This window comes from Tsukamurella conjunctivitidis, assembly GCF_007858475.1.
Taxonomy (GTDB): domain Bacteria; phylum Actinomycetota; class Actinomycetes; order Mycobacteriales; family Mycobacteriaceae; genus Tsukamurella; species Tsukamurella conjunctivitidis.
Map to the genome: position 1 here is coordinate 1 of NZ_VIGX01000019.1, position 57047 is coordinate 57047.

Here is a 57047-nt window from a genome sequence, read left to right on the forward strand (position 1 = left end):
TGCCGGAGGTGCGTAGTCAGTTGGCGTTGTCGTGGGGGACGGAGACCTTCCTGGTGGACGGCGCGGACAGTACTGACGCGATGATCAAGCAGGTCGACCACTCGTTGGAAGGCATCGGCCGGTACTCCAAGGGCGATCAGGTCGTCATCGTCGCGGGTGCGCCTCCCGGGACGATCGGCTCGACCAACCTGATCCAGGTGCACCGGATCGGCGAGGACGACCACTGACCCGGAAACCGCTGCGCCCCACAGACACATCTCGTCCGTCGCGCGGAGAAGACCGCGTACCGGACCCATCTGAAAGGAACAAAGCCCATGACGATTCGCGTAGGCATCAACGGATTCGGCCGCATCGGCCGCAACTTCTTCCGGGCCGTCGCCGCCCAGAAGGCGCTCGGCGGCGCCGCCGACATCGAGATCGTGGCGGTCAACGATCTGACCGATAACGCGATGCTGGCGCATCTGCTCAAGTTCGACTCCATCCTGGGGCGCCTGGACGAGGAGGTGGTCGCCGACGGCGACACGATCCGGGTGGGCGATCAGGTGATCAAGGCGCTCGAGGTCCGGGAGGGGCCGTCGGCGCTGCCGTGGGGCGACCTCGGGGTGGACGTGGTCGTCGAGTCGACGGGCATCTTCACGGCGCGCGACAAGGCGCAGGGGCACCTGGACTCCGGCGCCAAGAAGGTCATCGTCTCGGCGCCCGCCGCCGGCGCCGACCTCACCGTGGTGATGGGCGTCAACGACGACAAGTACGACGGCAGCCAGCACATCATCTCGAACGCCTCGTGCACCACCAACTGCCTGGGCCCGCTCGCGAAGGTGGTCAACGACGAGTTCGGCATCGTCAGCGGATTGATGACGACCGTCCACGCGTACACACAGGATCAGAACCTGCAGGACGGCCCGCACAAGGATCCGCGCCGCGCCCGCGCCGCCGCGATCAACATCGTGCCCACCTCGACGGGCGCGGCCAAGGCCATCGGCCTCGTTCTGCCCGAGCTCAAGGGCAAGCTCGACGGCTACGCCCTGCGCGTGCCCATCCCCACCGGCTCCGTGACCGACCTGACCGTCGAACTGGGCAAGCGCGCCACCGCGGACGAGATCAACGCCGCGATGAAGGCCGCCGCGGAGGGGAGTCTCAAGGGCATCCTCAAGTACTACGACGCCCCGATCGTCTCCTCGGACATCGTGACCGACCCGCACAGCTCGCTCTTCGACGCCGGCCTCACCAAGGTCGTCGACGATCAGGCGAAGGTGGTCTCCTGGTACGACAACGAATGGGGCTACAGCAACCGCCTGGTGGATCTCACCCGCCTCGTGGGGAAGTCGCTGTAAGAGCGCCGATCACAGCGCCGTCGACAGCCTGCGGACGGCCTCGCGGAGATCGTCCGGCGACGAGGTCGTGAAGCACAGGCGCAGTGCGGTGCCCAGATCCCGCTGCACGGCGAAGGCGGATCCGGGGACGTAGGCGACACCCGCGTCGACAGCCCCGGCGAGCGGCGCGGACGTCCGGGTCCCGTCGGCGAACTCGCCCCACACGAACATGCCGCCCTCGGGCGTCGTCAGGCGCAGCCGGTCACCGAAGGCGTCGATGAGCGCGGCGTGCAGGGCGAGCGCCCGCTCGGCGTACACCGAGCGGATCCCTGCGACGTGCCCGTCGAGCCACACGGAGTCCGCGAGCAGCTCCGCCGCGATGGCCTGAGTGAGGCTCGAACCGCACAGGTCCGCCCCCTGTTTGAGGCGTTCGACGAGCGCGAGCACCGCGGGGTCGCCGTGCATCCAGCCGACGCGGAGCCCGGGTGCGACGATCTTCGAGGCGCTCGACAGGCGCAGCACCCGGTCGGAGTACGCGGCGACGGGCGGCACCGTCGACCCCGCGAACCGCAGATCGCCGTACGGGTCGTCCTCGATGATCCAGAAGCCGAACTCGTCGGCGAGACGGGCGAGTTCGCGTCGGCGTTCCTCGGCCAGGGTCGCGCCGCCCGGGTTGTGGAAGTTCGAGACCGTGTGCACGATCCGGATGCGTTCGCGCTCCAGGATCGGGCGGAGTTCATCCACGCGCATGCCGCCGGCGTCCATCGGCACACCGATGACGCGGGCCCGCGTCGTATCGAAGGCCTGCAGCGCCCCGATGTAGCCGGGGTCCTCGACGATCACCACGTCGCCGGGATCGAGGAGCGCCTGCGCCAGGAGGGAGAGCGCCTGCTGCGAGCCGTGGGTGATCACCACGGCGCCCGCGTCGCGCCCCAGCTTCGCCGACTCGCGGGCGTGCACCACCTCGCGGAGGGGGAGCGCGCCCGTCGTCACGCCGTACTGGAGCGCTGCGGGGGAGGTCAATGCCGCCTGGACGGCGCGGGCCACGCGATCGGTCGGGAGCAGCTCCGGCGCGGGGAGGCCGCCGGCGAGGGAGAGCACTCCCGGGCGATCGACGACGGAGAGCAGGTCGCGGATCGCCGAGCCGCGGACGGCGCGAACGGACAGGGAACCGATTTCCTGGGACATGCGTGGAGCATCTCAGAAGTACTCTCACATATCGAAACCAATTTCCCATCCAGTGAGAAGGCACCCGCTGCGGCGGCTCGCTCGCATCTCCCTAGCGGGGCGGCGTGCGCCTCCGCGTGTCGTGCATTCCCCAGGTCCATGGACCTGGGGAGGCGGCCGTCCCGCTAGGGAGCGGTGCCCGGGCGGTCAGGCCCAGTTCAGCGTCCGCTCCACTGCGCGGTTCCACTCGGTGTAGAGGTGCTCGCGCTCGTCGGACGGCATCGTCGGCAGCCACCGAGCGTCCTCCGCCCAGTTGGTGCGGATCTCGTCCAGCGTCCACACACCGGTGGCGTACCCGGCGGCGTAGGCGGCGCCGAGCGCCGTGGTCTCGATGATCCGGGGCCGGATCACCGGCACGTCCAGCACGTCGGCCTGGAACTGCATCAGCGTGTCGTTGACGACCATCCCCCCGTCGACCCGCAGCTCCGTGAGCGGGATCCCGCTGTCGGCGTTCATCGCCTCGATCACTTCGCGGGACTGGTAGGCGGTCGCCTCCAGTGCGGCGCGGGCGATGTGCCGCTTGTCGGAGAAGCGCGTGAGGCCGACGATCACGCCGCGCGCGTCCGGCCGCCAGCGCGGCGCGAACAGCCCGGAGAAGGCGGGGACCACGTACACGCCGCCGTTGTCGGGGACGCCGGTGGCGAGCTCCTCGACCTCCGGGGCCGCCGAGATGATGCCGAGGTTGTCGCGGAGCCACTGCACCAGCGAGCCGCTCACGGCTACCGAGCCCTCGAGCGCGTAGACGGTGGCCTCGTCGCCGAGTTTGTAGCAGACCGTCGTCAGGAGCCCGTGCTCGCTGAAGATCGGGCGTTCGCCCGTGTTCAGGAGCAGGAAGTTGCCCGTGCCGTAGGTGTTCTTGGCGGAGCCCTCGTCGAGCGCCGCCTGCCCGAACATCGCGGCCTGCTGGTCGCCCAGGATGCCGGCGATCGGCACGCCGCCGAAGACGCCGCGCTCGCGGACGGTGCCGTAGACCTCGGCGCTGGAACGGATCTCGGGCAGCATCGCCATGGGGATGCCCATCGCCGCGCAGGTCGCCGGGTCCCAGGCGCCGTCCGCGAGGTTCATCAGCATGGTCCGCGAGGCGTTGGTGATGTCGGTGACGTGCAGGGGTCGCGCGGTGTCGGTCCGGTCGCTCCCGCTCCCGAAGTCGTCGTCGGTGGTCAGGTTCCAGACCAGCCAGGAGTCGATCGTGCCCGCGCACAGCTCGCCCCGCTCGGCGCGCTCGCGCGCACCCTCGACGTGATCGAGGATCCAGGCGATCTTCGGCCCCGAGAAGTAGGTCGACAGTGGCAGGCCGCACGAAGTGTGGAAGCGATCGCGGTCCGGCTCGTCGAGGCCGACGGAGGCGAGCTCCTCGCAGAGGGCGTCGGTGCGGGTGTCCTGCCAGACGATGGCGTTGTGGATCGGCTCGCCGGTGGCGCGATCCCACACCACGACCGTCTCGCGTTGGTTGGTGATGCCGACCGCCGCGATGTCACCGGCGGTGAGGTCGGACGCCGCGAGGGCCTCCGCGCACACCAGGCGCGTGTTCACCCATATCTGCGTGGCGTCGTGCTCCACCCACCCGCCGCGTGGGAAGATCTGGTCGTGTTCCCGTTGTTCGGAGGCCACGATGGTCCCGCGCCGATCGAAGATGATGCACCGCGTCGAGCTGGTGCCCTGATCGATCGCGGCGACGAACTGCGGATCGCGAGATGTACGAGAATCAACGGCCACGCCCGAATACTGACATGGTGATCACTGATGAACGCTGCCAACCCTGAAACAGCCACCACTCCGGGTCTTTCCGGTGCGGCCTCCGCGGGTGTCGCCACCACCGCCTCGCTGCTCTCGCCGGAGTACCGGTCCCGGGCCTGGGACCTGCTCGGTTCCGAGGAGTACGACGTCGTCGTGATCGGTGGCGGCATCGTCGGCGTGGGCTCGGCGCTCGACGCCGCGACCCGCGGCCTCAAGGTCGCCCTGGTGGAGGCGCGCGACTTCGCGTCCGGCACCAGCTCGCGCAGCTCGAAGATGTTCCACGGCGGCCTGCGCTACCTCGAACAGCTGGAGTTCGGCCTGGTCCGCGAGGCGCTGCACGAGCGCGAGCTCTCCCTCTCGACGCTCGCCCCGCACCTGGTCAAGCCGTTGCCCTTCCTCGCGCCGCTGACCAAGCGCGTCTTCGAGCGGCCGTACATGGCCGCAGGCATGTTCCTCTACGACACCATGGGCGGCGCGAAGTCGGTGCCGGCGCAGAAGCACCTCACCCGCGCCGGGGCGCTGCGGCTCGCGCCCGGACTCAAGCGCGGCGCCCTCGTCGGCGGCATCCGCTACTTCGACACCGTGGTCGACGACGCCCGGCACACCATGACCGTGGCGCGCACGGCCGCGCACTACGGCGCCGTGGTCCGCACCTCGACGCAGGTCGTCGACTTCCTCCGGGAGGCGGACCGGGTCTCGGGCGTGGTGGTCCGCGACAGCGAGACCGGCGCCACCACGGAGGTCCGCTCGACCGTCGTCATCAACGCCACGGGCGTGTGGACCGACGAGCTGCAGGCCCTCTCGCACCAGAAGGGCCGTTTCCGGGTCCGGGCGAGCAAGGGCGTGCACATCCTGGTGCCGCGCGACCGCATCGTCAGCGACGTCGCGCTGATCCTGCGCACGGAGAAGAGTGTGCTGTTCGTGATCCCGTGGGGCATCCACTGGATCATCGGCACCACCGACACCGACTGGAACCTCGATCTGGCGCACCCCGCGGCCACGGCGACGGACATCGATTACATCCTCGGCCACGTCAACAAGGTGCTCATCACCGAGCTGACCCGCGACGACATCACCGGCGTCTACGCGGGGCTGCGTCCGCTGCTGGCGGGGGAGTCGGACGAGACCAGCAAGCTCTCGCGCGAGCACGCCGTCGCCGCGATCGCACCGGGCCTGGTCACCATCGCGGGCGGCAAGTACACCACCTACCGGGTGATGGGCTCGGACGCCGTGGACGCCGCGGAGGCCTACCTGCCGCACAAGATCCCCGCCTCGTGCACGGAGAAGGTGCCGTTGCTCGGCGCCGACGGCTACTACGCCCTGACCAACCAGACGACGTCGATCGCGGCGGAGCACGACGTGCACCCGCACCGCGTGACGCACCTGCTGAACCGGTACGGCTCACTCATCGGCGACGTGCTCGCGCTGGCCGAGCGCGACCGCGGGCTCCTGGAGCCGCTGGCCGGCGCCCCGCAGTACCTCCGGGTGGAGGCCCTGTACGCCGCCAAGGCCGAGGGCGCGCTGCACCTGGAGGACGTGCTCGCCCGCCGGACCCGCATCTCCATCGAGTACCCGGACCGCGGGCTCGAGGCCGCCGCCGAGGTCGCCGACCTCATCGCGCCGGTGCTGGGCTGGTCGGCCGCGGACATCGCGCGGGAGCTGGAGAACTACGGGGCGCGCGTGGCCGCGGAGATCGAATCACAGAACATGCCCGACGACGAGACCGCCGACGCGCTGCGCGCCGCAGCGCCCGAGGCGCGGGGCGAGATCCTCGAGCCCGTGCCGGTCCCCGGCGTCGAGCACAGGGCGTCCCGGCCGTAGCGGTGCGTCGCCCGACCGTCCCCGCTCGGCCGAAGGGCACAGACGCCGTGCGACGTTTCCTACCTTCGGTGGAGTCGGCGTCGCCCGCACTGCGGCAGAGTCGCGTCATGATCATGACGCCCGCGGATCGGGTCATGCTCGCCGTGGTCCTCACCGGAGGGTGGGCGATCGGAACGATGATCTCCCTCATCGTCGACTCGTCGCCCCTGTCCCTGGTCCTGAACGCGGTGGCGTCCCTGGGGGGTGCCGTCACCGTGTGGGCGGAGATCCGTGGAGCGAACGCGGCATGGTCATGGGGCGGGGCGGCGGTCGCCGCCGTGGCGTTCACGGTGGCGGCCGCACAGCCGCTCGACGCCCCGATCTGGCTCGCCGGGGCCAGCTGGATCTTCGTGATCGTCGCCGGGATCACGGCGTCGTACGCGGACACCTCGCTCGACGGGGTCCTCGAACTCGTGGCGGGTGTCCTCGCGGTTCTCCCCGTCATTCCGCTGGCGGTGGACGACCCGCGGCTCCTGGTCCTCGCCTTCCTCCTGGCCGGCGCCGTCAACGCGGCCGTCATGTTCGGGCATCGCCACCGGACCGCGGAGCGACGACTCGAGGAGACCCGCGTGGAGGTGCAGCTCGCGGAGCGCACGGCGATGGCACGGGAACTGCACGACGTCATCGCCCATGAGGTGACGGGGATCGTGGTGCTGGCCCAGGCGGGGATCGCCGCGGGTGCGGACTCCAGCGGCACGCTCGCCCGGATCGAACGCAGCGGAGCCCGCGCCCTCGCGGACATCCGGGCCATGGTCGGGACCCTGCGGGAACCCACGGACGTACCCGCGCCGCTCGCCCCGTCGGCGTCCGACTCGTTCGGGTTGCAGGCCGCGCTCGCGGAACTCTCCCGGGACACCGAGGGGGAGCGGATCACGGTGACGGTCGACCCCGCGGCCGACGGGGAGGACGTCCCCGACCTCGTCCGACTGGTCGCGCACCGCGTGGTCAGCGAGGGGGTGACCAACGCCCGCCGACACGCGCCGGGCGGGAGCGTGCGGATCACCGTCGGGCGGAACGCGCGCGAGATCCGGGTCGACGTGGCCGATGACGGTCCGGCCGACGGGGGCGTGCCGGGGCCCGGGCCCGGCGGAGGTACGGGGCTGGCGGGCCTGATGGAGCGGGCGGCCACCGTCGGGGGCCACGTCACGTACGGACCCGACGGCCGCGGTTGGCGTCTCGCCGCGACCCTGCCGATGCACGGGGTGCGCTGACGTGACGATCAGGGTGGTGCTGGCCGACGACCAGGAGATGGTCCGGATCGGGTTCGCGATGATCCTCGGCGCCGCGCCCGACATGGAGGTGGTGGGGCAGGCGTCCGACGGCGTCGAGGCGGTCTCGGTGATCGCCGAGACCCGCCCCGACGTGGCCCTGCTCGACATCCGGATGCCTCGGCTCGACGGCATCGAGGTGGGCCGGCGCGTCGCCGAGTCGTCGACCCGGGTCGTGATCGTCACGACCTTCGGTGAGCCCGACTACGTCGATGCGGCGCTGGGCGCGGGCGCCTCGGGCTTCCTGCTCAAGGACGCCGGCCCGGACCTGCTCATCGCCGCGGTCCGCGCCGCCGCGACCGGAGACGCCCTGATCAGCCCGGAACTGACCGTCGACCTGTTGGCGAGGAGCCGGGCGTCCGGTCGCCGGGACGCCGCGGCCGCGGTGGCACTCGCGGAGTTGACCGTGCGGGAGCGGGAGGTGGCGCAGTGCGTGGCGCGCGGTCGCACGAACGCCGAGATCGCCGACGAACTGGTGATCAGCCTGGGCACGGTGAAAACCCACCTCGGGGCGATCACCCGCCGACTCGGGGCGCGCAATCGTGTCGAGGTCGCCGCCGCGATGTGGGCAGCGGGAGAGATGGACTGACGCCGCTGATCAGCGGGTGCCCGGCGTCCCGGAAGGGGTGGCGCTCGTCGAGGCGGCCGCGCTCGAGGCGGGGACGGGGCCCGTGGTGGGGACCGCGCTCGACGGGGCGCCGGCGGGCGTGAGGACGAAGGTCCACGACCGGTTGTTGTCCGGATCGGTGAGCACCATCTCGGCGCCGGTGCGCGACCAGATCCGCTCGCCCTTGAGGGCCTCGCTGATCGCGGTCTGCGTGCCCTTGGGGTCCGGGCAGTACCGCGTCGTCGCCGCGAGGCCGGCACCGAAGTCGACGCGGTCGGGGGTGGCCAGCGACGTGCCCGTGCCGGTGAGGGCGTTGCACGAGTCGTTGCCGGTGATGTTCGAGCCCTGCACCCAGAACCAGGCGGCGGGGTCGGACTTCAGCCGCCACTGGGAGCCCACGAGGGCGGGCTTCGACGGTGCCGACGACGCGGACGCCGAGGCGCTCGTCGAGGCGGCGGGATCGGCACCCGCGGATGCGGCGCACCCGGCCGTGAGGACGGCGGCACCCGCGAGCAGAGGAAGGACGAGGGAGGCGGACTTACGCATCATGTCTGCGATTATGCCGCCTCCCCCGTCACAGGGGAAACTCCAGCAACAACCCTAGTGGGTCTTACCGATGTCCACCCGCTCCTTCTCGGCTCCCTCGCGGAGCTGCTGCGCAGCGTCCGTACCGTCGACCGCGGTGCCCTGGTCCGCGCTCGCGTCCGCGGCCGGGCCCAGGTCGAGCGTGGTCCGCAGCGGCTTGTTCGGCAGCAGCGCAACGGCGATCAGGGTGACGATCGCGCAGGCCGTCGAGACCAGGAAGATCCGGCCGGTCGCATCGCCGAAGGCGGCGTTGGTGATCTCCACGAACAGCGGGTTGTGGGGGTCGGGGAGCACGCGGTGCTCGATCGCGCCGGCCTTCACCAGCTCCGTGACGCGCGCGGTGAGGACCGCGCCGAGCGCGGAGACGCCGATCGCGCCGCCGAAGGTGCGGAAGAAGGCGACCGAGCTCGACGCCGCGCCGATGTTCTGCACGCTGACCGTGTTCTGCACGGCGAGCACCAGGTTCTGCATGAGCGCGCCGACGCCGAAGCCCATGATCGCGATGTACACCTGCACCTGCCAGATCGGCGTGAGGTGATCGATCGTGCTGAGCAGGGCGAAACCGGCGACCATGACGATCGCGCCGCCCACGACGAACTGCTTCCACTTGCCGAACCGGGTGATCAGCTGGCCCGATGCGACGGACGAGAAGAGCATGCCGACCACCATGGGGATGGTGAGGACGCCGGCCATCGTCGGGCTGTAGCCGCGCGAGTTCTGGAAGTACAGACCCAGGAAGGACATGGCGCCGAACATGCCGACGCCGACGGCGATCGAGGCGATGATCGCGAGCGCGGTGGTGCGCTCGGTGATGATGCTGATCGGGATGATCGGATCCTTGGCGCGCAGCTCGACGAGGACCGTCGCGATGAGCAGGCCGATGCCGGTGATCAGGTACACCGCGGACGACGTGGAGACCCAGCCGTAGTTCTTACCCGCGAACGAGACCCAGATCAGCAGCACGGAGACGCCCGCGGTCAGCAGCATCGCGCCGAGCCAGTCGATGGAGACGTCGTTCTTGCGGGTCGACGGCAGGTGCAGCGTGCGCTGGATGAGGATCAGCGCGGCCACCGCGAGCGGAACGCTGACGTAGAAGCACCAGCGCCAGCCGATGTGATCGGTGATGACGCCGCCCAGGATCGGGCCGCCGGCCATCGAGACACCCATGACGGCGCCCATGTAGCCGGAGTACCGGCCGCGCTCGCGCGGCGGGACGATGCTGCCGATGATCGCGACGACGAGCGCGGTGAGGCCGCCCATGCCGATGCCCTGGATCACGCGGGCGACCATCAGTACCTCGACGTTCGGCGTCGCGCCGGCGAGGACGGAGCCGATCACGAAGATGATGATCGCGGACTGGACCAGGACCTTCTTGTTGAACAGGTCGGCCAGCTTGCCCCAGATCGGGGTGGAGGCGGCGTTCGCCAGCAGGGCGGTGGTGATCACCCACGAGAACGCGGTGGTCGAGGCGCCGAGGTCGGCGATGATCCGCGGCAGCGCGGTCGACACGACGGTGGTGCTGAGCAGTGCGGTGAAGAGGGCGGCGAGCAGGCCCGCCATGACCTCGAGGATCTCCCGATGGGTCATGGGGGCTGAGGACTGGGGTGGCGTATCCGCCGTGGTCTCGGACATCGGACCTTCTTTCAAAGATCTAAGCAATAACGTGCAGGGTGCAACTGTAACGTCGGCGAAGATATTCCGCCACCTCATTACCGTGTGATGCGGCTCGCAGTGGGTGGAACATGTTCTACCGTGATGGCATGGCCTTCACCATCGATCACAGCCGCGAGATCGCGGCGCCGCCCGCGCTCGTCTGGCAGGCGCTCACCGACTTCGCCTCCTACTCGCAGTGGAACCCCTTCGCGGTCGAGGCGAGCTGCGACCTGCGCCCCGGAGCGCCCATCACCATGCGCGTGGCGCTGCGCCCCCCGAAGGTGATGACGCAGAAGGAGTACATCGTCTCCGTCGACGAGGGCCGCGGATTCGCCTACGCCATGAAGCCCGCCCCCGCCGGCCTGCTGCGCAGCATCCGCGAGCAGGACATCGTCGACCTGGGCGACGGTCGGTCGCGGTACACCTCGCACTTCCAGCTCGACGGTCCGCTCTCGCCCGTCGTCGGTGCCCTCCTCGGCGCGAACCTGCGGCGCGGCTTCGACGGCAACGTCGACGGCCTCGTCCGGCGCGCCGAGTTCCTCGCGCGCTGATCCGCGCCGCGCACGGCGCCGCGGTCAGCCGTCCATGCGGAAGCCGATCTTGAGCGTCACCTGGGTGTGCGCCACCGCGCCGTTCTCGATGTGCCCGCGCGTGGACACCACCTCGAACCACTCCAGATTCCGCATCGTCTGCGCGGCGCGGTCGACCGCGTTCGCGATGGCCGCGTCGAAGCCCTCCGTGGAGGTCCCGACGACTTCGATCACTCGGTACACGTTGTTCGTCATACCTGTCCATGTTCCGCTTCTCCGGCGATCGGGGTGGCGGAACGGGCAGGACGACGGTCCGCGCTACCGCGCGCGGGCGCGGCGGGTGAACCGAGCGGTCGCGCGGGCGACGACCCGGTCGTCGGCGTCGGTGACCCGGATGACGAACAGGTCCTCCTTGGGAAGACGCTCGCCGATGCTCGCCTCCGCGCGCAGGACGTCGCCGCGGCGCGTCGGGCGCAGGTAGTCGATGTGGATCGCGCTGGCGACGCCGGTGTGCTCGTCGTCGTTCGCCGCTGCCGCCACCGCCGTGCCCGCCATCGCGAAGACGAAGGCGCCGTGGGTGGTGTCGTGCGGGTTGAGGTGGTCCTCGGTGACCGTCGCCGTCGCCACCGCGCGGCCGCCGCCGTGCCCCGTCACCTCGATCCCGAGGAACTTCGCGTAGCGATCGACGGGCTGCTGCGGGCTGCTCATCGGTCCATCCTCTCCGATCGCGCATCCGCCGCCGCGAGGGCGTCACGCATCGCCGCGCGCTCGGCCTCCGGCCACGGGCCGGACTCGGCGAGCGGGATCTCGGTCATGAAGCGCCGCTGGGCCTCCGGGATCCGCGTCACGAACCCGTCGGGGTCGCGGCCCGCCGTCGCGTAGAGGTCGGGGCCGTCGGCGTAGTACGGATCGATGAGGACTGCAGTGCCGTCGGCGCGGCGCATGACGTTCGACGGGTTGGTGTCCAGCGGCCCGCACCACGGCAGCTCCCGGAGTGCCTTCGCGTGGATCCGGGCGACGATCGCCGCCAGCTCCGCGACGGGCTCCGCACGGGTCTCGAGCGAGCGGTGGAAGGACTCCGCCACCTCCTGCGGGGCGTCTTCGAGCCGCTCCAGGACCTGCAGGTCGCCGCCGCCCGCGAGCCGGCGGTGCGCGTGCAACGCCGGAACCCGACCCGTGCCCACCGCCTCCCGGTAGAGGGCCGCGGTGTACGGGCCGACGGGGTCGAACGGGCTGATCCGTGCGACGAGCGCACCGTCGGGCGAGGCCAGGACGATCGCCCAGTCCCCGGCACCACAGCGCGTCCACCCCGCCGCGGTGAACGCAGCCTGGGCGGCACGGTGGTCGGCCTCGGGCGGCAGGTCGACGGGGAGCGCATCCATCCGCCCAGTCTGCCCGGCGGGGGCGCACGCGGGGCCGTCCGCGGTGCCGCGGATCAGGGCGGCCTTCTGCACCTTGCCCATGGCGTTGCGGGGCAGGGCGTCGACGAAACGGACCTCGCGCGGCCGTTTGTGCCACGACAGCTCGTGGGCGACGTGCGCGGTGAGCTTCTCGGCCGCCGCATCGTTGCCGCTCCCGAAGGCGGCAACCACGTACGCGACGATCCGCTGCCCGAGGTCGGCGTCCGGCACGCCGACGACGGCGACCTCCCGGACCTCGGGGTGTGCCAGCAGCGAGGTCTCGATCTCGCCCGCCCCGATCCGGTAGCCGCCGGACTTGATGAGGTCGACGGATTCCCGCCCGACGATGCGATGGAACCCGGCCGCGTCCTTGATCGCGACATCGCCTGTGACGAACCATCCGTCGTCGGTCCAGGACGCTGCGGTCGCCTCCGGTCGGCCGAGGTAGCCCGCGAACAGCATGGGGCCGCGCACCTCGAGCCGGCCGACGCTCTCGCCGTCGGCGGGCACCTCGGTGCCGTCCTCGTTGCGCAATCGCGTCCGCACACCGTCGACCGTGGAGCCGACCCACCCGGGACGGCGCTCCCCGTCGGCACGGGTGCTGAGCGTGATCATGGTCTCCGTCATCCCGTACCGCTCGATCGGTGCGTGGCCGGTGAGCGCGTGCAGCCGCTCGAAGACCGGTGCGGGGAGCGGCGCGCTGCCGGAGACGAGCAGCCGAGCGCCGGCCAGCGCTCGGGCGCTCGTCTCGTCCGCGGCGATCCGCCCCCACACCGTCGGCACCCCGAAGTACATGGTGGCGGGGGTCGCGGCGTACCGCTCAGGCGTCGCCTTCCCGGTGTGCACCACGCGCGAGCCGATGTGCAGCGACCCGAGGACGCCGAGGATGAGGCCGTGGGTGTGGAACAGCGGAAGCCCGTGCGCGACGGTGTCGCGGTCGGTCCAGTCCCACGCCTCGGCGAGCGCGTCGAGGCCCGCCGCGATCGCGCGGCGACTGAGCAGTACGCCCTTCGGTGCACCCGTGGTGCCCGACGTGTAGAGGATCATCGCGATGGAGTCGTCCTCCCCCGTGCGGACCACCGGGGCGAGGCTCTCGGCCTCCGCTCCTACGGTGAGGCCGACCGAGTGGACGGGCAGACGGGCGGGCTCGCGCGTCTCGCCGACCCACGCGGTCGCCGCTGAGTCCGCGACGATGTGGGACACCTCGGCAGGCCCGGCGTCCGGCGGGACGGGCACCACCGTGATGCCGGTGAGCAGGCATCCGGTGACCGCCACGACGGTCTCGAGAGTCGGTGTGGCGCAGACCGCGACCGGACCGCGGGTGTTCAGAGAAGCGGCGAAGGACAGCGCGGCGGAGCGCAGTCCGGCGCGCGAGATGCTGCGGCTGTCGACGGTCACGGCTCGCGGATCGTCGGAACGCGTGGGATCGAGGAGCGCGGAGAGCAGGGCAGTCATGAGAACACCATTCCGGGGACGATGAGGGTGAGGGTGAGAGCGATCGGGCCGACGACCACCATGGACAGGCCCCAGCGCGTGAGCATTCGGGTCATCCGCGGTCGCTCGGCCTCGTCGACCGTCGTGGCGACGTACGTGGCGCCGACGGTCGAGAACGGCGAGACATCGACGATCGAGGAGCACACACCGATGGCGCAGATCAGTGCCCATCCGGGAATGCCGCCGTCGGCGATGAGCGGGAGCGCGAGGGGTACGAGCGCGGCGAGCATCCCGGTGGTGGAGGCGAACGCCGAGATCAGCGCGGCAGCTGCGCACAGCAGGAGCGCGGCGACGAGCGGCGAACCGAGGTGGACCGCCTGCCGGCCGAGCATGTCCACCACGCCGAGCTCGGTGAGCACGCCGACGAACGTGATGATTCCGCCGACGAGAAGGACCGAGCCCCAGTCGATCCTGGTCATCGCCTGCTTACCCGCGGCGGGGTCGACGAGGGCGAGGACGGCGCCGAGCGCGAAACCGAGGACACCGATGTCGGGTTCCAGGCCGCTGACCGAGAGCGCGATCACGGTGCCCACCAGGCCGGCCATGGCGACGATGGTGAGGGTCTGGATCGGCGTCGGTCGGCCGGGCCTCGCCGGCTCGGCGGCCGGGCCGTCGTCGTCGACAGTGAGGGTCGACTGGCCCGATTCGGAGAGTGCGGCTCCCCGGGCGACCATGGCCTCCGCGAACGCGGGGGTGCGACGTTCCACGCGGGAGCGCCCGAAGAGGGCGTAGGCGACGGCGACCAGCACCACGTTCACGGCGACGGCGACGCCGAACAGGAGGAGCGGGCTCAGGGTGATGCCCGCCGCGTCGGCCGTGCCCCAGGTGATGATCCCGAACAGACTGGTCGGCGCGAAGGCGCCCGCGCTGAGCCCGGCGCCCATGGACAGCGCCATCAGCATCGGATCGATGCCGCGGCGGTGCGCGATGCTCATACCCATCGGCGCCATCACCAGGCCTCCGAGCGGCGCGCCCATCGCCGAGAGCCCGGCGGTCAGCACGAAGAAGGCGGCGGGGAAGAGCTTGTCGCGCCCGCCGACTCGGGCGAGCGAGGACTCGATGAGCCAGTCGACGGTGCCGTTGGCGTGGGCGACGCCGAAGAAGTAGGTCACCCCGACGAGGAGCACCAGGATCGACAGGGGGAACTCCGCGACGACGTCCTTGAGCGCCATGTCCGCGACCCACAGTCCCACGCCGCATGCGGCGGGGAACATGACGATCCCGATGTTGACGTTCCGCGCTGCGGAGAGCGCGAAGACCGCGATGAACACTCCCAGCGCTATCAGTTGTGCTGACACGGGACCCTCTTTTCCTATCGGTCCACTGTGTAGCACAATGGACTACTGAATGGACCAGCGGGATGTAATGTAGATCACGGCCGAGGAGGAGGGCAAGGGAATGGCCACGAACAGTGTGGTTTCTGCGTTCAAGGTGCTCGAAGCGGTGGCGCGGATGCAGCCGGTGGGGTTGTCCGAACTCGCGCGTGCGGTGGATCTGCCCAAGAGCACGACGCAACGGTGCCTGCTCACGCTGCACGAGGTGGGGTGGCTGGCGCCGACCGAGAGCAGTCCGCCGCGCTGGCAGATGACCTACCGGGCGATCGCGGTGTGCGGTCGGGCCGGCGTGGGGCGCGGACTGCGCGACGTGGCGATCGCCACGATGAACGAGCTGCAGCTCGCGACGACGGAGACCGTGCATCTGTGCGCACCCGACGGCGATTCGCTGGTGCTCATCGAGCGTCTCGACACCTCGCACCCGCTCCGCGCGTTCCTGCCGCTGGGCGAGCGGATCTCCTTGCACGCCAGCGCTACCGGGCTCGCCTACCTGTCCGCGTGCGCCCCGGAGACCGTCGACGCGTATCTGGCCGGCCCGCTCGTCGCGTCGACTCCGGACTCGATCACCGATCCCGCGCGGCTGCGTACCGTCCTCGCCGGGGTGACCGAGCGGGGGTACTCGACGAACGTCGGCGGGTTGTCCGTGGGGATCAGCTCGATCGGCGCCCCGATCCTCGACCACGGCGGCACGCCGGTGGGTGCGATCTCGGTCTCCGGGCCGAGCAGCCGGCTCGTCGAGGACCGCTTCGACGAGCTGGGACCGCAGGTCGCGGGAGCCGCCGCCCGCATCGGACAGCTCCTCCACTGACCGGTGGTCCGTCCCGGCCGGATCGCACCCGGGAGGCGGCTCAGCGGACGCGAAGGCCTTTCGGGGTGCGCGCGAAGCCCGCGGCGGTGAGTGCCCCGGCCAGCGGGGACGTCAGGGCGGGGGCGCCGTCGATCTTCTCGACGGTCAGGCCGCCGAGCCGCGGCGCGGCACTCGCCAGCGCAGCGAGCGCGGGTTCCGGTGCGTCCGTGAAGGTCAGGAGGGTGCGGCCGCCCCGCTCGACGAAGAGGGCGAGTGCGCCGTCGACCAGAACGACGAGTGCCCCGGCCTTGCGCCCGGGACGCGCACCGTCGTCGCCGCGGTCGGGCCAGGGCAGCGCCGCGCCGTACGGGTTGGCGGGGTCGGTGGCGGCGAGCACGAACGCGGAGGTCTCGCCGCGCTGCTCGGCCCGCTCGAGCGCGGTCGCCGCGTCGCGCAGCGCGTCGACGGTGCCGCCCCGCGCGAACTGGGCCGCACCGAGCCGCTCGATGAAGTAGCCGCGGCGCGCCTTCCCGGACTCCTCGAAGGCGGCAAGGGTGCGGTAGATCCGCGCGAAGCCGCCCTCGACGTGCTCGGCCATCACCGCGCCGCGGGTCACCACGCCGTACCTCTCCAGCAGTTGCTCTGCCAGCGCGGCGGACTGCTCCGTGGCGCTCGCCTCCGCCGGCGCGGGAGGCAACGACCATCGCCCTGCGACCATCGGCGGCGCCTGGTCCACCGCCACGCGGAAGCGCGCGCGGGGCGCGCGCCGTGGGGTGCGGTGTGCGGTCGCGCGCCGGCCTCCGGCGAGCAGCGCCCGTACCGGCGCGAAGGTGTCGCCCGTGAGCCGGCCCGCCCACACCAGATCCCACAGCGCCTCCGGGGTGGCGCCGGTGAGCTGGCGGTAGAAGTACGCGCCGCCGCCGCGGACCACGTCCTCGATCGCTGCGTGTGCGTCGGTGGTGTCGAGCGGTCCGGGCGGCGGCAGAGTGAGCGGTGCGAGATCCGCGGGGTGGAAGGCGATCCAGCCGTCCTGCGCGCCGATCGCGCCGTGCCCGGTCCACACCACCTCGCCGGTGCCGGTGAGCTCGTCGAGCATCGCGGGGGAGTAGTCGGTGACGCGCTGCGGCAGCACCACGGACTCCCACGCGGAGGCGGGGATCGGGACTCCGGCGAGCTGGTCGACCACGGCAGCGACACCGTCGATGCCGCGCAGCGGGGCCGTGAGGTGGTGCCAGCCCGCGAGGAACTCGGCGTAGGCGCGCTCGGGCACCGGCTCCACGTCCTGCCGGAGCCGGGCGAGGCTGCGCTGGCGGATCCGGCGCAAGACGTCCGTCTCGCAGAACTGCGGCACACCGTCGACGCCCGCGTCGGCCCCCTCCGGGACGAACCGGCCCTCGATCACGCGGCGCGCCGCGACCAGTTCGGCGAGCGGGCGCTGCACCACCGCGACGCCCAGGCCGTAGCGTGCGGCGACCTCGGCGGCGGTGAACGGGCCGTGCCGGCGGGCGTACCGGGCGACCAGGTCCCCGACGGGATCGGGCACGGCGGCGGTGAACGCCGATGCGATGCCCGGCTGCAGGGGCACGCCCAGGCCGTCGCGCAGCCGCGCCGCATCCTCGACGGCGGCGATCCACCCGTCGCCGTACTCGAAGACGCGGCCGGCGGCGAGCAGCTCGTCCACAGCGGTGGGCGCGTCGTCGGACCGTTCGTCGATCTCGGCCCGGGTGAGCGGGCCCAGCTCCCGGATGAGGTCCGACACCTGCTCGACGGTGCGTGCCCGGTAGCCCGGTGCCGTGCGCTGCACCTGCGCGGCGATCTCCTGCAGGATCTCGGCGTCGAGCAATTCGGTCAGCTCGACCCTGCCGAGAAGCTGGGAGAGCACCGCCGGATCCAGGCTGAGCACCGCCGCGCGCCGCTCGGCGAGCGGCGCATCGCCCTCGTACATGAACGCGCCGACGTAACTGAACAGGAGCGACGCCGCGAACGGCGACGGTGCGGGTGTCTCGACCTCGGCGAGGCGGACGGAGCGGGAGTCGAGGGCGCGGTGCACGGCGATCAGCTCCGGCACGTCGTAGACGTCCTGCAGGCACTCGCGGACGGCCTCGAGCACGATCGGGAACTGCGGGTAGCCCCGCGCCACCTCGAGCAACTGGCTCGCGCGCTGGCGCTGCTGCCACAGCGGGGCGCGCTTGCCCGGGTCCCGGCGGGGCAGGAGCAGGGCGCGCGCGGCGCACTCGCGGAACCGGGAGGCGAACAGCGCGCTGGACCCGACGGCGTCGGTGACCAGCGCGTCGATCTCGTCGGGCTCGAACCGGAAGAGCTCGGCGCCGGGCGGGGTGTCGTCGGTGTCGGGCAGGCGGACCAGGATCCCGTCGTCCGTGGCGGTGACGGCGCCGGACAGCCCGAGGGTGGCGTTCAGGCGGGCGCCGATCGCGAGAGCCCAGGGCGCGTGCACCTTCATGCCGAGGGGCGAGTGCAGGGCGATCCGCCAGTCGCCGAGCTCGTCGCGGAACCGCTCGACGACCAGCGTGCGGTCGGTGGGGAGCACGCCGGTGGCCCGCTGCTGCTCGTCGAGGAGGGCGACGAGGTTGTCGCCGGCCCACTCGCCGAGACCCACCGCCTGCGCCCGCGCGCGCTGGGCCGGTCCGTCGAGCGCCGTGAACTCGCGCGTGAACCGGCCGATGGCGCGGCCCAGCTCGGCGGGGCGACCCACGGTGTCGCCGATCCAGAAGGGCAGGCGCCCGGGCTGCCCGAACGCGGGGGAGACGAGCACGCGGTCGTGCGTGATCTCCTCGATCCTCCAACTGGTGGCGCCGAGGGCGAAGACATCGCCCACACGGGACTCGTAGACCATCTCCTCGTCGAGTTCGCCGACGCGGGAGGCCTTCTCGCCCACCATGAAGACACCGAACAGGCCGCGGTCGGGGATGGCGCCGCCGGAGGTGACGGCGAGCCGTCCCGCGCCGGGCCGACCGGTGAGCGTGCCGGCGTCCCGGTCCCAGACCACGCGCGGCCGCAGCTCGCCGAAGTCCTCCGCGGGGTAGCGGCCGGAGATCAGGTCGAGCACGGCCTCGTACGCCGAATCCGGCAGTGCCGCATAGGGATGGGCGCGGCGCACCAGGGCGAGCCAGTCGTGCACATCGAGTTGATCCATGGCCGCGGCGGCGATGGTCTGCTGGGCCAGCACGTCGAGCGGATTGCGGGGCACCACCAGCTTCTCGATCGCGCCCTCGCGCATGCGCTGCACGGTGACGGTGCTGTGCAGCAGGTCGGTGCGGTGCTTCGGGAAGAAGACGCCGCGGCTGGGCTCGCCCACCTGGTGGCCGGCGCGGCCCACGCGCTGCAGCCCCGCGGCCACCGACGGCGGCGCCTCCACCTGGATCACCAGATCCACCGCGCCCATGTCGATCCCGAGCTCCAGGCTGGACGTGGCGACCACGCAGCGGAGCCGGCCCGACTTCAGGTCGTCCTCGATGATCGCGCGCTGCTCCTTGCTCACGGAGCCGTGATGCGCCCGCGCGAGCACGGCCTCCGCGCCGTGCGTCTGGCCGCTGGCCAACAGCTGAGCCGGGGCGCCGCCCGCGACGGCGGGGTTCGGCGGGCCGGAGTGCACTGCGGCCGCGAGCTCGTTGATCCGGGCGGTGAGCCGCTCCGCGAGCCGGCGGGAGTTGGCGAAGACGATGGTGGAGCGGTGCTGCTCGATCAGTTCGACGATCGACGACTCGACGTGCGGCCACAGTGACCCCTGCTGCACCGGCTCGTCGGGATCGTCGGACACCACGTCCAGCTCCGTCATGTCCGGCACGGGCACCGTGACGGTGAGCTCGAACTCCTTCTGCGAGGGCGGGCGCACCACCGTGGCGGGGCGTGGCCCGCCCAGGAAGGCCGCGACCTCCGCCGCCGGTTCGACGGTGGCCGACAGCCCGATCCGCTGGGCCGGCTCGTCCAGCAGCTCGTCGAGCCGCTCGAGCGAGAGTGCCAGGTGCGTGCCGCGCTTGGTGCCGGCGACGGCGTGCACCTCGTCGACGATCACGGTGTGCACCTGCGCCAGGGTCTCGCGGGCCTGCGAGGTGAGCATGAGGAACAGCGACTCGGGCGTGGTGATGAGGATGTCCGGCGGCGTGCGGACGAGTTGCCGCCGCTGCTGGGCGGGGGTATCGCCGGAGCGCACGCCGACGGTGACGGCGGGGGCCGGGTCGCCGCGCCGCTCGCGCACGCGGGCGATCCCGGCGAGCGGCGCGCGCAGGTTGCGCTCCACGTCGACCGCGAGGGCCTTGAGCGGGGAGACGTAGAGGACGGACGTGCCCCGCGGACCGTCGGAGTCCGACGGCGCGGGGCGGTCCGCGAGCCGGTCCAGGGCCCAGAGGAACGCCGAGAGCGTCTTGCCCGAGCCGGTGGGGGCGACGACCAGGGTGTTGTTCCCCTGCGCGATCGAGCGCCAGGCGCCGGCCTGCGCCGCGGTGGGTGCGGTGAAGGACGCGGTGAACCATTCGGCGGTGGCGGGCGTGAACGCCCGGAGGGCGTCCGGCATGGGTTCATCATGGCTCAGACCACCGACACCGGGAGTGCCGCGGAGGTCGCACCGCGACACGCCAGTGGCTGTTGTTGTCTGTGTGACTCCTGTGATTCATGATGTTTGGAGGTACGGACCTAAGGAGCACGAATGATCACGCACGTCTCGTCGAACAGCCACCGTCGCGCCTGGTTCCGGGGCGCCGTCGCCGCGGCGGCCGTCGCGGTGGGGATCAGCGGCGCCATGACCGCCGTCGCCAAGGCCGACCAGCAGGTGGGCCGCTTCCTCGTCAAGGGGCAGATCGAGGTCTCCTACTTCGCGACCGGCGGGGCCCCCACGTGGGGCGTACCCCTCATCCCCGAGAGCAACGCCGGGCGTGGTGGCAAGTTCCAGACGTTCAAGAACCAGGCCTCGTTCTACTGGCACCCCAGCGCCGACGGCGGCAATGCGCATCAGATCGGCGGCGCGATCCGCGCCAAGTGGGGGGAGAACCGCTGGGAGAACGGCCCGCTCGGCTACCCGATCACCGATGAGCTGCAGTCCCGTGGCACCTTCAACGCCGTCACCGGCGCGATGAACGCCTTCCAGGGCGGCGTGATCTACTGGTCGCCCGCGTCCGGCGCGTGGCCGGTGTGGGGCGAGATCCTGGTGAAGTGGAGCGCCGACAAGCGCGAGTCCGGCAAGTACGGCTACCCGACGGGGCCCGAGGTCCGTACCGGCAGCTCCTTCTCGCAGACCTTCCAGCGCGGCGTGATCACCTGGCCGTGACGGCGGGGGCCACCCCTCCGACCGGATAGGCCGCGGCCCGTTCGTCGGCCCGGCGCGGGGCCGCGCGGGCGTTCCTACGCTCGGAGGATGATCGATGTGCTCGCCCCGCAGCGGCCCGGAACCTGGTCGGAAGGAACGGTGACCGTCTCCCGTTCGGGCCGACCCGACGGTGCCCTCCTCGCCGTCGAGCGCGCCGGCGGGCGGGTGCACCTGCGGCACCGGCTCCGGCCCGAGCACCTGCGCGACTCCCTCGCGGCACGCCTCGCCGCGATCGCGGCACCCCCCACCGTCGACGAGTTCGAGCGACTCGTGGTCGGGGCCGTGCGCAGCACCGTCGACGTGCCGCACGAGGCCTGGCTGACGTACTACCGCAACTCCCTCGCCGACCTCGAATCCGGCTGCACCCCTTTCGCTCCCGTCCACGAGCGCGCTGAGGAGCTACTCGTGGGCGAGTCGTTGCTCGATCTCGGCTCCTGCTTCGGCTTCTTCGCGCTGCGCGCCGCCCGCCGCGGGTGGCGCGTCACGGCCTCGGACCTGTGCCCCGGCACCATGGCGCTGCTCGCGCGGGTCGCGCCCGACCTGGGCGCACCGCTGCGCACCGTCGCCGGAGACGCGGCCGCGACCGGCCTGCCCGACGGTTACGCGGACACCGTCACCGCCCTGCACCTCCTCGAACACGTGCCGCCCGCGGCCGGGCGCGCGATCCTCGCCGAGGCGGTGCGGCTGACCCGTCGCCGGGTGATCGTCGCTGTGCCCTACGAGGACGAGCCCGACGCGCGGTACGGGCACGTGCGGACCTTCACGGCGACGACGCTGCGTGAGCTCGGCGCCGCGACCGGCCTCGCCTTCGCGGTCACCGAGCACCACGGCGGGTGGCTCGTGGTCGACCGGTGACGCCGCCTAGATGATCCCGCGCTTGCTGGCCTCGTACGCGGCCTCGGTGCGGCGGCTCACGCCCAGCTTGCGCAGCAGATTGCTCACGTGGAACTTCACGGTCGTGGGAGAGATGAACAGCTGCTCGCCGATCCGGGTGTTGGAGTGGCCCTTCGCCAGCAGGCGCAGCACCTCCAGCTCGCGAGCGGTGAGCGTGTCGTCGGGCGCTCCACCCGCCAGCGTCCTCACCACGGCGACCGCGGTGCGCGAGTCGAAGGCGCTCTGCCCCCGGGTCACCGAACGGATGGCGCTCACCAGCTCCGTGGTGTCCACGTCCTTGACGACGTAGCCGCGCGCGCCGGCCTGGACCGCCTCGACCACGAGCCGCTCGTCGAGGAAGGTCGTGAGCACGAGCAGCCCGATCTCCGGGTGCGCGGCCGTGAGATCCCGGCACAGGCTCAGGCCCTCCAGCTCCGAGCCGCCCGATAGCTTCAGGTCGATCACCATCACGTCGGGCCGCACGTGCTCCGCCACCGCGCGGGCCTCGGCGCGCGACACCGCCTCCCCCACGACTTCCAGATCGGGCTCGCGCTCCAGCACCGACCGCAGCCCTTGCCGCAGGATCGCGTGGTCGTCGACCAGCACCAGCCGCGACCGCTCCGCCGTCCGCTCCCGGGTCTCCGTCACGACTCCTCCTCCGCCGGTAGTGCCACCTGTACGCGGACCCCGCCGATCCGCGACCGCCGGATCGACAGCCGCCCACCGCATTCGGCGGCGCGCGCCGCCATGTTCGCGAGCCCGCGACCGTGGCCGTCGAGATCGCGCTCCCGGCTGGCCGCGAGCGCGGTGCGCAGGGCGGCGGGATCGCCGGTGCCGTCGTCGTCGACGGCGAGCTCGACGACGTCCGGTCCGTAGCGCAGCGAGACCACAGCGCGGCTCGCGCCCGCGTGGACCGCGACGTTGAAGAGGGCCTCGCCCGCGATCCGCAGCAGCGCGTGCTCGACGGCCGCGCGCAACTCCCGGGCCTCGCCGCGCACCCGGACCGAAACGGTCAGCTCGTCGGGCTCGTGCACCACGCCGAGGCGGCGCAGCATCTCGGGCAGCGCCGCGTCCTCGTGGTCGTGGCTGTTGCCCAGCGTGTAGATCGCGGCGCGCAGCTGCTCCACGCCGCGCCGCGTCATCTCCTTGGCGAGGTCGAGCCGCTCGGCGCGTTCGGCAGCCGGGATGTCGCTGCGGCACACCTCGATCTGCATGCCCGCGGAGAGCACGGCCTGGGTGACGCTGTCGTGGAGTTCGCGGGCGATGCGGTGGCGCTCGTCGTCGAGGACGCGCTGCCGCTGGGCCACGCCGAGCTCGCGCTGCGTGCTGACGAGCTCGGCGTTGCGCACCGCGAGGTCGGCGGCGGTCCGGCGGGCCTGGGCGTGCGCCTGCTCCGACCGCGTCAGCAGCGTCGCGATGCCCTCGTACAGCGCCGCGTTGTGCAGTGCGACCGCGGTCTGGCTCGCCAGGATGCTCAGCACGGCGGCGTCGGTGCCGTCCAGCTCGCGTCCCTCGGGCACCCAGGCGGCGATCGCGCCGACCACGGCACCGTCGAGCACGAGGGGCACGAAGGCGTGCCGGCCCTCGAGCGACGTGCGGTCCGAGACCGTGGCGGGGTCCCGGATCCGTTCGAGGCAGTCGACCACCTCGTACGGGAGGGGCGGGCCGGTCACCCGGTCCACGAGGTAGGGGATGCCGTCCGGGCCGAGCACGAGGCGCCGCATGCCCGCGGCTGTGAGGCGGCCGTCGGTGAGCGCGAAGACCACCCAGTCGGCACGCAGGTGCTCCCGCGCCACCTCCGCGACCGAGCACACCAGTGTCTCCGGCCCCTCGACGGTCCGCACCAGGGCGCCCGCGATGAGGTCCAGCGCGTGCAGGACGCGCTCCGCGCGCTCGACCGCTCCCCGGTACTGCGGGTAGTAGCTGCTCTTGCCCGACCGGAGCCCGGTGAGCGCGGCGAGGTCCGACTCGGCGGTCACATCGCCGCCCGGAACAGCTCGGTGATCTCGCCGACCGTCGCGGCCCGCGGGTTCGTGGTCATGCACGAGTCCTCGAGGCTCTGCGCCGCCAGCCGGGGGAGGACGTCCTCGGGGACGCCCAGTTCCGACAGTCCCCGCGGGACGCCGACCTCCCGCGCCAGCTCCTCCACCCGGTCGGCCACGGCGGCGGCCGCCTCCACGGGCGGCGCGTGCTGCGCGTCGAGGCCCATCCCGGCGGCGATCGCCACGTAGGGCGCGGGGTCGGCGGCCGCGTTGAACCGCACGACGTGCGGCAACAGGATGCCGTTGATCACCCCGTGCGGCTTGTCCAACAGCCCGCCCACCTGGTGGCTCATCGCGTGCGCGGCCCCGAGGATCGCGTTGGTGAAGGCCATCCCCGCCTCCAGGCTGGCCTGCGCCATCACCAGGCGGGCGGAGATGCTGCGGGGGTCCGCCATGCTGGCGGTGAGCGACTCGGAGACCAGGCCCACTGCCCGCAGCGCGTGGTGATCGGTGAGCGGGTTGTGGGCCAGTGAGACGTACGCCTCCACGCCGTGCGTGAGCGCGTCGAGGCCGCTCGCGGCGCCCAGCCACTCCGGCATCGTGGTCAGCAGCCGCGGGTCGATGACGGTGACGTCGGGCACCAGGGCCCGGCCCAGGATGGTGACCTTGGTGGCCCGCTCGGTGTCGGTGACGATGCAGAACTGGGAGACGTCGGCGCCGGTGCCCGCGGTCGTGGGCACCATGACGGTCGGCGGGATGGGGCGGGTCACCCGGTCCACGCCCACATAGTCCAGGATTCCTCCGCCGTTGGTGGCGAGGATCGCCACGCCCTTCGCCGCGTCCATGACCGAGCCGCCGCCGATCCCGAGCACCACGTCGCAGCCGGCCTCGGCATATCGCTCGAAGGCCGCGGCGACCTCGTGGTCCTTCGGATTCGGCGTCACGGCGCTGAAGACCTCGGGCCGCAGGCAAGCGTCGCGCAGGTGCCCGAGGAGCTCGTCGACCCAGCCGGCCTCGATCAGCCCCGGGTCGGTCACCAGCAGTGGGCGGACCGCGCCGAGGCGGACCGCCGCGTGCGCGGCCTCGCCGAGGGAGTCGACGCCGAAGACGATCTCCGGGGCGTGGAACTTGACGGTCCGCGGCACCTCGCGCGAGACCAACGGCACCATCGCGGTGCGGTGATCGAGATCGTTCGCGGCGCGATCATCGAGGTGGGTCACGGGGCTGCTCCTCACCGGATCGATGTGACCCATGTTACGTCAGCCCGGGAGGCCGGCGGCGGGCCGTTCGCAGGGGCGGGTACCTGCCCGATCGGGTAGGTAGGCCGTCAGCGCAGCGCGTTCCCGAGCTCCGCCGCCCGCTCGATCAGCTGGTCCGCGTCGCGCGCCGTGACCACTGCGTCGCAGTGCTCGCGGTACGCGGGCATCGCGCACGTCGCCTGCGCCCAGTACCGCTCCGGCTCCGGTGTGATCCACGCCAGCCGGTGCACGCGTCGCCGCAGCTCCGCGAGGTCGCCGGCGCCGTCGGGCAGGCCGCCCGAGCGCCCGTCGCCGACGATGAGGACCGACGTGCGCCGGGTGAGGCCGGCGGGCGCCGCGAGGAGCTCCGCGAAGACCCGCCCGTAGTCGCTGGACGCCTCGAGGTCGATCTCCGGGTCGGCCAGGACCTGCGCGAGGGCGTCGTCGCCCGCGCCGGGCAGCAGGGCCTCGGTCACGTTCACGGGGCGGTCGACGAAGCCGTAGACCTCGCACCGGGCGGTGCGCCGCCGGATCGACTGCGCGAGGCGCAGGACGAACGCGGTCACCGGGCGCACCGACAGCGAGACGTCCGCGAGGATCAGCAGGCGCAGCCGGTCGGGGCGGGGCACGCGGGTCGCGAGGCGGAACGGGACGCCGTCCGTGCGCTGCGCCGTCCGGGCGGTCGCGCGCAGGTCGAGCCGCCCGTGGCCGTGGTAGCGCACCCGCTCCCGCGGCGCCCCGCGCATGCGGCGCAGCACCTCGTGCACCGCGAGCTCCAGCTCGGCGTGGGGCCGCGATTCGACCTCGCCCGGCGGCCCGGGCGGGACCGGGCCCGCCGCGGCCAGGGCCTCGACGAAGGCGCTCAGCGCCGCCGCCAGCCGGTCGGCGGTGGCCTGCGTCAGCTCCTGCTCCGGCCCGGCGTCGGCGTACACCCGGCTCGGGTCGTGGCGGTCCAGCCACGCCAGGATCGCCGCCGGATCGTCCCAGCGCAGCGTGCCGGACGCGGCCATCGCGGCACCGTCGGACAGCGCCCCGACCTCGGCGGTCCCGGCCCGCGCCACGTCGAGGGTGTAGTTCACGCCGCGGCGACCCCCGTCCTCCCCGGAGACGGCGAGCTCGCCGTCCGCCGCCGACGTCACCGAGAAGTCGTCGTCGTCCTTGTGCGGGTTGAAGCCCTCCTCGGCCTCCGGGGTGTCCACGACGAGATCCCCGACCTCCGCCGCCCGCTCGTTGTAGTCGGCGTAGCGGCCCACCTCCCCGTCGGGATCGAGGACGAGGTCGTCGGGCAGGTCGCCCGTCAGCGCGGCGGGCGCCGGCGTCCGGTCCGGGGCGTCGACGGTGCCGGGGGCGGCGGCGAAGAGCTCGGCGAAGGCCGCATCGAACCCGGCGTCCTCGTGCGCGTACTTGACGCAGGTCGCGCGAAGCCCCGCGCCGAGCCGCGCCCGGTCGCGCGCCCCGTACAGCGCGAGCACGCGGCGCACCTCGATCACCTCGGCGGGGGAGGCGCCGACGCCGTGCGCGCGCAGCCGCGCGCCGAAGGCCGCGGCGACGACGTCGAGCAGGCCCGCCGTCTCAGTTGCCGCCACGGCCCCGGCCCCCGTGCCCCCGGAAGACGGCGGTCGTGGTGTTGGCGGGATTGGCCGCCACCGTCGTCCGGTCCGGCCGGCCGGTCGCCTCCGCCGGACCCGACGGTGCGTCGCCGTTCCGCGTGCGCACCAGCTCCACGTCCGTCGAGTACTTCAGGAGCGCGGCGTAGAGCAGCTCGGGGCGCTCGGCGGCCGTGGTGCCGGTGCCGGCCAGGACAGCGGCGATCCGGGCCGCGTCTATCACCTCCGAGATCGACGGGCTCTTGCGCAGCGGCAGGTCCCGCAGCTCGCCCGCGAGCGCGACCACCTCGGCGATCGCGGCGGGTTCCACCTCGGGCGCGCGGGCGGCGACGATGTCGCGCTCGCGCCCGGCGGCGGGGTAGCCGAGGTGGTAGTGCAGGCAGCGGCGCTTGAGGGCGGCGCTGAGTTCGCGGGTATCGTTGGAGGTCAACACGACCCACGGCCGGGTGCGCGCGGTGAAGGTGCCGATCTCCGGCACCGTCACCTGGTTCTCCGCCAGCACCTCGAGCAGCAGTGCCTCCATCGACTCCTCGGTGCGGTCCACCTCGTCGACCAGCAGCACCACCGGCTCCTCGGAGAGGATCGCGGCGAGCAGCGGCCGCGCGGCGAGGAAGGTCTCCGAGTAGAGCCCGAAGTCCTTGGCGACCAGGTGCGCCGACGCCTCCTCCAGGGTGTCGAAGGCCGCCAGTTCGGTACCGATCCGGTCCCGCAGCATCTGCACGTGCAGCAGCTGTCGCGCGTAGTCCCACTCGTAGAGGGCACGGCTGTCGTCGAGGCCCTCGTGGCACTGCAGCCGGATCAGGCGGCGGCCGCCGACCTCCGCCAGGGCCTTCGCCAGCTCGGTCTTGCCGACGCCCGCCGGCCCCTCCAGGAGCAGGGGCCGGCCGAGCACCGTCGCCAGGTGGACCACGGTGGCCAGATCGGGGTCCGCGATGTAGTCCGCGCCGCGCAGCGCCGCCCGCAGCGCGGGCCCATCGGCGAATCCCTTCTCCTCCGTAGGTTTCTCGATCATGGTCACCGTGGTCATGGCCGTCTCCTCCCTGGTGGCGTCAGTACGTGCCGTTGATGCAGTGGTCCACGACGGGGATCATCGAGGAGACCGTGACCTCGCGCGGATTGCCCGGCGTGCACCAGTCGTCCTGGATGTGCTCCGAGATCGCCAGCACCGACTTCTCGTCGCCCTTGATCACCTCGCCGCGGCCGGCGTACTTGCCCGAGTTCATCTGGTTCTTGTCGTACGAGTCGGTGCGGATCTGCCCGAAGTTGTCGGGGATGCCGACGTCCTTCGCGAGCCGGATCGCCGCCTCCACCGCGGCGTCCGCGGCCTGCACCGTGGTCATGTTGCGGGTGTCGACGCCCATCGCGACGGCGATCTCGGCGTACCGCTCGTAGCGCGAGGGCAGGTTGTACTCCCACACACGGGGCAGCGCGATCGCGTTGTTGAGGCCGTGGTGGCTGTCGAAGAAGGCGGAGACGGCGTGCGAGATCGAGTGCACGATGCCCAGACCGCCCGAGTTGAAGGCCTGCGCCGAGATGTACTGCGCGTTCATCATGCCCTCGCGGGCCTTGAGGTTGCGCGGCTCGAACGTGGCCTCGCGCAGGTTCTTCGCGACCAGCTCGATCGAGTACAGGGCGTTGCCCAGCGACGGCGCGAAGTCCAGCCGCGAGACGTAGGGCTCGCTGCCGTGCGCCAGCACGTCGAAGCCGCAGTACGCCGTGAAGTGCTGGGGGCACGAGTAGTACAGCAGCGGGTCGTCGATCGCGAGCGTCACGATGGAGGCCTCGTCGAAGGCCACCCACTTGTGCGGCTTGTCCATGTCGGACGTGTCGGTGATGACGTACGCCCACGAGGTCTCCGAGCCGGTGCCGGCGGTGGTGGAGACGGCGATGTGCGGCGGGTTCTTCTTGTTGGTGGACTTGGCGAAGCCCTCGAACTCGTTGATGTTGCGACCGTCGTGCGCGATGACCACGCGGGCGCCCTTGGCGGCGTCGTGGCTGGAGCCGCCGCCGACGGAGATGATGCTGTCGCACTTCTCCTTCTCGTACATCGCCGCGGCCTCCATGACGTTGTAGTCCTTGGGGTTCGACTCCACCTTGTCGAACAGGACCACCTCGACGCCCTGGTACTCGATCTTGCCGATGAGCTCCTCGATGATGCCCGAGCCGCGGAGGCCGGTGGTCACCAGCAGGGCGCGCTTGAAGCCGAGGTTCTTGGCCTCCACGCCGATGATGTCGTGCGCGCCGACGCCCATCAGCGCGCGGGGGAAGGGGTGGAACTCCTTGATCGGGAAGTCCCAGATCTGGTTCAGCTCGATGGCCATGTCGTCTCTCCTGCGTCTGCGGTCCGGCGAGATGGCGTGATCCATCTCACAGACACACTGTGGGCGCGGAAAGGAGTGGGTGGGAGGGCTTGTGGGCGAAACCGTACGGTCGCCGGTCCCGACCCGTCCGGTCGGGTAGGTGCGCGACCGGCCCGACCGGCGGGCTAGCGTGCGCCGGCGCGGAGGTAGTGGCCCGTCTGCTGATCGCGGCCGTAGCCGGGGACGAACTCGCCGAGCCGGAAGACGACGCGGCCGCCGATGCCGGTGGCGACCACGGTCGCGTCGTTGCGGTTGACCATGCGGGAGAGGTCGTCGAAGAAGGGCGCCTCCGCCTCGTTGTAGGCGTCGACGGTGTCGTCGAGCCGCTCCGGATCGACGATGACGAAATCGGCGCGGTCGCCCTCGCGGAGGAATCCGGCGTCGAGCCCGAACCAGGTCGCGAGCTCGCCGGTGAGCCGGTGGACGGCACGGCCCAGCGGGAGCACCGTGCGGCCCGCTTCCTCGGCGTCGCGCATCCGCTTGAGGAAGCGCAGCGGGAAGTTGTAGAAGGCCATGTTGCGCAGGTGCGCCCCCGCGTCGGAGAAGCCGAGTTGGAAGTTCGGGTCCGCCGCCATCTCGTCGAGCACGGCGGGGCGGTGGTTGCCGACCGTGGTGGTCCAGCGGACGTTCTTCTCGCCGTTCTCGACCAGGACGTCGAGGAAGGCGTCGAGCGGGGCGACGCCCCGCTCCTCGGCGATGTCCGCGAAGTTCCGGCCGATCAGCGAGGCGTCCGGGCACTCGACGATGACGGCCTCGCGGAAGTCCTTGTGCCACAGTCCGGGCTTGTGCTTCTTGAGGGCGAACTCGCGCCGGAACCGCCGCCGGTAGTCGGTGTCGGCCATGAGCGCGTTGCGCTCGAGCTGGTCCCGGATGTGCAACGCGGCGGTACCCGCGCCGAACTCCTCGAAGACGGGCAGATCGATGCCGTCCGAGTAGAGGGTGAAGGGCAGGGGGAGGTGTTGGAAGGAGACTCGGGACCGGAAGATCCGGTTGCCCAGCGCGGCGGCGCGGCTGAGGAATCGGTGCGCGCCGGGGGCGGACTTCGAATCCGCGGCGACCAGCAGCGACGTCCGGACGGGGCGTCCCGGCGACAGGCGGTCGCCGGAGGCGAGGAAGAACATCACGGCCGTGAGCGGATTGTTGATGTTCGGCGCGCTCTGCAGGATCCGGCCGCGCTTGCGCAGGACGTTGATGAGGTGCCACCGCTCGTGCCACCAGGCGTAGGTCGACGGCAGTGCGCGGGAGCGGTAGCGGTCACCGTCGAGCTTGTCGATGGGCGCGTCCATCCCGGACATGCCCAGCATGCCGGCGTCGAGGGCGCGGTCGAGCATCTCGGCCATCCGGCGCAGTTCCGCGCGGGACGGGAACGACCAGGTGTCCGTGGCGCGGCGCAGGCCCATCACCGCGGTGCGCAGGCCCGAGTGGCCCAGGAAGGAGGCGACGTTGGGGCCCAGGGGCAGCGAATCGAGGCGTTTGACGTACCCCTCGGGCTCGGTCCAGTCCTGGAAGTCCTCCAGGGCCGCGATGACGTGCTTGCGGGGCACGGCCTCGACGCGGCTGAACAGGTCGGCGGCGTCCTCGGCGCGGGAGTAGACCGTCGACATCGAGCAGCAGCCCAGGACGGCGGTGGTGACGCCGTGCCGGACGGACTCGCTGAGGCCGGGATTGAGGAGGATCTCGGCGTCGTAGTGCGTGTGGATGTCGACGAAGCCGGGGAGGACCCATTTCCCGCGGGCGTCGATCACCTCGGGGCAGCCGGCCTCGTCGAGCGGCTCGCGCGCGACGGTGGCGACGCGGTCGCCGATGATGCCGAGGTGGGCCGGCCGCGGCTCCGCACCGGTGCCGTCGAACCACAGTCCGTCGCGGATGATGAGGTCGTAGCGCATGGGGCTCCCCGCTCGTCGTGTGACGATTGCGAGCCTAATCGATTCGGCGCTCGCGCGCCGGGCCCCGGCGGGATCGGGCCCGGCGCGGGGGAGGTCAGCGGGCGGCGACCAGGTGACGCTCGGTGGTGGCGGTCAGCTCGTCGAGCAGCGCGGCGAGCTCGGCCGGGCGGCGGTCGATCGGGGCGAACGCGCCCTCGCCGTCGAAGTCGGTGAACAGGCCGAGGCTGACCTGGGCGCGGGCGTCGACCATGGAGAAGTTCGCGGTGATCTGGCGCCAGTGCTCCACGGCGCGCACGCCGCCGTCAGCGCCGTAGGCGACGAAGCCGACCGTCTTGCCCGCCCACTCCGGGCCGATGGAGTCGAAGGCGTTCTTGAACGCGCCCGGGATGGAGTGGTTGTACTCGGGGGTGACGAAGACGAAGCCGTCCTGGGCGTCGACGGCCTCGCCCCACGCGGTGACCGCGGCGCTGTCGTACTGCCGGTTCGCGGCGCCCGGCACGGTGGCGGAGGTCAGCAGCGGGACGTCGAACTCCTTGAGGTCCAGCACGGTGACCTCGACGCCGTCGCGCGCCGCGGCGGCCGCGGCGACCCACTGGCCGACCTGCTCGGCCTTGCGGCCGTCGCGGATGGAGCCGAGGATGATGCCGATCTTCATGGGGGTCCTTTCGACGGGGTTGCCGCCCGCTCGGGCGTCGACCCCACCGTAACGTAGCGGACCGTGGTCCGCTACCAGGACGGTCGGTCCGGCCCGTTCGGCGGCGCACTCGTTGCCCCCTGCGCGTGACGGCACAATGGCGGTCATGAACGACGACGATCCGGTACTGGCCCACGTCGGCCCCCGGCTGCGGGCGATCCGGCAGGAGCGGGACATCACCCTCACAGCGGTGGCGGAGGCCACGGGCATCTCGGTGAGCACCCTGTCTCGGCTCGAGGGCGGCACCCGCAAGCCCACCCTCGAGCTCCTCCTGCCGCTCGCGCGCACCTACGGCCTGCCGCTCGACGAGCTCGTCGACGCGCCCGAGACCGGTGACCCGCGCGTGCGACTGAAGCCGGTCCGACACGGCGACCGCACCGTCGTGCCGCTCACCCGGCGGGCGGGCGGGCTGCGCACGTTCAAGGAGGTCATCCGGCCGCGACCGGGCGAGGGGGTCGCGCCGACGCCGGTCTCGCACCCGGGCTACCACTGGGTGTACGTGCTCGACGGCGCTCTGCGCCTGATCCTCGGCGAGAAGGAGATGGTCGTCAAGCCCGGCGAGGTGATCGAGTTCGACACCCGGTTGCCGCACTGGTTCGGCAGCGCCGACGGGCAGCCGGTGGAATACCTCGGCATCTACGGCCCGCAGGGCGAACGCGCGCACCACGTGAGCAGGGCCGGCGGACCGGAGTGAGCCTCCAGGTCACTCGTTGCTGAGGCCGGTGGCCTTGCGGAGGTGACTGACGCCCGGCAGCTTGTTGACGCCGCGCTGCACGTCGCTGAGTTTGTTGGTCACGTCGACGAGGGGCGGCAACACGGCGTCGAGCGTGTTGAGGGCCGGATCGGCGACGGCGGTGAGCCGCTCGACCCGGTCGATGACGTTGTTGGCGCGCTCGATCATGTCGGCCATCGCGAGCATCACCTTCGGCAGCTCGGCGATCAGCTCGATCGTGTCGGGCGGGATGGTACTGAGCTTGCCGACGCTGGTGACGGTGCGCCCGGTGTTGTCCATCGCCTTGCCGGCGGCCGCGCGGACGGAGTCGACCAGGTCGTTGACCGATTCGCTGATGCTGGGTGGGGCCTTCGGGGGCTCCGGCTTTCTCGCCATGCGTCGATCATCGCCCGTCGCGCGCGCCCGCACCGGGATTTCGCTAGAGCGACGCGCCGAACCGCTCCACCGCGGCGCGTGCGGTGCGCAGGCCCTCGCTGTCCGGTCCGTCGACGGTGACCGCCCCGGACGGGTGCAGGACGACCTCGCCGATCGAGTCGCCGGTGGTGTTCACGCGCACCGCCCAGGCGTAGGCCTCGTCGGCCAGCCAGGCGTCGGGGCGCAGTTCCGTGAGGTACCACGCCCCGACGTTCAGGCCGACCGGATCCACGTGATCAGGCCTCGTCGGACTTGATCTCGAGCAGCACGGTGCCCTGCGTGACCGCGGTGCCGGGCTCGACGGCCAGGCCGGTCACGATGCCGTCCTTGTGCGCGGCGACCGGGTTCTCCATCTTCATGGCCTCGAGCACGACGACGAGGTCGCCGGCACTGACCTGCTGGCCGTCCTCGACGGCCACCTTCACGACGGTGCCCTGCATGGGCGCGGTCACCGAGTCGCCGGTAGCGGCGACGCCGGCGCCGCGGTCGCGGGTGCGCGCCTTCGGCTTGCGGCGGATCACGCCGGCACCGCCGGCCGCGCCGCCGCCACCGCCGAGCGAGAGCTCACCGGGCAGCGAGACCTCGACGCGACGGCCGTCGACGACGACGACCACGTTCTGGCGCGGCAGCGAGTCGTCCTCCTCGATGGCCTGGCCACCGGTGTACGGCTCGATCGGGTTCTCCCAGTCGGTCTCGATCCACTTGGTGTAGACCTCGAAACCGTTCTCGTCGCCGACGAAGGCCGGGTTGGAGACGATGTGGCGGTGGAACGGGATGACCGTCGCGAGGCCCTCGACCTCGAACTCGGCGAGCGCGCGCCGCGAGCGCTCCAGCGCCTCCTGGCGGGTCGCACCGGTCACGATGAGCTTGGCGAGCATCGAGTCGAACTGGCCGCCGATGACATCGCCCTGATCCACGCCGGAGTCGACGCGCACGCCGGGGCCGGTGGGCTCGCGGTACACGCTGATCGGACCGGGGGCGGGCAGGAAGCCGCGTCCGGCGTCCTCGCCGTTGATGCGGAACTCGAAGCTGTGACCGCGGGGAGTGGGGTCCTCCGTGATCGTCAGTTCCTTGCCCTCGGCGATGCGGAACTGCTGGCGCACGAGGTCGATGCCCGCGGTCTCCTCGGTGACCGGGTGCTCGACCTGCAGACGGGTGTTGACCTCGAGGAAGCTGACGAGGCCGTCGGCCGCGACGAGGAACTCGACGGTGCCCGCGCCGTAGTAGCCCGCCTCGCGGCAGATGCGCTTGGCCGACTCGTGGATGGCGGTGCGCTGCTCCTCAGTGAGGAACGGCGCGGGCGCCTCCTCGACCAGCTTCTGGAAGCGACGCTGCAGCGAGCAGTCGCGCGTGCCGGCGACCACGACGTTGCCGTGCTGGTCGGCGATGACCTGGGCCTCGACGTGGCGGGCCTTGTCCAGGTAGCGCTCCACGAAGCACTCGCCGCGGCCGAAGGCCGCGACGGCCTCGCGGGTCGCCGACTCGAACAGCTCGGGGATCTCCTCGATGGTGTACGCGACCTTCATGCCGCGGCCGCCGCCGCCGAACGCCGCCTTGATGGCGACGGGCACGCCGTACTCCTTCGCGAAGGCGACGACCTCGTCGGCGTCCTTGACCGGGTCCTTGGTGCCCGGCGCCATCGGCGCGTTCGCGCGCTCGGCGATGTGGCGCGCGGTCACCTTGTCGCCCAGGTCGCGGATCGAGGCCGGCGACGGGCCGATCCAGGTCAGGCCCGCGTCGATGACGGCCTGCGCGAAGTCGGCGTTCTCGGACAGGAAGCCGTAACCGGGGTGGATCGCGTCGGCGCCCGACTTCTGCGCGGCGTCGAGGATCTTGTCGAAGACGAGGTAGGACTCGGCCGAGGTCTGGCCGCCCAGGGCGAAGGCCTCGTCGGCGAGCCGCACGAACTTGGCGTCGGCGTCGGGCTCGGCGTACACGGCGACGCTGGTCAGGCCGGCGTCCCGGGCGGCGCGGATGACGCGGACGGCGATCTCACCGCGGTTGGCGATGAGTACCTTCTCGATCTTCTTGTCAGCGTGGGCTGCCACTCAAGTCTCCTCGTTCCGTTGCGGCGCGCAGCGGCGCGCCGCCCTTACATGTCCCGTCCGGGCGCAACTCCTGACGAGTGTATGCCTACTCACTTGTGGCGCAGCCGACAGTCCCCTCGCGGGTTCGGTTACCCACGAGTAACCGTCGCATCGCCTATTTCGGTCACCAACGAACGTAGCGCGCCGAGGTACAGGGTGACACTCCGGCGTGCCGTGTCGAAGCCGGGGAACCGCGCCGCCACGTGCAGACCGGACGGAGTGCGCAGCATCCACAGGTAGACGTCGTCGATCGAGTAGTCGCGCGAGCGCAGCGCCGCGGCGCCGCCCATGTCGTTGACGTCCGAGCCCGGAGCGGAGCGGGTGTCCATGAAGGAGACGACGAAGCGCGGCGGCGGCGCCTGGGAGCGGCCCGGCTCGTCCGCGAGCACCTCGCCGATGCGCAGGTAGGGCAGGGTGCTGCCGATCTTGGAGTGCTTCCATGCCGCCTGCGCCCGCTGCGCCAGCTCGCCGAAGGTGCGCGTGCCGGTGGTGTCGAGCCGGAACGGCGCGATGCCCACGAACCAGCCCAAGGCCGCGATCCACTGCTCGGCGTCCCGCGTGTGGCGCGTGACGGCGCACCGGAAGACGGGGCCGAAGCCCAGGTCCGTGTTGATCTTCGCCATGCAGGCGAGGACGCCCGTCACGAGCGAGGCGCCCGATTCCGAGCAGACGCGGGTGAAGTTGTTGGACCGGTCGTCGTCGAGCAGGTGGAAGTTCAGCGCCCCCTGCGGCAGGCGCGGCACCCCGTCGGGGTCGCGGCTCAGCGCCGCCCGGGTCTCGTCGGCGAGCACCTTCGCGCTGAGCGGGAGCAGCGGCATCGGGAACGGATCGGGCTTGAAGCCGGTCTCGCTGAGGTACTCGTCCCACATCTGCGCCGCGGGGTGGCTCGCGCCGGCCCGGTCCGCCGACTGCCGGTCGGTGTCCGAGTAGTTGACGTAACTGCCGGTGGGCAGTAGGCGCGGCGCATCGGCGTGCACCGCCTCCCGGTAGAACTCCCGCAGCTCGTACGGGCTCAGGATCAGCGAGTAGCCGTCGAGCAGGGAGTGATCCGCGGCGAAGAACAGCGTGAAGGAGTCCTCCCGCGCCACCGTCGAGAACATGTAGGCGGGCCAGGTCAGCGGCGCGGTGGCCCGGTCGAACTCGCCGAGCAGCTGCTCGGCGAGGGGCCCCGTCGACCGGTAGGTGCCGATCACCTTGACCCGCAGGTCGACGGTGGCGGTCTGCGCGCTCCGGCGCCGCGGCCGGCCGTCCTCGAGGAAGACGTGCGTCCGGAGCACCTCGTGGCGGTCGATCCACGCCCGGAGCGCGGTCCGCAGCCCCGGGATCGAGAGCGGCTCGTCGAACTCGACGCCGAGGCCCAGCCACGACTCGCGGCCGCCGTCGATGTGCCGGCGTCGCAGCACCGCCTGCGCGCCCCGCAGGTGGGCCTCGTGGACGTGCGACGTGGCGCGCGGGTCGTCGCGCCACCGCGCCGCCGGGCCCGTCGTGGGGATCCAGTTGCGCAGTTCACCCGGGCGCAGCGGGTACGCGTCCAGCTCGGTGAATTGCATTGGCGGGCTCGCTCGAAGGGCCGGGTTATCCGGCGAGCCGGCGCTTGATGCGGGCGAGCATCGCCGACATGCCGCGCAGCCGCAGCGGGCTGACCACGGAGTCGAGGCCGAGGGCGTGGTGGAAGTCGTCCGGCACGGCGATGATCGCCGCGGCCGGCTGCCCGTCGAGGCCCTGCGCCAGGATCGACGCGAAGCCGCGAGTGGTCGGCGCCTCGGGCGGCGCGCTGAAGTACAGCCGCACCGACTCGGGATCCGAAGCGTCGACGTCGAGGAACAGCGGCGACTGGCACTCCGGAACCGGCTCCATCGCCGCCGCCGTCAGATGCTCGGGGAGCTCGGGCAGCTCGCGCGAGAACTCCAGCAGCAGTTCGAGGCGGTCCTGCTCACCGACGCCCGCGAAGTCGTCGACGATCTCCGCCAGCGGCGCGGGGAGGCCGGCCGTCATGAGGTCGACGCCGCGCCCGGCACAGCGCCGGGGTCTTCGCCGCGCGCGATGGGCGCGCGGACGGTGTTGCCCCACTCCGTCCAGGATCCGTCGTAGTTGCGGACGTCCGAGAAACCCAGCAGGTGGGTGAGCACGAACCACGTGTGACTCGAGCGCTCGCCGATGCGGCAGTACGCCGTGACCGGCGCCTGCGGGTCCAGGCCGCCGTAGACCTCGAGGAGGTCGGCGTGCGGGAGGAACCGGCCGTCCTGCCGGGCCGCCTTCGCCCACGGGATCGACACCGCGGTGGGGATGTGGCCCCCGCGCAGGGCCCCCTCCTCCGGGTAGTCGGGCATGTGCGTGCGCTCGCCCGTGTACTCCTGCGGCGACCGTACGTCGACGAGCGCGCGGCGCCCGATGTCGGCGCGCACCTCATCGGCGAAGGCGCGGATCACCGAGTCGTCGCGTTCGACGACGGGGTAGTCGCTGCGCGGGTACTCCGGCTGCTCCAGCGAGACGTCGCGGGCGTCGCTGATCCACTTGTCGCGGCCGCCGTCGAGCAGGCGCACGTCCGGGTGCCCGAAGAGGGTGAACACCCACAGCGCGTAGGCGGCCCACCAGTTGGACTTGTCGCCGTAGATCACCACGGTGTCGTCGCGGCTGATGCCCTTGGCGCGCATCAGTTCCGCGAACTGCTCACCGGTGATGTAGTCGCGGGTCACCGGGTCGTTCAGGTGCAGGTGCCAGTCCACCTTCTGCGCCGTCGGGATGTGCCCGATGTCGTAGAGGAGCACGTCCTCGTCGGACTCGATCACCTTCAGGCCGGGGACACCGAGGTGCCCGCTCAGCCAGTCCGCGGTGACGAGGCGCTCGGGGTGTGCGTAGTCCTGCAGTTCCGCGCTCGGATCGGTCTCGATAGCCACGTCCGCCAGCCTAGCCTCCACACGCTCCGGGCGCGCCGCGGCGACCCCGTCGGGCGGTGTGCGCCCGGCCTCAGCGGACGGCGTACTCGTGGACCGCCTCCTCGACCACCCCGCGCAGGTCCGCGGCGGCGGCGAGGTTGGTCGCGGCGAACAGCGACATCTCCGACTCGGTGCCGGTCCACCCGACGTACAGGTACGGGGGCCGCGGCCCCGGCACCCGGCCGGGCAGCGACGACCACGCCAGGCGGAACCACGTGCGGTCCGCCGGGGTGCCGTCGGGGGCGCGGACCGGCGCGGGCAGGGCGCCGACGCCCGCGCAGGTCGTCACCGGGTGCGCCGGATCGGGCGGCGCGTCGATGAGCGCCGCCAGCGTGCGACGGGGGAGCAGCGTCAGGAGCGGGCCGAAGGCGTCGTAGCGCCCGGCGTCCGGGAGCGCGCCCAGGACCCCTTTGACGTCGGCGCGCAGAGCCACCACTCCCTCGGGGCCCGCCGTGGGATCGACGAGGAGTTCGGCGTCGACGATCGCGTTGCCGCGCAGGTCGCCCTCCTCGCGCCGGTTCACCGACAGGCCCAGCGCGGCCCGCCCGTCGGGCCGCACCCAGCCGAGGGCGGCGGCGATCCGTGCGGTGGCCCGGAACAGCAGGGTCGATTCGGTGCCGCCGGACTCGGCGGCGCGGGCCGCGAGGCCCTCGCGGTCGAGGTGCACGGCGGTCCAGCGATCCGGGCCGACGGGGTACGCGCGGGGCGGCCCGTCGTGCTCGAGGCGCCCGCGGGCGAGGCGGGCCGCCGTCGCCGCCGCGCGCGCCGCGGCCGGCAGTTCGCGCGCCGCCAGTGCGGCGTCGCGCCGTGCGGCACGAAGCGGGGGAGCGGCCTCCCGCGGGTAGGGCAGCTCGCGCGAGGCGCCCAGCGCCGCCTCGGCGACGGCGGTCGCGGTGCCCACGCCGTCGGCGAGGACGTGCGAGACCACCAGCGTGACAGCGGAACCGCCGTCGGTCAGGGGCAGCACCCCGAGATGCCAGCCCGGCCCCGACCACGGGTCGATCGGCGCGGCGGCCCGTTCGTCGAGCCAGTCGTCGATCGCCGCCCGCGGCCGCGGAGAGGCCTCGACGGCGATCCGCGGCGCGGCCGTCGTGGCCACCCAGCGGTCCCGTCCGAAGGGCAGCGGTGAGTGCGCGATCCGCCGCCCCAACAGCCCGCTCGTGAGGGCGGTGCGGAACCGCTCGAGGCCCGCGGCGTCGACCCCGTCGTCGTAGACCCAGACCACCTGGATGAGCGAATTGCGGCCGGTCGCACGGGTACCGGAGGCCGCGCCCTGGTCGACGAAGGCGAGCAGGTCGGCCGTCATGCGGCCGCTCCGGCGCCGACGAGGCCGGATTCGATCCGGTCCCGGATCCGGCGGGCGGCCGCGGGCGCCAGGGTGCCCGGGGCGTGCCGCAGCTCGATCGAGAGCCGTCCGTCGAAGGTCAAGGCGTGGTGATGCAGCCCGACCAGCGGGGCGAGGGCCTCGGGCGGGGCGTTCCGGACCAGGACGCGGACCCGGTCTATGTCGACCTCCGAGCTGGTGTGGAAGTCCACGGCGGTGACCCCGTCCGGCGTCGACGGCGCAGGGATCGCCCCGATGTTGCTCAGCCGCACCGGGACCCCGCCGCTCACCGTCACCGGCGCGGAGCCGGCGAGCGCGGCGGCGACCGTGCCGTCCGCGAGGTCGGTACGGAGCCGGTCGAGGACCGCGCGGCCGATCTCCTCGGGAGCGGAGTCGCCCCGCACCGCGACGGGCACGGTCGACGAGCCGGCGAAGTTCGTGACCGCCGCGGCGGGGACGGCGGGCTCCGCGCGGGCCCGCAGGTCGACCGGGCTGAAGACGGCCAGCGGTACCGCCTCGTCGGTGGGGCGGTCGAGTTCGGCCCGCTCCGCGGCGACGATGATCCCGGCGAGCAGGCCGTGGACGCTCAGACCCGCCTCCTTCGCCCGGCGCCGCAGGGCATCGGTCGTGGCGGCGTCGAGCCGGATCCGGTCGAAGGCGAAGTCGCCGGCGTCGACGTCGGCGGGCGTCGGCACCGACGCGGTCGGGACGACCTCCACCACGGACGGCGCCGGCGAGGAGGCCGCCGCGAGGCGATCCGCCAGGTCCGTCGGCGCGGCCGGGAGCCCGGCGGGGGCCGCGGCCTCGGCGCCCGAGTACAGCTCCCACAGACGCAGATTGAGGTACAGCGCATGTGCGCCGTCGGCGACCGCGTGACTCACACCGAGGGTCACCCGGTGCAGCTCGCCGTCCGAGACGAGCTGCACGGCGGAAACGGCGTTCTCGACGTCGACGCCGAGCCGGACGTCGCCCGGGACGAAGGGGCGCAGCTCCACCTGGATCGCGGCGGCGTCCTGCTCGGGCGGGGAGTCCGGGGCGACGAGGTCGAATCCGAAGGCGTGCGCCTCGATCCGGCCCGCGAGGACCGGGTACTCGCGGCGCAGCGAGGCGAAGGCCCCGGCCAGGCGGTCCGCCACCACCGGGCCGCGGACCACGAAGCTGCCGCTGGAGGTGGTTCCCGTGAGCACGTAGGGGATCTCGAGCGGGGTCAGGGCGCGTCGGGGCATCTCACACCTCCAGTCCGGCGAGCGAGACCACCGAGGCGGTGTCGAAGTCGACGGTGTCGGGCGCCGTGACCGGCGCGATCGTCCGCACATCGACCCCGTCGTCCTCGGCGATCGACTCGATGATCGTCGCGGCGCGCCGAGCGGGGATGTCGCCCAGGTCGATCAGGGACGAGATCCGCTGGGCGCGGCGGCGGGTGGCCGGGGCGAGCAGCAGGTCGAAGGCGGCGTGCAGCCGTTCGGCGGTGACGTTGCGCATCGGCAGGCACGCGCCGACGCCGAGGTCGGTGACGCGCGCGCCCCAGAAGGGCTGGTCCGCGAGCACCGGGCAGATCAGCGTGGGCAGGCCCGCCCGCAGCGATGCGGCGGTGGTGCCGGCCCCGCCGTGGTGGACGGCGGCGGCGCAGTGCGGCAGCACCTCCGCGTGCACCACCTCGTCGACGACGCGGATGTGCTCGCCCAGGTCGGCGCCGACCAGATCGCTCCACCCGGCGACGATGAGGCCGCGGCGGCCGCGCTCGGCGCAGACCCGGGCGAAGGTGCGCGCCATGCCGTCGGGGTCCGCGATGCGCATGCTGCCGAAGCCCCAGTAGATGGGGGCGTCGCCCTCCGTGAGCCAGGCCATGAGGTCGGCGTCCGTGCGCTTCTGCTCACCCTGGCGCAGCCAGGCGTCGGCCGGGACCTCGAGGAAGCCGAGCATCGGCCGGGTCCGGCTGAACTCGGGGACCAGGTCGGGGGTGAGCGCGGGGTCGTAGAGCTGCAGGTCGACGATCTCGTTGGCGTCGCGGTTCTTCGCGCGGCGCGACCGGTAGGGGGCCTCGCCGACCGACATCCGATGGAAGTTCACGGCGGCCCGGACGTGCGTCCAGGTGAACGAGTCGCCGAGGGCCCAGGTCGCGCGCTTGACCATCCGGGGCGAGCGGGAGAGCACGTCGCTGGTCAGGCCCGCCGGCGTGTACTGCGTCATCGGGTAGACGCTGTTCGTGGTGCCGGGGAAGAACCGGTAGCTGATGATGCTCGCGCCGCTGCGCCGGCTGATCGGGAGCGCGAAATCGACGGCGTCCGAATGGGTCAGCACCACATCGGCGTCACGGCAGACGATCTCCGTCTCGCGCGAGATGGTGGCGATGTTGCGGATCAGCCAGCGCCCGTAAGCCCGCATCCGTTCGACGGGCCGGTGGATCACGTCGCGGTAGTCGTCGTCGTAGTCCGGCACGAAGTCGTTGAGCCGGTGCGCGTCGAGCCCGGCCGAACGGATGAGGCGCACCAGGGGGTCGCCCATCGCGGCGATGGTCACGTCGTGCCCGCGGGCGCGCAGCGCCAACCCGATCGCGATCGTCGGCTGGACGTCGCCGCGGCTCCCCATGGCGAGGATGCAGACCTTCATGTCAGTTCGTCCTTTCGACGGTCGGGTGGAGCTCGGTTCGAGGGGGCACGGGGGCCGGGACGGCACCCTCCGGGGCGGCGGCGAGCGCGTTCCGGACGGGGCGCAGGAGCAGCAGCGTGAGCGGCAGCACGGGCAGGGCGACGAGCAGTGGGATCACCTGACAGGCGACCACGGCGTAATCGATCGGCAGGCCGAGCGCCGCGGTGATCGAGGCGGTGGTACTGAGCACGACCGCCACGAGCCACAGCGGGTCGACGGCGCGGAGCGCCCGGACGCAGCGGCGTTCGGTCCGGACGCGGCGGTTCCATCGCTGGGCCCGGGCCGTCTCGCCGCGCACCGTGAGCCGCATCATGAGGGTCGCGACGGCCGGCCGCCGCAGGACCAGCCCGGCGGCGATCGCGACGGCCATGAGCGCGCCGATGGCCGTCTCCACCAACAGGATCACCCGCGGGCTGCCCGAGATCGCGGCGGCGGTGATCGAGGCGGCCAGCAGGGTGAGCGTGAACAGCTCCAGCGGGTCGGTCGCGCGGCGCACCAGGGTCCGGAGGAGGATCCGCAGGGCGACGAGGGTGGTGCCGACGACCAGCGCGACGAGTTGGCCGGTGCCGACCAGGTAGCGCAGCGAGAAGTACACGCCCAGTTGGAGCGCGACGTCGACGAGCAGCGCCACCGGCGGGGCGGGTGGCGATTCGGTGTCGGCGAGGGGGACCGTCATGCGGCGGTTCCGATCGCCACCAGCCGGTGCGCGCCGTCCTCGATCCGCTCGAGGAGCCGGCGCCGCACCGCCCCGTCGAGCGTGCCGGGGAGCACCCGCAGCTCGACCGACAACCGGTCGCCGAAGGTGGAGACGAGGTAGGAGGAGCCGATCGGCGCGGCCGGAACGCCGTCCCCGTCGTGGCCCTTCGCGTACTCGCGGATCCCGGACGCGCTGCGGACGATCTGCGCGTGGAAGTCGAGGACGTCGAGGCCCGCCGGGGTGACCGGTGCGGGTACCTCGCCCAGGTTGCTGATGAGGACGGGCGGCCCGTGGCGCCGGGTCCGCGGATCCGGCATCGGGCTCACCGCGGTCCGCAGCACCGTGCCGTCGCGGACGTCCGCGCGGATCCGGTCGGCGACGGTGCGCGCGATCTCCTCGGTCGGGGCGTCGCCGACCGCCACGTAGGAGAAGCCGCAGAGCGCGGTCACCGAGCGCAGCGGGATCGGCGGGTCGATCCGGCCGCGGAAGTCGACCGGGGTCAGCAGGGCGACCGCCGCTCCCTCCGCGCACTCGCCGAGCTCGGCCCGCGCGATGAGACCGCTCACCAGCGCGTGCGGTGAGACGCCGTGGGCACGCGCCGCGGCGGCCAGCGCCGCGGTCTCGGACGCACCGAACCGGACGCGCAGCGCGTCGTCCACGTCCGGGCCCGGCTCCGCGGGGAACTCCGTCGGTACCGCGCCGTGCCAGACGGTACCCGCCAGCCGTTCCTCGTAATCGAGCTCCTCCGGCAGATGCCCGCGCGCCGCCATCACCAGGTGCGGCTCCGCCGGGAAGTCGTTGGCGCGCCGGATGATCGGCGTCGCACCGCTGGCGAGCGCGGTGTACAGCTCGAACAGCCGGGCCGCGATCGCGACGATGCCGGACCCGTCCGTCGCCGCGTGGCTGGCCCACAGGGTCAGGCGGTGGCGCTCGCCGATCCCGGTGAGCGACAGGGCCGCCAGTTGCTCGGAGCCGACGAACCACGGCGGCGTCTGCTCGTAGCCGGTCCACGGCGCGGTGCTGTCGCGGAAGCCGATCGCGGCGGCGACGGCGGCGTCGCCCGGGGCGAAGTGCGGGCGGCCCTTGACGTGCACGATGCGCGCCGCGAGCACGGGGTACTCCTCGAGCAGGGCGCTGAAGGCGGACCGCAGTGCGGTGCCGTCGACGACGCCCCGCAACTCGAACGACGTGCCGATCACCTCGCGCGAGGTGGGGCGCACGAAGGAGGCCTCGGAGAAGGTGAGTGCGCGGTGGTTCTGCATGAGCGGCTCCTGTTCGGACGGCGGGGCGGCGGATCAGGCCGCGGGGGCGCGGCGGGCGGCGGCGTGGACGAGGGCGTCGATGCGGTCGGCGACGGCGGTGCGTGCCGCAGCGGAGGCGGTGCCGCCGAGGGTGATCGCCTCGATCCCGAGGCGGCCGCGGAAGGTCGAGACCTGGTGGATCGTGGCCGACGGGGCGGGGCGCCGCGGACCGTCGGGCACGTGGAGCGCCGAGGAGTCCATCGACAGGACGGGGCGCAGGTCCTCGGCGACCAGCCCGTCGGGCAGCTCCACGTCGAGCGGGCCCAGGTTGCTGAGCACCACCGGCGGCTCGGGCACTTCGCCCGCTCCGGCGGCGCGCGCCAGCGCCGTGAGGGCGCGCCCGCCCCGGACGTCCCGGCGCACCGTGCGGGCGAGGTCCTCGCCGACGACGGCGGGGTCGGAGGCGGCGGTCAGTTCGACGGCGGCGTACGACGCGCCGACGAAGTTGGTCACCTCGGTGGGATCGAGCATCGGGCGCACCCGGCGACGGAGATCGACGAGCGTCATCGCGCCGATCCGCACGGGCGCCGCCGGATCCTCGTCGAGGAAGCCGGCCCGCTCGGCGGTGAGCAGGATCCCGGAGAGCAGCGCGTTCAGGCCGATGCCCTCGGCGGCCGCGAGCAGCCCCGCGGTGGTGTCGGGGGAGAAGCGCAGCGAGACGGTCTCGGGGAGCACCGCGTCGCCGGCGCGCGGGCCGAGGACGGGCGCGCTGCCGTACCACCGCGCACCGTCGAGGCGGGCGCGGCCGGTGCTGACCTTCGGCACGTCGAGGTCGGCGAGGATCCGCTGCGCCGACCGGGGGAAGGGCTGCGGCGTCCCCGGGTCCGTGGCGCCGGTGCGCACCAGCGCTGTGTAGTGCGACCAGAGCCGCGTGAGGAGGGCGTACAGGTGGGTGCCGTCGGCGAGGGCGTGGTTGACGGCGAGCGCGACGCGGTGCCGGTCGCCGAACGAGGTGACGTGCAGACGGGCGAGCGCCGCGGTGGGGTCGACCAGGGGGTCGCCGGGACCGTCGGTGCGGGTGGCACCGCCGACGGGCGGGACGAAGGCGTGGCCGTCGGCGGTGGGTGCGACCGCGGCGTCGAGCGCGGGGTGCTCGGCGCGCAGCGCGGCGAAGGCGTCGGACAATGCGTCGGAGTCCAGCGGGCCGCGCACGGTCAGCTCGAAGGCGCACGTGGTGGGATGCGGGCCCACGAACCCGATCTCGGACGAGGCGAGGGGACGAAGCGTCGTGGTCATGGGAAGACGCTAAGACGCCGTCCATTCCCTTCGCGAGGCGAAGGAGTGGTGTCGCTCGTCACGCTCCCGGACCCTTGACCAGGGTTGGCGGATGCCGTGCGGGGTGGATACTTCGGTGTTCTTGCAGCTCGAACGGCGTACGTGATGGAAACTTCGAGTGTGGCACCGAGCTGCGGAAACGCTGTGATTGCTCGCCGTTAACGAGATGATTACACGAACAGTGCACAGAATCCTGTGAAGTCCACCACGTCCGAGATGGTGAAGATCAGGCTCGGTCGGACCACAGCTCGACGGGCGAGACGCCCAGCTCGGCGAGCAGCTGCCGGGTCAACGGCAGCGAGATGCCGATCACCGAGCTCGGATCGCCCTCGAGGCCCTCGACGAACCAGCCGCCGAGCCCGTCGAGGGTGAAGCCCCCGGCCACCTCGAGCGGCTCGCCCGTCGCGACGTAGGCGTCGATCTCCGTGTCCGACGGTGCGCCGAACCGCAGCGTCGTGCCGCGCGTGCCGCTGACGGTGCTGCCGGGGCCGGCCACGGCACCGTCGTCGAGCCGGATGGCGCAGTGTCCCGTGAGGAGGCGGCCCGTGCGCCCGCGCATCGCGCGCCAGCGCGTGGCGGCCACCTCGGGGGTGTGCGGCTTGCCGACGAGCTCGCCGTCGATGGAGAGCATCGAATCGCAGCCGATCACCACGGCACGGCCGGGCAGCGGCCCCTCGGCGATGATCCGGTCCACCACGTCCTGCGCCTTGGCCCGCGCGAGGGCCGCGACGGCGTCCTCGTGCGCGACGTCCGGGCCCAGGTCGGCGAGGATCGCGTCCTCGTCGACCTGGGACACCGAGACCAACGGGGACGTCCCGGCGGCGCGCAGCACCGACAGCCGCGCCGGCGAGGCCGACGCGAGCACGAGGCGCACGGGAGCGGCGATGAGCTACGACCCCTTGGTCCAGAAGACCGGCGTCTGGCTGGTGAAGGCGTTGGGGCCGTTGAAGTACTGCGGGCGCATCCGATCGCGGACATCGCCCCACAACGACTTCGGGCCCTCGGGGCCCGTCTGCGGCGCCGAGCCGGTGGCCGCGGCGAGCACCGCGACCACGGCGGCGACATCCGCGTCCGAGGGGTTGCCCTTCTCGAACCGGATGGCGGCGCGCAGCTTCTCGACGTCGGCGGCGCTGGCCTCCACGGGCTTGTCGTTCGCGCTCACAGCGGGATGTTCCCGTGCTTCTTGGGCAGGGTGGCGACCACCTTGCGCTCGAGCATGTTCAGCGCCGTGACGATCTGGCCGCGGGTGTGCGAGGGCGGGATCACGGCGTCGACGTAGCCGCGCTCGGCCGCCACGTACGGGTTGACCAGGGTGTCCTCGTACTCCTGCTGCAGCGTCAGGCGCAGGGCCTCGACGTCCTCGCCCTTCTCGGCGGCCTCGGCCAGCTCCTTGCGGTAGACGAAGCCGACGGCGCCGCTCGCGCCCATCACGGCGAACTGGGCGGTGGGCCACGCGAGGTTGATGTCGGCGCCCATGTCCTTGCTGCCCATGACGCAGTAAGCGCCGCCGTAGGCCTTGCGGGTCACGACGGTGATCTTCGGGACCGTGGCCTCGCCGTAGGCGTAGAGCAGCTTCGCGCCGCGGCGGATGATGCCGTCGTACTCCTGGCCGGTGCCGGGCAGGAAGCCGGGCACGTCGACCAGGGTCACGATCGGGATGTTGAAGGCGTCGCAGAAGCGCACGAAGCGGGCGGCCTTCTCGGAGGCGTCGATGTCGAGGCAGCCGGCCAGCTGGGTGGGCTGGTTCGCGACGATGCCGACGCTGCGGCCGTCGACGCGGCCGAAGCCCACGATGATGTTCATCGCGCGCTGCGGCTGGATCTCGAGGAACTCGTCGTCGTCGAGCAGGCGGCGGATGACCTCGTGCATGTCGTACGGCTGGTTCGGCGAGTCCGGGATCAGCGTGTCCAGCTCGCGGTCCTCGTCGTTCACCGAGTCCTCGATCGAGCCGGTGAGGGGGTCCGTCGGCACGAAGCGCGGGGCCTCGGCGCGGTTGTTCGAGGGCAGGTAGGTGAGCAGCTCGCGGACGTAGTCCAGCGCGTCCTGCTCGCCCGACGCGACGTAGTGCGCGGTGCCCGACTTGGTCATGTGGGTCTGGGCGCCGCCCAGCTCCTCCTTCGTGACCTCCTCGCCGGTCACGGACTTGATGACGTCCGGGCCGGTGATGAACATCTGGCTCTCGTGATCGACCATCACCACGAAGTCGGTCAGCGCGGGGGAGTAGACGTGGCCGCCGGCGGCCGCGCCCATCACCACGGAGATCTGCGGGATGACGCCCGAGGCCTGCGTGTTGCGGAAGAAGATCTGCGAGTACAGGGCGAGCGAGACGACGCCCTCCTGGATGCGCGCGCCGGCACCGTCGATGATGCCGACCAGCGGGCGGCCCGTCTTGGTGGCCAGGTCCATGACCTTGACGATCTTCTCGCCGTAGACCTCGCCCAGCGAGCCGCCGAAGACGGTCGAGTCCTGGCTGAAGACGCACACCTCGCGGCCGTCGATGGTGCCGTAGCCGGCCACCACGCCGTCGCCGACGGGGCGCCGCGCCGCCATGCCAAAGTTGGTCGAGCGGTGCTGGGCCAGCTTGTCCAGCTCCACGAACGAACCCTCGTCGAGCAGCGCGAGCACGCGCTCGCGGGCCGTCAGGCGGCCCTTCTCGTGCACCTTCTCGATCGCCGCCGGGCCCATCGGGGCCATCGCCTCGGCGTCCTTCTTGCGGAAGGCCGCCAGCTTGCCGGCGGTGGTGTGGATGCTGGGCTCGGCGTCAGCGTTGTTGCCGGCGCCGGAGGCGCCGTCGGTGGTGGAGGCACTCGTCATAGAACCGACTCTAACCAATAGAGTCGGTCCGGAACCGCACTGCCCATCGATGGAGGAGGTCGTGGTGCTCCCCGATCAAACGGTGATCGCCGATGCCGTGCGCGGCACGCGCTGGCACGAGGTGTCGGTGGTACCCACCACCGGCTCCACCAACGCCGACCTCGCGGACGGCGTCCGCGCCGGTGACGAGCCCGGGCGCGTGCTCATCGCCGACGTCCAGACCGCGGGCCGCGGCCGCCACCTGCGCCCCTGGTCGGCGCCGGCCGGCACCCAGCTGTCCCTCTCCGTGACGGTGGCGGTGCCCGCCGCCGCGGCGCCCCGCGCGGGCTGGCTGTCGCTGGTCACCGGCGTCGCCGCCGTCGCGGCCGTACGCGAGGTGACGGGCCTGCGCGCGGGCCTCAAGTGGCCGAACGACGTGCTGCTCGAGGCCGAGCCCGGCAAGCGGGGCGGGAAGACGGCCGGCATCCTCTCCGAGCTCGCCACCGGGCCCGGCGGCGCGCTCGTCGCGGTGATCGGCACGGGCCTGAACACGACGCTTGCCGCGGCCGACGTCCCCGTCGAGACCGCCACCTCGCTGCAGCTGGCGGGCGCCGAGGACCCCGACCGCACCGCGCTCGCGATCGCCTACCTGCGGCACCTCGACGCCGGCCTCGCCGCCTGGACCGACGATCCCGCCGCGGCCCGCGCCGAGTACCTGGCCGCCTGCGTCACCGTCGGCCAGGCCGTGACGGTCTCGCTCCCCGCCGACGAGGTGCTGCGCGGCACCGCGGTCGACGTCGACGCCGAGGGCCGGATCGTGGTCGCGGACGAGGCGGGCGCGCGCCACGTGCTCTCGGCCGGCGACGTGACCCACCTGCGGCCGGCCTGAGGCGTGGGCTTCCCGGCGAAGGCCCTCGTCGACGACGAGCGGATCCTGCTCCACACGCGGCCGCACGCCACCCGGATGATCGTGCCGGTGCTGGTCCTGTTCGCCGCGTGCGCCGCGGCGGGCGTCGCGCTGGGCCTGCTCAGCCGCGCCAGGCTCGACGGGGCGCTGCCCGACTGGCTGTTGCTGGCGATCGTCGTGGTCTGGCTGGCGGTCGTCGGCTGGTGGACGGCCCGGCCGTGGGCGGTCTGGCGCGCGACGCATCTCGTGGTCACGGACCTGCGGATCATGTTCCGCTCGGGCATCCTGCGCCGGCGGGGCATCGACATCCCGCTGCGCCGCATCAACTCGGTGCAGTACCACCAGAGGCTGGTCGACCGCATGCTGCGCAGCGGCGTGCTCACCGTCGAATCCGCGGGCGAGGACCCGCTCGACTTCCCCGACGTGCCGCGGATCGCCGCCACGCACGCGCTGCTCGTGGACGCGCTGGACGACGCGGACGACGACCGGGGCCGCGGCGGCTACTCGGCGGAGTACCCTCGGCGGTCATGACCACGCGGGTGCTCCTGGCCGAGGACGACGAGGCGATCGCATCGCCGCTGGCCCGCGCGCTCTCGCGCGAGGGCTACGAGGTGACCGTCGCCGATACGGGCACCGATGCCCTGCGGCGCGCTCTGGGCGAGGAGTACGCGCTGCTCATCCTGGACCTCGGATTGCCCGAGCTCGACGGGCTGGAGGTGTGCCGCGAGGTCCGCTCCGCCCGGCCCGAGCTCGCGGTGCTCATGCTGACGGCCCGCACCGATGAGATGGACTTCGTGGTGGGTCTCGACGCCGGCGCCGACGACTACGTCGGCAAGCCCTTCCGCATGTTCGAGCTGATGGCCCGCACGCGCGCGCTGCTGCGGCGCAGTTCCCCGGCGCAGGACGCGCCCGAGGTCGTGGAGGCCGGCGGCATCCGGCTGGACGCGACGGCACGGCGGGTCACCGTCGACGGCGCCGACGTCGCCCTCGCGAACAAGGAGTTCGAGCTGCTCCGCTTCCTCATGGAGCACGCCGGGCGCCTCCTTTCCCGCGAGGAGATCCTCGCCGACGTCTGGGGCGACTCCGACCTGCGCGGCTCGAAGACCCTCGACATGCACATCTCCTGGTTGCGCCGCAAGATCGGCGACGACACCGGCGCGCAGCGCCGCATCGTCACCGTCCGCGGCGTGGGCTTCCGCTTCGACGCGGAGTAGGGATCGCGCGTTGCGATCGCAACGTATGATCCGCGGGTGCGAAATGCAGCCGGCCCAGTTCTGAACCGTCGCGCCGCGCTTGCCGGCGCCGCCGCCGCGATCGCCGTGGCCGCCCTGCCCGGGCGCGCCGGCGCCGCTCCCGACCGGACCCACTACGCGGCCATTGTGATCGGCACCGGCTTCGGGGGCGCCGTCGCGGCGGCGCGCCTCGGCGCGGCCGGCGTCGACACACTCGTCCTCGAGCGGGGTCGGTCGTTCCCGCACGACGACCGTGCCGCGACCTTCGCGCCGGGGACGGACATCACCGACCCGCGGGCGCTGTGGGCGCCGCAGTTCGGCCGGACCGGAGTGCTCGAGACCAAGTTGCTCGGCTCGGTGGCCGAGGTGAACGGCGCTGTGGTGGGCGGCGGATCGGTGGTCTACTGCGGCGCCACCGTCGCGCCGCATCCGCGCTACTACGACAAGGTCTTCCGGGCGGGCCCGTCGTACCGGGAGCTGAGCGGCGAGTACGTGCCCCGCGCGCTGCGCAGGCTGCGGGCGGAACCGATCCCCGGCGATGTCCGGGCGAGCGCGCCGTTCGCCTCGGTCCGCGTCTTCGACGCCATGATGGCCCGCGCGGGCATGCCGTGTTCGCCCCTCGCGTCCACCTTCGACTGGGGCGTGGTGCGGCGCGAGCTCCGCGGGGAGGTCCGGGCGTCGGCGATCGCCGGCGAGTGCGGCTTCGGCAACAGCAACGGCAGCAAGCGCAGTCTCGACACCACCTACCTGCGGGACGCTCTCGCGGCAGGGGTGGCCCTGCGGACGTTGCACCGCGCCGTGGCCGTGCGGCAGGAGAGGGACCGGTTGGCCGTCGAGGTGGAGGTCCTTCGGCCCGACGGTGCCGTGGACCGGCGTCGCACGTTCACGTGCGGCGAGCTGTACCTGGGCGCCGGGGCGTACGGCACGACAGAACTGCTGCTCGCCTCCCGGCTCGCGGGCGGCCTGACCCGGATGAACGAGCACGTGGGCACCGGCGTGGGGGACAATTGCGATCAGTTCCTGGCGCGCGTGCCGGCGATCGTGCCGCAGCTCGATCCGATGGCGATCGTGTCCTCGGCGTTCGTCGACGACGACCCGAACTACCAGCCGATGCGTGTGGAGAACCTCGGCACCGGCATCCCCAGCGGGGCCGTCGGGGCGTTGCTGATCGGCGTCGACTGGGAGAACCGGACGAGGTGGAGCACCGCCTCGGGCCGCCCGGAACTCGTGGTGCCGCCCGGCGCGCTGACCCGCGATGCCGGACCCGCGGCCGCGCGGGTCGCCGAGCGGGTGACGGCGGCCAACGGCGGCGTCGCGCTCACCCCGCTGCCGGGTTCCGTGGTCCCCGGCCTCGCTCCGGCGATCGCGCTCTCCTCGGGGCGGCTCCCGGTCTCCCTCACCGCGCACCTGCTCGGCGGTGCCCCGATCGGGCTGGCGACGGACGCCGCCGGTCGCCTGCACGGCCATCCCGCGATCCGCATCGTCGACGGTGCGCTCAACCCCGGCAACGCCTGCGGCGCCAATCCGTCGCTGGTGATCACCGCGTTCGCGGAGTACGTGATGGACCGCGCCCGCCGCGCGGCGTGAGTCAGCGGGGCTCGGGCTCGCGCGCGACCCGGGGTTCCGCGGCGTCGTCGGGCCCTGCGGCCGGGAGGAACAGGGCGAAGGTCGTGGGCCTACGGCTCTGGAGCTGCAGTCGGCCCCCGTCGGCCTCGGCGAAGGCGCGGGCCAGGGCTAGGCCGACGCCCGTGCCGTCGCCCACCGAGTAGCCGCGCCGGAAGATGCGCTGCGCGTCACCGTCGGAGATGCCCGAGCCCTCGTCGGCGACCGTGACGAGCACCGTGTGCGCCCCGACCGAGCCGAGCGTGACCGTGACCTCGCCGCGGCCGTGGACCAGCGCGTTGTCGACGAGGACCGCGACGGCCTCCCGCGTTCGGGTCGCGGTGGCCCGGGCGGTGAGCGGCGGACCGTCGGACGGGCGGACCGTGAGGCGGCGGCCGGCGCGAGTGAACGCCGGCTCCAGGTCGGCGAGGAGGGGGGTGAGCTCCCCCCGGACGTCGACGGTGCCCTGCGGCGACCGCTCGACCCGCGCCATCTTCACCATGTCGCCGACGGACGAGGTGAGCCGGTCGACCTGGTCGAGGGCGGCGCGCGCCTCGGAGACCACATCGGGATCCGGGTGCAGGGTGAGCTCGTCGAGCCGGATGTGGATCGCGGTGAGGCGGCTGCGCAGCTGGTGGGAGACGTCCCCGACGATCTGTCGCTCGCGCTGCAAGCGATCGGCGATCTCCACCGTCGCGGTGTCGAGCACGTCGAGCACCCGGTCGAGCTCCTCGATGCCGTGCCGGTGCGGATCGGGGCGGAAGTCGCCGTTCGCGAGGCGCTGCGCCCGGTTCGCGACCTCCTGCACGGGGTCGGCGACGCGGCTCGCGGTGACCGCGGCGACCACGACGCCCGCGGTCAGCGACAGCACCATCACGATCAACTCGATGCTGAGCGCGCGGAACTGATCGTCGCGCACGCCGGAGTAGTCCTGCTCGATCCGCAGCGTTCCGGCATCACCCAGCGAGGTGCCCTCGACCATCGCGTGCTCGATGGGCCCCCGCCCGACCGCGAGGTCGCGCTGGGCCCCGGTCCGATCGGTGTAGGTGAGCACCAGCCGGCCGTCGGACGGGACCAGCAGGCGGAGCGCCTCGACCGGCGGTTCGTCGACCACGCCGGTGCGTTGCTCCTGGAGGAGGATCGCCGACGACGCCCGTTGCAGCCGGTGCTGGAGATCGGTGCGGGCCGTGTCGTCGAGCCAGCGCCACGTGTAGAACATGAGCGGGAGGCCGAGGAACAGTCCCGTGACCGCGACGACCGCGATGGTCGAGCGGAGGATCCGGTGCCGCACGCCCGGGAGGCTCAGCGGTCGGCCGAGGCGCCGCGGGTCTCGTCGTCGGGGATCGACTCCTGATCCGGGGCGTCGCGCATGTCCTCGGGGAACGCCCAGCGGCGCAGCGCCCAGAAGCGGAAGGCCATCTGCAGCAGGTTGCCGACGATGTAGTTGAGTACGAAGTCGACGATGATCAGCGTGGTCTTGGAGTCGACGTTGCGCAGGTCGAAGAAGTTGTTCGCGATGAAGATGGGCGCCGCCATGATGAGCACGCCGATGCCCGAGATGGCGAAGAAGAGCAGCGCCTCGTGGTGCTTCTCGCGGCCGCCGCGGTGCTTGAAGCTCCACTCGCTGTTGAGGATGTACGACAGGATCACGGCGCAGACGCCGGAGAAGACCTTGGCGACGGTCGGCTTGTCGTCGAGGACCGTCAGCACGAGCCCGTAGAAGATGGCGAGGTCGAAGACCGCCGTCGTGCTGCCCACGATGGCGAACTTGATCAACTCGTGGTGCTGCATGACGAGCCCGCGGAGCGGTGCCGGGGTGCGATCCAGAATCGCCTCGATGAATGCCACGTGCGCCACTCTAACGGAACCGTGAATAGTACCGCGGAGAGTGTGACGCGGTCGGTACCGGGGCCGCGCGCTGTGCCGGGCACCCGCGCACTGTCGAGGACCTGCGATTATGGACCGGTGAGTGATGTTCAATCGCGCCGATCGCGGCCCGTCGTGGCGATGGTCGGCGGAGGTCAGCTGGCCCGCATGACCCATCAGGCCGCGATCGCGCTGGGCCAGTCGCTGCGGGTCCTGGCCGCCGCGCCCGACGAGCCCGCGCCGCAGGTGTGCGCCGATGTCGTGCTCGGCGACCACGACCGCATCGAGGACCTGCGCCGCGTCGCGACCGGGGCGCACGCCCTGACCTTCGACCACGAGGGCGTGCCCACCGAGCACCTGCTGCAGCTGCAGTCCGAGGGCGTGACGGTCAACCCGCCGCCGCAGGCGCTGCTGTACGCGCAGGACAAGCTCGCGATGCGGCACCGGCTGGCCGAGCTCGGCGCGCCCGTGCCGGGCTTCGCCGAGATCACCGCCGTCGCCGACGTCGAGGCCTTCTGGGAGCGGTTCGACGGTGCCGTCGTGCTCAAGGCCGTCCGCGGCGGCTACGACGGACGCGGCGTGTGGCTGCCGGACACCCTGTCCGAGGCGCTCGCGGTCGCGGAGGAGCAGCTCGCGGCCGGCGTCCAGCTCCTGGCGGAGCAGCGCGTCGAGCTGGCGCGCGAGCTGTCGGCGATGGTCGCGCGGTCGCCCTTCGGCCAGGGCGCCACCTGGCCCGTCGTGGAGACCGTGCAGCGCAACGGGCAGTGCGCGGTGGTGCTGGCACCCGCGCCGAACCTCTCCGACGAGGACGCGTCCTTCGCCGAATCGCTCGCGCTGCGGCTGGCGAACGCCTTGGGCGTGGTCGGCGTGATGGCGGTCGAGCTGTTCCAGACCCCGTCGGGCGAGATGCTGGTCAACGAGCTCGCGATGCGCCCCCACAACTCCGGGCACTGGTCGATGAACGGCTGCGTGACCAGCCAGTTCGAGCAGCACCTGCGGGCGGTGCTCGACTACCCGCTCGGCGACACCGCCGCGACCGCGCCGCTCACCGTCATGGCGAACGTGCTGGGCGCCCCGTCGGAGCCCGCGATGAGCGTCGACGAGCGCCTGCACCACCTCATGGCGCGGATGCCCGACGTGCACGTGCACATGTACGGCAAGGAGGGGCGGCCCGACCGCAAGATCGGGCACGTGAACCTCGTCGGCGCCCGCGACGGCGACCGGAACGACCCCGATCACGTGGCGGAGCTGCGGGAGCGGGCGGAACGCGCGGCGCACTGGATGGCGACCGCGGAGTGGACCGATGGATGGAGCGAGCATGGCTGACGGACCCCGCGTCGGATTGATCATGGGCAGCGACTCGGACTGGCCGACGATGGAGGCCGCCGCCGAGGCGCTCGCCGAATTCGGTATCCGGTTCGAGGTGGGCGTGGTCTCCGCGCACCGCACGCCGCAGCGGATGCTGGACTACGCGAGGGGCGCCGCGGACCGCGGCATCGAGGTGATCATCGCCGGCGCCGGCGGCGCCGCGCACCTGCCGGGCATGGTCGCCTCCGCGACTCCGCTGCCGGTGATCGGCGTGCCCGTGCCGCTCAAGCACCTCGACGGCATGGACTCGCTGCTCTCGATCGTCCAGATGCCCGCCGGCATCCCCGTGGCGACGGTGTCCGTGGGCGGCGCCCGCAACGCCGGGCTGCTGGCCGTGCGCATCCTCGGCGCCGCCGACCCCGCGCTGCGCTCGCGGATGGCCGCCTTCCAGGCCGACCTGGAGCAGATGGTGCTGGACAAGGACGAGGCGCTGCGGCGCAAGCTCCTCGAGGGCTGATCGGGGATAGTCTGATCCGCATGAGCGGACAGGTGCGGGTGCACAACTTCGCGATCTCGCTGGACGGCTTCGGTACGGGCGCCGATCAATCCACAGACGCTCCCTTCGGCCATGCCGGCGGATCGCTGATGTCGTGGTTCTTCGGGACGCGGCGGGGCGCCGCGATCCACGGGCTGACCAGTGCGGCCCGGGGCGTCGACGACGCCTTCTCCGAGGCCTGGGACGAGGGCGTCGGGGTGGAGATCATGGGGCGCGGCAAGTTCGCGCCGACGCCCGAGGTCCTCGCCGATGAGTCCTGGCGCGGCTGGTGGGGCGAGGAGACGCCCTTCACGACGCCGATCATCGTGCTGACCCATCACCCCCGGCCCGCGTTCACCACCGGCGACGGCGTGGAGTTCCGCTTCCTCGACGCCTCACCCGCCGAGGCCGTCGCGGCCGCCCGGGAGATCGCCGGGGACAAGGACATCCGCATCGGCGGCGGACCGTCGACGGTGCGCGAATTCCTCGCCGCCGACCTGATCGATCACCTGCACGTGGTCGAGGTGCCGATCGTTCTCGGCCGCGGCGAGCGGCTGTGGGACGGGCTGGAGGGCCTGCAGGAGCGGTTCGCGATCGAATCCACCGCCAGCCCCAGCGGCGTCGTGCACCGCGTCCTCACCCGTCTGCCGCGCTGATCGCCGGGCGGTCGTCGGCGCCGATCGTCACCCGGAAGGGCGCGTGCTCGGTGAAGTGCGCCGGCATCAGGAGCAGGCCCTCGTCGGCGCACCGTCGGAGGAGTTCCTGGCGGGTGGCCCGCGCCGTGCGAGGCTCCGCGTCGCCGCCCTGGACGAGGTCCGGGTGTCGCAGTTGGATCGGGTGGTGGATCGCATCGCCCGCGATGATCGCGCCGGCGTCCGCGGATCTGATCTCGATCGCCAGGTGGCCGTCTGTGTGGCCGGGTGCGGCCAGCACGACGATCTCGGTGCCGTCGTGGGCGGCGATGACCTCGCCCTCGGTGACCGTGCGCCAGTGGCCGTCGCGCAGGACCGGGCCGACGCTGTCCGCGTAGGTGCGGGCGAGGTCGGCGAGGACTCCTGCATGACCGTCGCCCGCGGCGAGGGTGCGCAGCGCGTCCAGGTCCGTGTGCGCGAACAGGTAGGTGGCGTTCGGGAACGTCGGTCGCCACTGCCCGTCGACGAGGCGGGTGTTCCACCCGCAGTGGTCCGGGTGCAGGTGGGTGCTGATCACGAGGTCGACGTCGTCGGGCGCGACGCCGGTGCGGGCGAGGCGAGCGAGGAAATCGGTGTCGAACATGTGGTGTGCCAGCAGCACCGGGCGTTCCTTGGTGTTCCCGTTTCCCGTGTCCACGATGACGGTCGTGTCACCGAGCCGGATCACGTAGGTGTGGATCGCGAGTAGCAGGTCGCCGTTCTCCGGGTCGATGTATCCATCGCCGAGTTCCACTCCGGCGGCCTCGGCCGCGCCGTCCTCGATCGCGGGGAAGAGTTCGGCGGGCGGGAACGCCCACCGGTCCACCTCCGTCACCTGATCCACCCGTGCCGCGCCGATCGTCCTCGTGAAGGTCATGCTCCGATTCTCGTTCACATGTCGAAGGATCGCCCGTTGTCCCCGGGGACAAGCACCCCGTCGAATATTGGTTACGTGCGACTAA

General features: G+C 72.5%; 51 protein-coding genes and 1 pseudogene. 17 read left to right on the forward strand and 35 right to left on the reverse strand.

What is annotated here, in order from left to right:
- Together FK530_RS20675 and gap are read left to right on the forward strand one after the other, a co-directional pair.
- Window positions 1–227, forward strand: a 227-nt coding sequence (locus FK530_RS20675) for a pyruvate kinase alpha/beta domain-containing protein (RefSeq protein ID WP_316250495.1), incomplete at its 5' end; no start/stop codon positions are given.
- A gap of 87 nt (window positions 228–314) precedes the next feature.
- Complete coding sequence (gene gap / locus FK530_RS20680; RefSeq protein WP_146488863.1) at window positions 315–1334, forward strand: type I glyceraldehyde-3-phosphate dehydrogenase; 1020 nt, start codon at window positions 315–317, stop codon at window positions 1332–1334.
- Window positions 1335–1343: 9 nt separating this feature from the next.
- Here the strand turns inward: gap and FK530_RS20685 are convergent, their stop codons facing one another.
- Window positions 1344–2501: an aminotransferase-like domain-containing protein gene (locus FK530_RS20685; protein ID WP_146488864.1), complete on the reverse strand. Its 1158-nt coding sequence runs from the start codon at window positions 2499–2501 to the stop codon at window positions 1344–1346.
- A gap of 186 nt (window positions 2502–2687) precedes the next feature.
- On the reverse strand, window positions 2688–4256 hold the full coding sequence (gene glpK, locus FK530_RS20690; RefSeq protein ID WP_146488865.1) for a glycerol kinase GlpK: 1569 nt from the start codon (window positions 4254–4256) through the stop codon (window positions 2688–2690).
- A gap of 27 nt (window positions 4257–4283) precedes the next feature.
- Here glpK and FK530_RS20695 point away from each other — a divergent pair, with 27 nt between their 5' ends.
- The 3 genes from FK530_RS20695 (at window position 4284) to FK530_RS20705 (ending at window position 7994) form a co-directional block, all read left to right on the forward strand.
- Window positions 4284–6098 (forward strand): glycerol-3-phosphate dehydrogenase/oxidase, encoded by a 1815-nt coding sequence (locus FK530_RS20695; protein ID WP_231706737.1) that lies wholly within the window; start codon window positions 4284–4286, stop codon window positions 6096–6098.
- Window positions 6099–6205: 107 nt separating this feature from the next.
- Window positions 6206–7348, forward strand: coding sequence for a sensor histidine kinase (locus FK530_RS20700; RefSeq protein ID WP_146488866.1), 1143 nt, complete (start codon window positions 6206–6208; stop codon window positions 7346–7348).
- Window position 7349: 1 nt separating this feature from the next.
- Window positions 7350–7994 (forward strand): response regulator, encoded by a 645-nt coding sequence (locus tag FK530_RS20705; RefSeq protein ID WP_146488867.1) that lies wholly within the window; start codon window positions 7350–7352, stop codon window positions 7992–7994.
- A gap of 9 nt (window positions 7995–8003) precedes the next feature.
- Here FK530_RS20705 and FK530_RS20710 read toward each other — a convergent pair whose 3' ends face one another.
- On the reverse strand, window positions 8004–8561 hold the full coding sequence (locus FK530_RS20710) for an META domain-containing protein (protein WP_146488868.1): 558 nt from the start codon (window positions 8559–8561) through the stop codon (window positions 8004–8006).
- Window positions 8562–8612: 51 nt separating this feature from the next.
- Window positions 8613–10229, reverse strand: a complete 1617-nt coding sequence (locus FK530_RS20715; RefSeq protein WP_146488869.1) for an MDR family MFS transporter — start codon at window positions 10227–10229, stop codon at window positions 8613–8615.
- Between the two features lie 128 nt (window positions 10230–10357).
- Here FK530_RS20715 and FK530_RS20720 point away from each other — a divergent pair, with 128 nt between their 5' ends.
- Window positions 10358–10801, forward strand: a complete 444-nt coding sequence (locus FK530_RS20720; RefSeq protein WP_146488870.1) for an SRPBCC domain-containing protein — start codon at window positions 10358–10360, stop codon at window positions 10799–10801.
- Window positions 10802–10825: 24 nt separating this feature from the next.
- Here FK530_RS20720 and FK530_RS20725 read toward each other — a convergent pair whose 3' ends face one another.
- The 4 genes and pseudogenes from FK530_RS20725 to FK530_RS20740 all read right to left on the reverse strand — a co-directional run bounded on the left by FK530_RS20725 (window position 10826) and on the right by FK530_RS20740 (window position 14972).
- Window positions 10826–11035, reverse strand: a complete 210-nt coding sequence (locus FK530_RS20725; protein ID WP_146431322.1) for a dodecin — start codon at window positions 11033–11035, stop codon at window positions 10826–10828.
- A 63-nt stretch (window positions 11036–11098) separates the two neighbouring features.
- Window positions 11099–11488, reverse strand: a complete 390-nt coding sequence (locus FK530_RS20730; RefSeq protein ID WP_146488871.1) for a hotdog fold thioesterase — start codon at window positions 11486–11488, stop codon at window positions 11099–11101.
- Window positions 11489–12213: 725 nt separating this feature from the next.
- Window positions 12214–13635: pseudogene (locus FK530_RS20735) on the reverse strand (acyl-CoA synthetase); the annotation flags it as partial.
- Window positions 13632–14972, reverse strand: coding sequence for an SLC13 family permease (locus FK530_RS20740; protein WP_146488872.1), 1341 nt, complete (start codon window positions 14970–14972; stop codon window positions 13632–13634). The gene FK530_RS20740 and the pseudogene FK530_RS20735, both read right to left, overlap by 4 nt.
- A gap of 100 nt (window positions 14973–15072) precedes the next feature.
- Between FK530_RS20740 and FK530_RS20745 the strand changes: the two genes are divergently transcribed.
- Entirely contained in the window at window positions 15073–15816 is a 744-nt protein-coding gene (locus FK530_RS20745; protein ID WP_146488873.1) for an IclR family transcriptional regulator, read from the forward strand.
- 40 nt (window positions 15817–15856) lie between these two features.
- Here FK530_RS20745 and FK530_RS20750 read toward each other — a convergent pair whose 3' ends face one another.
- A complete protein-coding gene (locus FK530_RS20750; RefSeq protein WP_146488874.1) occupies window positions 15857–20326 on the reverse strand; it encodes an ATP-dependent helicase in 4470 nt (1489 codons plus the stop codon).
- A gap of 132 nt (window positions 20327–20458) precedes the next feature.
- Here FK530_RS20750 and FK530_RS20755 point away from each other — a divergent pair, with 132 nt between their 5' ends.
- Both FK530_RS20755 and mftM read left to right on the forward strand, forming a co-directional pair.
- Complete coding sequence (locus FK530_RS20755; RefSeq protein ID WP_231706738.1) at window positions 20459–21076, forward strand: LGFP repeat-containing protein; 618 nt, start codon at window positions 20459–20461, stop codon at window positions 21074–21076.
- A gap of 87 nt (window positions 21077–21163) precedes the next feature.
- Window positions 21164–21970, forward strand: a complete 807-nt coding sequence (mftM, locus tag FK530_RS20760) for a mycofactocin oligosaccharide methyltransferase MftM (protein WP_146488875.1) — start codon at window positions 21164–21166, stop codon at window positions 21968–21970.
- Between the two features lie 6 nt (window positions 21971–21976).
- Here the strand turns inward: mftM and FK530_RS20765 are convergent, their stop codons facing one another.
- From FK530_RS20765 to FK530_RS20800, 8 genes are all read right to left on the reverse strand, one after another.
- Entirely contained in the window at window positions 21977–22636 is a 660-nt protein-coding gene (locus FK530_RS20765) for a MadR family response regulator transcription factor (RefSeq protein WP_068522329.1), read from the reverse strand.
- On the reverse strand, window positions 22633–23967 hold the full coding sequence (locus FK530_RS20770; protein ID WP_146488877.1) for a MadS family sensor histidine kinase: 1335 nt from the start codon (window positions 23965–23967) through the stop codon (window positions 22633–22635). Before FK530_RS20770 ends, FK530_RS20765 begins: the two co-directional genes overlap by 4 nt.
- A complete protein-coding gene (locus tag FK530_RS20775; protein WP_146488921.1) occupies window positions 23964–25139 on the reverse strand; it encodes an iron-containing alcohol dehydrogenase in 1176 nt (391 codons plus the stop codon). Before FK530_RS20775 ends, FK530_RS20770 begins: the two co-directional genes overlap by 4 nt.
- 158 nt (window positions 25140–25297) lie before the next feature.
- Window positions 25298–26794 carry a MadC family VWA domain-containing protein gene (gene madC, locus FK530_RS20780; RefSeq protein WP_231706739.1) on the reverse strand — a complete coding sequence of 499 codons (1497 nt, stop codon included), beginning with the start codon at window positions 26792–26794 and terminating at the stop codon, window positions 25298–25300.
- The gene (locus FK530_RS20785; RefSeq protein WP_146488879.1) at window positions 26781–27842 is read right to left on the reverse strand and encodes a MadB family AAA-type ATPase; all 1062 of its coding nucleotides are present in this window, start codon (window positions 27840–27842) and stop codon (window positions 26781–26783) included. The genes madC and FK530_RS20785 overlap by 14 nt, the downstream gene beginning before the upstream one ends.
- A gap of 22 nt (window positions 27843–27864) precedes the next feature.
- Entirely contained in the window at window positions 27865–29136 is a 1272-nt protein-coding gene (mdo, locus tag FK530_RS20790) for an NDMA-dependent methanol dehydrogenase (RefSeq protein WP_068522320.1), read from the reverse strand.
- 164 nt (window positions 29137–29300) lie between these two features.
- Window positions 29301–31061 carry an N-acyl-D-amino-acid deacylase family protein gene (locus FK530_RS20795; RefSeq protein WP_146488880.1) on the reverse strand — a complete coding sequence of 587 codons (1761 nt, stop codon included), beginning with the start codon at window positions 31059–31061 and terminating at the stop codon, window positions 29301–29303.
- 94 nt (window positions 31062–31155) lie between these two features.
- Window positions 31156–31716 (reverse strand): NADPH-dependent FMN reductase, encoded by a 561-nt coding sequence (locus tag FK530_RS20800; RefSeq protein WP_146488881.1) that lies wholly within the window; start codon window positions 31714–31716, stop codon window positions 31156–31158.
- 145 nt (window positions 31717–31861) lie between these two features.
- Here FK530_RS20800 and FK530_RS20805 point away from each other — a divergent pair, with 145 nt between their 5' ends.
- The gene (locus FK530_RS20805) at window positions 31862–32449 is read left to right on the forward strand and encodes a helix-turn-helix domain-containing protein (protein WP_146488882.1); all 588 of its coding nucleotides are present in this window, start codon (window positions 31862–31864) and stop codon (window positions 32447–32449) included.
- A 9-nt stretch (window positions 32450–32458) separates the two neighbouring features.
- On the opposite strand, the gene FK530_RS20810 is transcribed toward FK530_RS20805, so the two are convergent.
- The 15 genes from FK530_RS20810 to FK530_RS20880 all read right to left on the reverse strand — a co-directional run bounded on the left by FK530_RS20810 (window position 32459) and on the right by FK530_RS20880 (window position 47985).
- On the reverse strand, window positions 32459–32863 hold the full coding sequence (locus FK530_RS20810) for a hypothetical protein (protein ID WP_146488883.1): 405 nt from the start codon (window positions 32861–32863) through the stop codon (window positions 32459–32461).
- Window positions 32864–32906: 43 nt separating this feature from the next.
- Window positions 32907–33134, reverse strand: coding sequence for a hypothetical protein (locus FK530_RS20815; protein WP_068570459.1), 228 nt, complete (start codon window positions 33132–33134; stop codon window positions 32907–32909).
- Between the two features lie 4 nt (window positions 33135–33138).
- Window positions 33139–34950, reverse strand: a complete 1812-nt coding sequence (locus FK530_RS20820) for an acetyl/propionyl/methylcrotonyl-CoA carboxylase subunit alpha (RefSeq protein WP_146488884.1) — start codon at window positions 34948–34950, stop codon at window positions 33139–33141.
- A 128-nt stretch (window positions 34951–35078) separates the two neighbouring features.
- The gene (locus FK530_RS20825; RefSeq protein ID WP_146488885.1) at window positions 35079–36539 is read right to left on the reverse strand and encodes a condensation domain-containing protein; all 1461 of its coding nucleotides are present in this window, start codon (window positions 36537–36539) and stop codon (window positions 35079–35081) included.
- 25 nt (window positions 36540–36564) lie between these two features.
- Window positions 36565–36984, reverse strand: a complete 420-nt coding sequence (locus FK530_RS20830; protein ID WP_146488886.1) for a SufE family protein — start codon at window positions 36982–36984, stop codon at window positions 36565–36567.
- The gene (locus tag FK530_RS20835; protein ID WP_146488887.1) at window positions 36981–37886 is read right to left on the reverse strand and encodes a sulfurtransferase; all 906 of its coding nucleotides are present in this window, start codon (window positions 37884–37886) and stop codon (window positions 36981–36983) included. The genes FK530_RS20830 and FK530_RS20835 overlap by 4 nt, the downstream gene beginning before the upstream one ends.
- A gap of 70 nt (window positions 37887–37956) precedes the next feature.
- Window positions 37957–39231, reverse strand: coding sequence for a hypothetical protein (locus tag FK530_RS20840; protein ID WP_146488888.1), 1275 nt, complete (start codon window positions 39229–39231; stop codon window positions 37957–37959).
- Window positions 39228–40475: a phthiocerol/phthiodiolone dimycocerosyl transferase family protein gene (locus FK530_RS20845; RefSeq protein ID WP_146488889.1), complete on the reverse strand. Its 1248-nt coding sequence runs from the start codon at window positions 40473–40475 to the stop codon at window positions 39228–39230. Before FK530_RS20845 ends, FK530_RS20840 begins: the two co-directional genes overlap by 4 nt.
- Window position 40476: 1 nt before the next feature.
- Window positions 40477–41859, reverse strand: coding sequence for a glycosyltransferase (locus FK530_RS20850; RefSeq protein ID WP_146488890.1), 1383 nt, complete (start codon window positions 41857–41859; stop codon window positions 40477–40479).
- 1 nt (window position 41860) lies between these two features.
- Complete coding sequence (locus tag FK530_RS20855) at window positions 41861–42574, reverse strand: VC0807 family protein (protein ID WP_231706740.1); 714 nt, start codon at window positions 42572–42574, stop codon at window positions 41861–41863.
- A complete protein-coding gene (locus FK530_RS20860) occupies window positions 42571–43857 on the reverse strand; it encodes a phthiocerol/phthiodiolone dimycocerosyl transferase family protein (RefSeq protein WP_146488891.1) in 1287 nt (428 codons plus the stop codon). The genes FK530_RS20855 and FK530_RS20860 overlap by 4 nt, the downstream gene beginning before the upstream one ends.
- A gap of 33 nt (window positions 43858–43890) precedes the next feature.
- Window positions 43891–45132 carry a phthiocerol/phthiodiolone dimycocerosyl transferase family protein gene (locus tag FK530_RS20865; protein WP_146488892.1) on the reverse strand — a complete coding sequence of 414 codons (1242 nt, stop codon included), beginning with the start codon at window positions 45130–45132 and terminating at the stop codon, window positions 43891–43893.
- A 265-nt stretch (window positions 45133–45397) separates the two neighbouring features.
- The gene (locus FK530_RS20870) at window positions 45398–46036 is read right to left on the reverse strand and encodes a Maf family protein (RefSeq protein ID WP_146488922.1); all 639 of its coding nucleotides are present in this window, start codon (window positions 46034–46036) and stop codon (window positions 45398–45400) included.
- 24 nt (window positions 46037–46060) lie between these two features.
- Window positions 46061–46333: an acyl-CoA carboxylase epsilon subunit gene (locus FK530_RS20875; RefSeq protein WP_146488893.1), complete on the reverse strand. Its 273-nt coding sequence runs from the start codon at window positions 46331–46333 to the stop codon at window positions 46061–46063.
- Entirely contained in the window at window positions 46330–47985 is a 1656-nt protein-coding gene (locus tag FK530_RS20880; RefSeq protein ID WP_146488894.1) for an acyl-CoA carboxylase subunit beta, read from the reverse strand. Before FK530_RS20880 ends, FK530_RS20875 begins: the two co-directional genes overlap by 4 nt.
- A 64-nt stretch (window positions 47986–48049) precedes the next feature.
- On the opposite strand from FK530_RS20880, the gene FK530_RS20885 reads away from it, so the two are divergent.
- The 4 genes from FK530_RS20885 to FK530_RS20900 are packed head-to-tail and all read left to right on the forward strand — an operon-like array spanning window position 48050 to window position 51690.
- Complete coding sequence (locus FK530_RS20885; RefSeq protein ID WP_316250503.1) at window positions 48050–48853, forward strand: biotin--[acetyl-CoA-carboxylase] ligase; 804 nt, start codon at window positions 48050–48052, stop codon at window positions 48851–48853.
- Window positions 48854–48856: 3 nt separating this feature from the next.
- Window positions 48857–49402, forward strand: coding sequence for a PH domain-containing protein (locus FK530_RS20890; RefSeq protein ID WP_146488896.1), 546 nt, complete (start codon window positions 48857–48859; stop codon window positions 49400–49402).
- Entirely contained in the window at window positions 49399–50085 is a 687-nt protein-coding gene (locus FK530_RS20895) for a response regulator transcription factor (RefSeq protein ID WP_146488897.1), read from the forward strand. The genes FK530_RS20890 and FK530_RS20895 overlap by 4 nt, the downstream gene beginning before the upstream one ends.
- Before the next feature lie 36 nt (window positions 50086–50121).
- Window positions 50122–51690 (forward strand): GMC family oxidoreductase N-terminal domain-containing protein, encoded by a 1569-nt coding sequence (locus FK530_RS20900; protein ID WP_146488898.1) that lies wholly within the window; start codon window positions 50122–50124, stop codon window positions 51688–51690.
- A 1-nt stretch (window position 51691) separates the two neighbouring features.
- Here the strand turns inward: FK530_RS20900 and FK530_RS20905 are convergent, their stop codons facing one another.
- The gene (locus FK530_RS20905) at window positions 51692–52996 is read right to left on the reverse strand and encodes a sensor histidine kinase (protein WP_146488899.1); all 1305 of its coding nucleotides are present in this window, start codon (window positions 52994–52996) and stop codon (window positions 51692–51694) included.
- 11 nt (window positions 52997–53007) lie between these two features.
- On the reverse strand, window positions 53008–53553 hold the full coding sequence (locus FK530_RS20910) for a GtrA family protein (RefSeq protein WP_146488900.1): 546 nt from the start codon (window positions 53551–53553) through the stop codon (window positions 53008–53010).
- Window positions 53554–53712: 159 nt separating this feature from the next.
- Between FK530_RS20910 and FK530_RS20915 the strand changes: the two genes are divergently transcribed.
- Genes FK530_RS20915 through FK530_RS20925 form a run of 3 tightly spaced genes read left to right on the forward strand, consistent with a single transcriptional unit; the run spans window position 53713 to window position 56070 of the window.
- Window positions 53713–54897: a 5-(carboxyamino)imidazole ribonucleotide synthase gene (locus FK530_RS20915; protein WP_223120735.1), complete on the forward strand. Its 1185-nt coding sequence runs from the start codon at window positions 53713–53715 to the stop codon at window positions 54895–54897.
- Entirely contained in the window at window positions 54890–55396 is a 507-nt protein-coding gene (gene purE, locus FK530_RS20920) for a 5-(carboxyamino)imidazole ribonucleotide mutase (protein WP_191834295.1), read from the forward strand. The genes FK530_RS20915 and purE overlap by 8 nt, the downstream gene beginning before the upstream one ends.
- 20 nt (window positions 55397–55416) lie before the next feature.
- Entirely contained in the window at window positions 55417–56070 is a 654-nt protein-coding gene (locus FK530_RS20925) for a dihydrofolate reductase family protein (RefSeq protein ID WP_146488903.1), read from the forward strand.
- Here FK530_RS20925 and FK530_RS20930 read toward each other — a convergent pair.
- The gene (locus FK530_RS20930; protein WP_146488904.1) at window positions 56051–56962 is read right to left on the reverse strand and encodes an MBL fold metallo-hydrolase; all 912 of its coding nucleotides are present in this window, start codon (window positions 56960–56962) and stop codon (window positions 56051–56053) included. The genes FK530_RS20925 and FK530_RS20930 overlap by 20 nt on opposite strands.
- Window positions 56963–57047: the final 85 nt, after the last annotated feature.

Excerpts from the sequence above, each read along its gene's own strand:
- FK530_RS20775 (WP_146488921.1), bottom strand. The coding sequence starts at position 25,139 with ATGGTGCCGTTGGTCTCGCGCGAGGTGCCGCGGACCGTCAAGTTCCAC.
- FK530_RS20685 (WP_146488864.1), bottom strand. The coding sequence starts at position 2,501 with ATGTCCCAGGAAATCGGTTCCCTGTCCGTTCGCGCCGTCCGCGGCTCG.
- FK530_RS20895 (WP_146488897.1), top strand. The coding sequence starts at position 49,399 with ATGACCACGCGGGTGCTCCTGGCCGAGGACGACGAGGCGATCGCATCG.
- FK530_RS20725 (WP_146431322.1), bottom strand. The coding sequence starts at position 11,035 with ATGACGAACAACGTGTACCGAGTGATCGAAGTCGTCGGGACCTCCACG.
- FK530_RS20785 (WP_146488879.1), bottom strand. The coding sequence starts at position 27,842 with ATGACCACGGTGACCATGATCGAGAAACCTACGGAGGAGAAGGGATTC.
- FK530_RS20840 (WP_146488888.1), bottom strand. The coding sequence starts at position 39,231 with ATGACGGCCGACCTGCTCGCCTTCGTCGACCAGGGCGCGGCCTCCGGT.
- FK530_RS20715 (WP_146488869.1), bottom strand. The coding sequence starts at position 10,229 with ATGTCCGAGACCACGGCGGATACGCCACCCCAGTCCTCAGCCCCCATG.
- FK530_RS20865 (WP_146488892.1), bottom strand. The coding sequence starts at position 45,132 with ATGACCACGACGCTTCGTCCCCTCGCCTCGTCCGAGATCGGGTTCGTG.
- FK530_RS20700 (WP_146488866.1), top strand. The coding sequence starts at position 6,206 with ATGATCATGACGCCCGCGGATCGGGTCATGCTCGCCGTGGTCCTCACC.
- FK530_RS20830 (WP_146488886.1), bottom strand. The coding sequence starts at position 36,984 with ATGACGGCCGGCCTCCCCGCGCCGCTGGCGGAGATCGTCGACGACTTC.
- FK530_RS20825 (WP_146488885.1), bottom strand. The coding sequence starts at position 36,539 with ATGCAATTCACCGAGCTGGACGCGTACCCGCTGCGCCCGGGTGAACTG.
- FK530_RS20860 (WP_146488891.1), bottom strand. The coding sequence starts at position 43,857 with ATGCAGAACCACCGCGCACTCACCTTCTCCGAGGCCTCCTTCGTGCGC.
- gap (WP_146488863.1), top strand. The coding sequence starts at position 315 with ATGACGATTCGCGTAGGCATCAACGGATTCGGCCGCATCGGCCGCAAC.
- FK530_RS20795 (WP_146488880.1), bottom strand. The coding sequence starts at position 31,061 with ATGCGCTACGACCTCATCATCCGCGACGGACTGTGGTTCGACGGCACC.
- FK530_RS20695 (WP_231706737.1), top strand. The coding sequence starts at position 4,284 with ATGAACGCTGCCAACCCTGAAACAGCCACCACTCCGGGTCTTTCCGGT.
- mftM (WP_146488875.1), top strand. The coding sequence starts at position 21,164 with ATGATCGATGTGCTCGCCCCGCAGCGGCCCGGAACCTGGTCGGAAGGA.
- FK530_RS20710 (WP_146488868.1), bottom strand. The coding sequence starts at position 8,561 with ATGATGCGTAAGTCCGCCTCCCTCGTCCTTCCTCTGCTCGCGGGTGCC.
- FK530_RS20750 (WP_146488874.1), bottom strand. The coding sequence starts at position 20,326 with ATGCCGGACGCCCTCCGGGCGTTCACGCCCGCCACCGCCGAATGGTTC.
- FK530_RS20880 (WP_146488894.1), bottom strand. The coding sequence starts at position 47,985 with ATGACGAGTGCCTCCACCACCGACGGCGCCTCCGGCGCCGGCAACAAC.
- FK530_RS20755 (WP_231706738.1), top strand. The coding sequence starts at position 20,459 with ATGATCACGCACGTCTCGTCGAACAGCCACCGTCGCGCCTGGTTCCGG.
- FK530_RS20745 (WP_146488873.1), top strand. The coding sequence starts at position 15,073 with ATGGCCACGAACAGTGTGGTTTCTGCGTTCAAGGTGCTCGAAGCGGTG.
- mdo (WP_068522320.1), bottom strand. The coding sequence starts at position 29,136 with ATGGCCATCGAGCTGAACCAGATCTGGGACTTCCCGATCAAGGAGTTC.
- FK530_RS20925 (WP_146488903.1), top strand. The coding sequence starts at position 55,417 with ATGAGCGGACAGGTGCGGGTGCACAACTTCGCGATCTCGCTGGACGGC.
- FK530_RS20805 (WP_146488882.1), top strand. The coding sequence starts at position 31,862 with ATGAACGACGACGATCCGGTACTGGCCCACGTCGGCCCCCGGCTGCGG.
- FK530_RS20850 (WP_146488890.1), bottom strand. The coding sequence starts at position 41,859 with ATGAAGGTCTGCATCCTCGCCATGGGGAGCCGCGGCGACGTCCAGCCG.
- purE (WP_191834295.1), top strand. The coding sequence starts at position 54,890 with ATGGCTGACGGACCCCGCGTCGGATTGATCATGGGCAGCGACTCGGAC.
- FK530_RS20730 (WP_146488871.1), bottom strand. The coding sequence starts at position 11,488 with ATGAGCAGCCCGCAGCAGCCCGTCGATCGCTACGCGAAGTTCCTCGGG.
- FK530_RS20800 (WP_146488881.1), bottom strand. The coding sequence starts at position 31,716 with ATGAAGATCGGCATCATCCTCGGCTCCATCCGCGACGGCCGCAAGGCC.
- FK530_RS20845 (WP_146488889.1), bottom strand. The coding sequence starts at position 40,475 with ATGCCCCGACGCGCCCTGACCCCGCTCGAGATCCCCTACGTGCTCACG.
- FK530_RS20930 (WP_146488904.1), bottom strand. The coding sequence starts at position 56,962 with ATGACCTTCACGAGGACGATCGGCGCGGCACGGGTGGATCAGGTGACG.
- FK530_RS20720 (WP_146488870.1), top strand. The coding sequence starts at position 10,358 with ATGGCCTTCACCATCGATCACAGCCGCGAGATCGCGGCGCCGCCCGCG.
- FK530_RS20810 (WP_146488883.1), bottom strand. The coding sequence starts at position 32,863 with ATGGCGAGAAAGCCGGAGCCCCCGAAGGCCCCACCCAGCATCAGCGAA.
- FK530_RS20855 (WP_231706740.1), bottom strand. The coding sequence starts at position 42,574 with ATGACGGTCCCCCTCGCCGACACCGAATCGCCACCCGCCCCGCCGGTG.
- FK530_RS20915 (WP_223120735.1), top strand. The coding sequence starts at position 53,713 with ATGGTCGGCGGAGGTCAGCTGGCCCGCATGACCCATCAGGCCGCGATC.